Annotated in this window: 63 protein-coding genes and 1 pseudogene (2 of these 64 running past the window's edge); 24 read left to right on the top strand and 40 right to left on the bottom strand. The window is 63.6% G+C overall.

Annotation, left to right across the window (positions count from 1 at the left end; translation table 11 throughout):
- Nucleotides 1–293, bottom strand: partial view of a fatty acid desaturase gene (locus tag FJ950_RS23255; protein WP_140618886.1) — the 5' portion only. Its footprint begins 730 nt before the window's first position; the window shows 293 of its 1023 coding nt (coding positions 1–293); it begins with the start codon at nucleotides 291–293; the stop codon falls past the left edge of the window.
- Between the two features lie 89 nt (nucleotides 294–382).
- On the bottom strand, nucleotides 383–583 hold the full coding sequence (locus FJ950_RS23250; protein ID WP_023781176.1) for a hypothetical protein: 201 nt from the start codon (nucleotides 581–583) through the stop codon (nucleotides 383–385).
- A 238-nt stretch (nucleotides 584–821) separates the two neighbouring features.
- On the opposite strand from FJ950_RS23250, the gene grpE reads away from it, so the two are divergent.
- A complete protein-coding gene (grpE, locus tag FJ950_RS23245) occupies nucleotides 822–1454 on the top strand; it encodes a nucleotide exchange factor GrpE (RefSeq protein WP_015315702.1) in 633 nt (210 codons plus the stop codon).
- Between the two features lie 103 nt (nucleotides 1455–1557).
- A complete protein-coding gene (locus tag FJ950_RS23240; RefSeq protein ID WP_140618884.1) occupies nucleotides 1558–2190 on the top strand; it encodes a trimeric intracellular cation channel family protein in 633 nt (210 codons plus the stop codon).
- Nucleotides 2191–2269: 79 nt separating this feature from the next.
- On the opposite strand, the gene FJ950_RS23235 is transcribed toward FJ950_RS23240, so the two are convergent.
- The 7 genes and pseudogenes from FJ950_RS23235 to FJ950_RS23205 all read right to left on the bottom strand — a co-directional run bounded on the left by FJ950_RS23235 (nucleotide 2270) and on the right by FJ950_RS23205 (nucleotide 9934).
- A complete protein-coding gene (locus FJ950_RS23235) occupies nucleotides 2270–3145 on the bottom strand; it encodes a GNAT family N-acetyltransferase (protein ID WP_041163320.1) in 876 nt (291 codons plus the stop codon).
- A gap of 240 nt (nucleotides 3146–3385) precedes the next feature.
- On the bottom strand, nucleotides 3386–5680 hold the full coding sequence (locus tag FJ950_RS23230) for a PAS domain-containing hybrid sensor histidine kinase/response regulator (protein WP_140618882.1): 2295 nt from the start codon (nucleotides 5678–5680) through the stop codon (nucleotides 3386–3388).
- A 144-nt stretch (nucleotides 5681–5824) separates the two neighbouring features.
- Entirely contained in the window at nucleotides 5825–6814 is a 990-nt protein-coding gene (locus FJ950_RS23225) for an MDR family oxidoreductase (RefSeq protein WP_140618880.1), read from the bottom strand.
- 53 nt (nucleotides 6815–6867) lie between these two features.
- A complete protein-coding gene (gene lspA / locus FJ950_RS23220; protein ID WP_140618878.1) occupies nucleotides 6868–7365 on the bottom strand; it encodes a signal peptidase II in 498 nt (165 codons plus the stop codon).
- A gap of 13 nt (nucleotides 7366–7378) precedes the next feature.
- A complete protein-coding gene (locus tag FJ950_RS23215) occupies nucleotides 7379–8236 on the bottom strand; it encodes an RNA methyltransferase (RefSeq protein WP_015315708.1) in 858 nt (285 codons plus the stop codon).
- Between the two features lies 1 nt (nucleotide 8237).
- Nucleotides 8238–9320, bottom strand: coding sequence for a class I SAM-dependent rRNA methyltransferase (locus FJ950_RS23210; RefSeq protein ID WP_140618877.1), 1083 nt, complete (start codon nucleotides 9318–9320; stop codon nucleotides 8238–8240).
- 126 nt (nucleotides 9321–9446) lie between these two features.
- Nucleotides 9447–9934 (bottom strand): annotated as a pseudogene (locus FJ950_RS23205) (DUF1772 domain-containing protein).
- Nucleotides 9935–10082: 148 nt separating this feature from the next.
- On the opposite strand from FJ950_RS23205, the gene FJ950_RS23200 reads away from it, so the two are divergent.
- Nucleotides 10083–10520 (top strand): EVE domain-containing protein, encoded by a 438-nt coding sequence (locus tag FJ950_RS23200; RefSeq protein ID WP_140619013.1) that lies wholly within the window; start codon nucleotides 10083–10085, stop codon nucleotides 10518–10520.
- Here the strand turns inward: FJ950_RS23200 and FJ950_RS23195 are convergent.
- From FJ950_RS23195 to sppA, 4 genes are all read right to left on the bottom strand, one after another.
- The gene (locus tag FJ950_RS23195; protein ID WP_140618875.1) at nucleotides 10510–11475 is read right to left on the bottom strand and encodes an ornithine cyclodeaminase family protein; all 966 of its coding nucleotides are present in this window, start codon (nucleotides 11473–11475) and stop codon (nucleotides 10510–10512) included. The two genes, FJ950_RS23200 and FJ950_RS23195, sit on opposite strands and share 11 nt — an antisense overlap.
- 37 nt (nucleotides 11476–11512) lie before the next feature.
- Nucleotides 11513–11869: a hypothetical protein gene (locus FJ950_RS23190; RefSeq protein ID WP_015315713.1), complete on the bottom strand. Its 357-nt coding sequence runs from the start codon at nucleotides 11867–11869 to the stop codon at nucleotides 11513–11515.
- Between the two features lie 50 nt (nucleotides 11870–11919).
- Nucleotides 11920–12204, bottom strand: a complete 285-nt coding sequence (locus tag FJ950_RS23185; protein WP_006200394.1) for an integration host factor subunit beta — start codon at nucleotides 12202–12204, stop codon at nucleotides 11920–11922.
- 79 nt (nucleotides 12205–12283) lie between these two features.
- Nucleotides 12284–13240, bottom strand: coding sequence for a signal peptide peptidase SppA (gene sppA, locus FJ950_RS23180; protein WP_140618873.1), 957 nt, complete (start codon nucleotides 13238–13240; stop codon nucleotides 12284–12286).
- Between the two features lie 353 nt (nucleotides 13241–13593).
- Here sppA and lptC point away from each other — a divergent pair, with 353 nt between their 5' ends.
- The 6 genes from lptC to ptsN all read left to right on the top strand — a co-directional run bounded on the left by lptC (nucleotide 13594) and on the right by ptsN (nucleotide 18794).
- A complete protein-coding gene (lptC, locus tag FJ950_RS23175; protein WP_140618871.1) occupies nucleotides 13594–14307 on the top strand; it encodes an LPS export ABC transporter periplasmic protein LptC in 714 nt (237 codons plus the stop codon).
- Entirely contained in the window at nucleotides 14294–14887 is a 594-nt protein-coding gene (locus FJ950_RS23170) for an LptA/OstA family protein (RefSeq protein ID WP_140618869.1), read from the top strand. Before lptC ends, FJ950_RS23170 begins: the two co-directional genes overlap by 14 nt.
- Nucleotides 14887–15699, top strand: coding sequence for an LPS export ABC transporter ATP-binding protein (gene lptB / locus FJ950_RS23165; protein ID WP_015315717.1), 813 nt, complete (start codon nucleotides 14887–14889; stop codon nucleotides 15697–15699). Before FJ950_RS23170 ends, lptB begins: the two co-directional genes overlap by 1 nt.
- 200 nt (nucleotides 15700–15899) lie before the next feature.
- Nucleotides 15900–17423, top strand: coding sequence for an RNA polymerase factor sigma-54 (gene rpoN, locus FJ950_RS23160; protein WP_140618867.1), 1524 nt, complete (start codon nucleotides 15900–15902; stop codon nucleotides 17421–17423).
- Between the two features lie 264 nt (nucleotides 17424–17687).
- Nucleotides 17688–18272 carry a ribosome-associated translation inhibitor RaiA gene (gene raiA, locus FJ950_RS23155; protein ID WP_015315719.1) on the top strand — a complete coding sequence of 195 codons (585 nt, stop codon included), beginning with the start codon at nucleotides 17688–17690 and terminating at the stop codon, nucleotides 18270–18272.
- A gap of 57 nt (nucleotides 18273–18329) precedes the next feature.
- Nucleotides 18330–18794, top strand: a complete 465-nt coding sequence (gene ptsN / locus FJ950_RS23150) for a PTS IIA-like nitrogen regulatory protein PtsN (RefSeq protein WP_015315720.1) — start codon at nucleotides 18330–18332, stop codon at nucleotides 18792–18794.
- Nucleotides 18795–18865: 71 nt separating this feature from the next.
- Here the strand turns inward: ptsN and FJ950_RS23145 are convergent, their stop codons facing one another.
- On the bottom strand, nucleotides 18866–19123 hold the full coding sequence (locus FJ950_RS23145; RefSeq protein ID WP_015315721.1) for a DUF1150 family protein: 258 nt from the start codon (nucleotides 19121–19123) through the stop codon (nucleotides 18866–18868).
- A gap of 64 nt (nucleotides 19124–19187) precedes the next feature.
- Nucleotides 19188–19613 carry an Hsp20 family protein gene (locus FJ950_RS23140; protein ID WP_013893014.1) on the bottom strand — a complete coding sequence of 142 codons (426 nt, stop codon included), beginning with the start codon at nucleotides 19611–19613 and terminating at the stop codon, nucleotides 19188–19190.
- A gap of 333 nt (nucleotides 19614–19946) precedes the next feature.
- On the opposite strand from FJ950_RS23140, the gene FJ950_RS23135 reads away from it, so the two are divergent.
- Entirely contained in the window at nucleotides 19947–20891 is a 945-nt protein-coding gene (locus FJ950_RS23135) for a nucleoside hydrolase (RefSeq protein WP_015315722.1), read from the top strand.
- Nucleotides 20892–20936: 45 nt separating this feature from the next.
- Here the strand turns inward: FJ950_RS23135 and FJ950_RS23130 are convergent, their stop codons facing one another.
- From FJ950_RS23130 to FJ950_RS23085, 10 genes are all read right to left on the bottom strand, one after another.
- Nucleotides 20937–21344 (bottom strand): hypothetical protein, encoded by a 408-nt coding sequence (locus FJ950_RS23130; protein WP_181171407.1) that lies wholly within the window; start codon nucleotides 21342–21344, stop codon nucleotides 20937–20939.
- A gap of 48 nt (nucleotides 21345–21392) precedes the next feature.
- Complete coding sequence (locus FJ950_RS23125; RefSeq protein ID WP_140618865.1) at nucleotides 21393–22007, bottom strand: LysE family translocator; 615 nt, start codon at nucleotides 22005–22007, stop codon at nucleotides 21393–21395.
- A gap of 94 nt (nucleotides 22008–22101) precedes the next feature.
- Entirely contained in the window at nucleotides 22102–23547 is a 1446-nt protein-coding gene (locus tag FJ950_RS23120) for an amidase (protein WP_140618863.1), read from the bottom strand.
- 1 nt (nucleotide 23548) lies between these two features.
- Nucleotides 23549–24454, bottom strand: a complete 906-nt coding sequence (locus FJ950_RS23115; RefSeq protein ID WP_140618861.1) for a ribokinase — start codon at nucleotides 24452–24454, stop codon at nucleotides 23549–23551.
- Nucleotides 24455–24540: 86 nt separating this feature from the next.
- The gene (locus FJ950_RS23110) at nucleotides 24541–25023 is read right to left on the bottom strand and encodes a hypothetical protein (protein ID WP_140618859.1); all 483 of its coding nucleotides are present in this window, start codon (nucleotides 25021–25023) and stop codon (nucleotides 24541–24543) included.
- Nucleotides 24998–25516, bottom strand: coding sequence for a hypothetical protein (locus FJ950_RS23105; protein WP_140618858.1), 519 nt, complete (start codon nucleotides 25514–25516; stop codon nucleotides 24998–25000). The genes FJ950_RS23110 and FJ950_RS23105 overlap by 26 nt, the downstream gene beginning before the upstream one ends.
- The gene (locus tag FJ950_RS23100) at nucleotides 25483–25875 is read right to left on the bottom strand and encodes a hypothetical protein (RefSeq protein WP_140618856.1); all 393 of its coding nucleotides are present in this window, start codon (nucleotides 25873–25875) and stop codon (nucleotides 25483–25485) included. The genes FJ950_RS23105 and FJ950_RS23100 overlap by 34 nt, the downstream gene beginning before the upstream one ends.
- 20 nt (nucleotides 25876–25895) lie before the next feature.
- The gene (locus tag FJ950_RS23095; protein WP_015315729.1) at nucleotides 25896–26366 is read right to left on the bottom strand and encodes a hypothetical protein; all 471 of its coding nucleotides are present in this window, start codon (nucleotides 26364–26366) and stop codon (nucleotides 25896–25898) included.
- 222 nt (nucleotides 26367–26588) lie between these two features.
- On the bottom strand, nucleotides 26589–27467 hold the full coding sequence (locus tag FJ950_RS23090) for a bifunctional helix-turn-helix domain-containing protein/methylated-DNA--[protein]-cysteine S-methyltransferase (protein WP_140618854.1): 879 nt from the start codon (nucleotides 27465–27467) through the stop codon (nucleotides 26589–26591).
- Nucleotides 27468–27679: 212 nt separating this feature from the next.
- Nucleotides 27680–28174 carry a DUF2244 domain-containing protein gene (locus FJ950_RS23085; RefSeq protein WP_023770603.1) on the bottom strand — a complete coding sequence of 165 codons (495 nt, stop codon included), beginning with the start codon at nucleotides 28172–28174 and terminating at the stop codon, nucleotides 27680–27682.
- A gap of 22 nt (nucleotides 28175–28196) precedes the next feature.
- On the opposite strand from FJ950_RS23085, the gene nth reads away from it, so the two are divergent.
- The 3 genes from nth to FJ950_RS23070 all read left to right on the top strand — a co-directional run bounded on the left by nth (nucleotide 28197) and on the right by FJ950_RS23070 (nucleotide 29831).
- The gene (nth, locus tag FJ950_RS23080) at nucleotides 28197–29009 is read left to right on the top strand and encodes an endonuclease III (protein ID WP_140618852.1); all 813 of its coding nucleotides are present in this window, start codon (nucleotides 28197–28199) and stop codon (nucleotides 29007–29009) included.
- A gap of 74 nt (nucleotides 29010–29083) precedes the next feature.
- Entirely contained in the window at nucleotides 29084–29188 is a 105-nt protein-coding gene (locus FJ950_RS30195) for a YdeI/OmpD-associated family protein (RefSeq protein ID WP_140619009.1), read from the top strand.
- 109 nt (nucleotides 29189–29297) lie between these two features.
- Nucleotides 29298–29831: a GNAT family N-acetyltransferase gene (locus tag FJ950_RS23070; RefSeq protein WP_140618850.1), complete on the top strand. Its 534-nt coding sequence runs from the start codon at nucleotides 29298–29300 to the stop codon at nucleotides 29829–29831.
- 175 nt (nucleotides 29832–30006) lie between these two features.
- Here the strand turns inward: FJ950_RS23070 and FJ950_RS23065 are convergent, their stop codons facing one another.
- Nucleotides 30007–30777: an IclR family transcriptional regulator gene (locus FJ950_RS23065; protein ID WP_140618848.1), complete on the bottom strand. Its 771-nt coding sequence runs from the start codon at nucleotides 30775–30777 to the stop codon at nucleotides 30007–30009.
- A gap of 184 nt (nucleotides 30778–30961) precedes the next feature.
- On the opposite strand from FJ950_RS23065, the gene FJ950_RS23060 reads away from it, so the two are divergent.
- From FJ950_RS23060 to FJ950_RS23040, 5 genes are all read left to right on the top strand, one after another.
- Nucleotides 30962–31939, top strand: a complete 978-nt coding sequence (locus FJ950_RS23060) for a tripartite tricarboxylate transporter substrate-binding protein (protein ID WP_015315736.1) — start codon at nucleotides 30962–30964, stop codon at nucleotides 31937–31939.
- 151 nt (nucleotides 31940–32090) lie between these two features.
- A complete protein-coding gene (locus FJ950_RS23055) occupies nucleotides 32091–32627 on the top strand; it encodes a tripartite tricarboxylate transporter TctB family protein (protein WP_015315737.1) in 537 nt (178 codons plus the stop codon).
- A 4-nt stretch (nucleotides 32628–32631) separates the two neighbouring features.
- Nucleotides 32632–34155 (top strand): tripartite tricarboxylate transporter permease, encoded by a 1524-nt coding sequence (locus tag FJ950_RS23050; protein WP_140618847.1) that lies wholly within the window; start codon nucleotides 32632–32634, stop codon nucleotides 34153–34155.
- A 15-nt stretch (nucleotides 34156–34170) separates the two neighbouring features.
- Nucleotides 34171–35355: a CoA transferase gene (locus FJ950_RS23045; protein ID WP_140618845.1), complete on the top strand. Its 1185-nt coding sequence runs from the start codon at nucleotides 34171–34173 to the stop codon at nucleotides 35353–35355.
- Entirely contained in the window at nucleotides 35352–36203 is an 852-nt protein-coding gene (locus FJ950_RS23040; protein ID WP_140618843.1) for a citryl-CoA lyase, read from the top strand. The genes FJ950_RS23045 and FJ950_RS23040 overlap by 4 nt, the downstream gene beginning before the upstream one ends.
- A gap of 3 nt (nucleotides 36204–36206) precedes the next feature.
- On the opposite strand, the gene FJ950_RS23035 is transcribed toward FJ950_RS23040, so the two are convergent.
- Both FJ950_RS23035 and FJ950_RS23030 read right to left on the bottom strand, forming a co-directional pair.
- A complete protein-coding gene (locus tag FJ950_RS23035) occupies nucleotides 36207–36683 on the bottom strand; it encodes an NUDIX hydrolase (protein ID WP_140618841.1) in 477 nt (158 codons plus the stop codon).
- A 126-nt stretch (nucleotides 36684–36809) separates the two neighbouring features.
- Nucleotides 36810–37118 (bottom strand): hypothetical protein, encoded by a 309-nt coding sequence (locus FJ950_RS23030; RefSeq protein WP_140618839.1) that lies wholly within the window; start codon nucleotides 37116–37118, stop codon nucleotides 36810–36812.
- A 436-nt stretch (nucleotides 37119–37554) separates the two neighbouring features.
- On the opposite strand from FJ950_RS23030, the gene FJ950_RS23025 reads away from it, so the two are divergent.
- On the top strand, nucleotides 37555–38133 hold the full coding sequence (locus FJ950_RS23025; RefSeq protein ID WP_140618837.1) for an invasion associated locus B family protein: 579 nt from the start codon (nucleotides 37555–37557) through the stop codon (nucleotides 38131–38133).
- Between the two features lie 58 nt (nucleotides 38134–38191).
- On the opposite strand, the gene coaBC is transcribed toward FJ950_RS23025, so the two are convergent.
- From coaBC to ubiE, 3 genes are all read right to left on the bottom strand, one after another.
- Nucleotides 38192–39664, bottom strand: coding sequence for a bifunctional phosphopantothenoylcysteine decarboxylase/phosphopantothenate--cysteine ligase CoaBC (gene coaBC / locus FJ950_RS23020; protein WP_210242366.1), 1473 nt, complete (start codon nucleotides 39662–39664; stop codon nucleotides 38192–38194).
- Between the two features lie 89 nt (nucleotides 39665–39753).
- Complete coding sequence (ubiB, locus tag FJ950_RS23015) at nucleotides 39754–41328, bottom strand: 2-polyprenylphenol 6-hydroxylase (RefSeq protein WP_140618835.1); 1575 nt, start codon at nucleotides 41326–41328, stop codon at nucleotides 39754–39756.
- Nucleotides 41329–41398: 70 nt separating this feature from the next.
- Nucleotides 41399–42175, bottom strand: a complete 777-nt coding sequence (ubiE, locus tag FJ950_RS23010) for a bifunctional demethylmenaquinone methyltransferase/2-methoxy-6-polyprenyl-1,4-benzoquinol methylase UbiE (RefSeq protein WP_140618833.1) — start codon at nucleotides 42173–42175, stop codon at nucleotides 41399–41401.
- Between the two features lie 133 nt (nucleotides 42176–42308).
- Here ubiE and FJ950_RS23005 point away from each other — a divergent pair, with 133 nt between their 5' ends.
- The 3 genes from FJ950_RS23005 to FJ950_RS22995 all read left to right on the top strand — a co-directional run bounded on the left by FJ950_RS23005 (nucleotide 42309) and on the right by FJ950_RS22995 (nucleotide 44739).
- Complete coding sequence (locus tag FJ950_RS23005; RefSeq protein WP_140618832.1) at nucleotides 42309–43283, top strand: adenosine deaminase; 975 nt, start codon at nucleotides 42309–42311, stop codon at nucleotides 43281–43283.
- Between the two features lie 141 nt (nucleotides 43284–43424).
- Nucleotides 43425–44054, top strand: a complete 630-nt coding sequence (gene upp / locus FJ950_RS23000) for a uracil phosphoribosyltransferase (protein ID WP_015315749.1) — start codon at nucleotides 43425–43427, stop codon at nucleotides 44052–44054.
- A 121-nt stretch (nucleotides 44055–44175) separates the two neighbouring features.
- The gene (locus tag FJ950_RS22995; protein ID WP_015315750.1) at nucleotides 44176–44739 is read left to right on the top strand and encodes a TIGR02281 family clan AA aspartic protease; all 564 of its coding nucleotides are present in this window, start codon (nucleotides 44176–44178) and stop codon (nucleotides 44737–44739) included.
- Nucleotides 44740–44745: 6 nt separating this feature from the next.
- On the opposite strand, the gene deoA is transcribed toward FJ950_RS22995, so the two are convergent.
- The 6 genes from deoA to FJ950_RS22965 form a co-directional block, all read right to left on the bottom strand.
- Nucleotides 44746–46065, bottom strand: a complete 1320-nt coding sequence (gene deoA / locus FJ950_RS22990) for a thymidine phosphorylase (protein ID WP_015315751.1) — start codon at nucleotides 46063–46065, stop codon at nucleotides 44746–44748.
- Nucleotides 46065–46874, bottom strand: a complete 810-nt coding sequence (locus FJ950_RS22985; RefSeq protein ID WP_140618830.1) for a purine-nucleoside phosphorylase — start codon at nucleotides 46872–46874, stop codon at nucleotides 46065–46067. Before FJ950_RS22985 ends, deoA begins: the two co-directional genes overlap by 1 nt.
- Nucleotides 46875–46887: 13 nt before the next feature.
- The gene (gene cdd / locus FJ950_RS22980) at nucleotides 46888–47280 is read right to left on the bottom strand and encodes a cytidine deaminase (RefSeq protein WP_140618828.1); all 393 of its coding nucleotides are present in this window, start codon (nucleotides 47278–47280) and stop codon (nucleotides 46888–46890) included.
- Nucleotides 47281–47343: 63 nt separating this feature from the next.
- Nucleotides 47344–48315: an ABC transporter permease gene (locus FJ950_RS22975; RefSeq protein ID WP_015315754.1), complete on the bottom strand. Its 972-nt coding sequence runs from the start codon at nucleotides 48313–48315 to the stop codon at nucleotides 47344–47346.
- Between the two features lies 1 nt (nucleotide 48316).
- On the bottom strand, nucleotides 48317–49456 hold the full coding sequence (locus FJ950_RS22970; protein WP_140618826.1) for an ABC transporter permease: 1140 nt from the start codon (nucleotides 49454–49456) through the stop codon (nucleotides 48317–48319).
- On the bottom strand, nucleotides 49453–50985 hold the full coding sequence (locus FJ950_RS22965) for an ABC transporter ATP-binding protein (protein WP_140618824.1): 1533 nt from the start codon (nucleotides 50983–50985) through the stop codon (nucleotides 49453–49455). The genes FJ950_RS22970 and FJ950_RS22965 overlap by 4 nt, the downstream gene beginning before the upstream one ends.
- Before the next feature lie 216 nt (nucleotides 50986–51201).
- On the opposite strand from FJ950_RS22965, the gene FJ950_RS22960 reads away from it, so the two are divergent.
- Nucleotides 51202–51408: a SlyX family protein gene (locus tag FJ950_RS22960; RefSeq protein ID WP_181171413.1), complete on the top strand. Its 207-nt coding sequence runs from the start codon at nucleotides 51202–51204 to the stop codon at nucleotides 51406–51408.
- Between the two features lie 22 nt (nucleotides 51409–51430).
- On the top strand, nucleotides 51431–51829 hold the full coding sequence (locus FJ950_RS22955) for a hypothetical protein (RefSeq protein WP_140618821.1): 399 nt from the start codon (nucleotides 51431–51433) through the stop codon (nucleotides 51827–51829).
- On the opposite strand, the gene FJ950_RS22950 is transcribed toward FJ950_RS22955, so the two are convergent.
- The 3 genes from FJ950_RS22950 to FJ950_RS22940 form a co-directional block, all read right to left on the bottom strand.
- Complete coding sequence (locus FJ950_RS22950; RefSeq protein WP_140618819.1) at nucleotides 51808–52284, bottom strand: GNAT family N-acetyltransferase; 477 nt, start codon at nucleotides 52282–52284, stop codon at nucleotides 51808–51810. The two genes, FJ950_RS22955 and FJ950_RS22950, sit on opposite strands and share 22 nt — an antisense overlap.
- 101 nt (nucleotides 52285–52385) lie before the next feature.
- Nucleotides 52386–53375: a BMP family ABC transporter substrate-binding protein gene (locus FJ950_RS22945; protein WP_015315759.1), complete on the bottom strand. Its 990-nt coding sequence runs from the start codon at nucleotides 53373–53375 to the stop codon at nucleotides 52386–52388.
- Between the two features lie 244 nt (nucleotides 53376–53619).
- On the bottom strand, nucleotides 53620–53829 hold the 3' portion of the coding sequence (locus tag FJ950_RS22940) for a hypothetical protein (RefSeq protein ID WP_140618817.1). It continues 114 nt past the right edge of the window; the window shows 210 of its 324 coding nt (coding positions 115–324); its start codon lies off the right edge, out of view; it ends in the stop codon at nucleotides 53620–53622.

The raw sequence follows: 53829 nt of genomic DNA, 5'->3' as shown, positions 1-53829 counted from the left end.
CGGCCGATCCAGTCATCGGCAATGCGATTGGCAAAGAAGGAGCCATGGCCGCAATCGTGCTGGATCATGAAAATCCGCACCAGGAAGCCGGCCGCGGGCAGGATCAGCACCAGTCCCCACCAATGACCATAGGCATAGGCAGCGGAAGACAGAGCCCACAGCGTGGCGAAAGGAATGAGGGTGATGGCGAGTTCGAGTGTGCTACGCCGCCTGTCAGGCTTCTTGTAGCGCGCCAGGATCTTGAGCCAGGCGCGCTTGCTGTTGGCAGCTGCCTCGGGGGAAATCATGTTCATCAGGAAGCATAGGCAGGGTGTGTCGCCACCGCAAGCCAGGGATCACGCAAAGTTACTGTGCGTAATTGTCGCGTAAAGCCCGGGCGGTCCTACTGCCGTCGCCAGCCGGCGTCGCCATCCTCGACCCGGTCGAGATGCTCGAGCAATTGCTCAAACCGGTCCGGGATGTCAGGTTCGATGCGGAAGGCTGGCAAGGTGCGCAGAAAGCGCGTCACTGCCTCGGCGCCGAACTGGCGCCGAACCTCCGCAGCGAGCCTTTCTCCTTTTTCAAGCTTGTTGCGGGTCATCATTTCAAAAATCCTGCGTCGGCTCCGAAACTCCCCCAGCAGCGGAATGGTTCCCGCATCACCGCCTCGTGGCAAGCAAAGCCGGCAAGTACGGTAAAATTTGAATTAAAATCGAAGCGTCCCCATCGTGCTTTCCTGGTCGGGTCGCAGGCGCCTGCGGTCGCTTTCCCCTTGATTTTTGGCCTGCGAACCTCGATATCGGGCACAAAATCCATACCATTCGAGATGACGGGAAACGGCGATGAGCGACCAGGCAAAAGACGAACGCACGCCCAATGAAGCCGAGGCGGCCGAGGCCAATGCCGAGCGCACGGAAGGCAGCACCGATGGCGACTACGAAGCGCTTGTACGGCTGCTGAAGGAAAATGAAGAACTGAAGGACCGCGCGCTGCGGGTCGCGGCCGAGATGGAAAACCTGCGCCGCCGCACCGCGCGCGACGTGCATGACGCGCGCACTTACGCGGTGGCGAATTTCGCCCGCGACATGCTGTCGGTGTCGGACAATCTGCGCCGCGCCCTGGATGCCATTCCGGCCGAGGCCAAGGCATCGGGGGATGCCGGCTTCAAGGCGCTGATCGAAGGCGTCGACCTGACCGAGCGCGCCATGCTGTCGGCGCTGGAGCGGCATGGGGTCAAGAAACTCGCTCCCGAGGGCGAGAAGTTCGATCCCAATTTCCACCAGGCAATGTTTGAAGTGCCCAATCCCGATGTTCCGGCCAACACCGTGGTCCAGGTCGTGCAGCCGGGCTATTCGATCGGCGAGCGGGTGCTGCGCCCGGCCATGGTCGGCGTCGCCAAGGGTGGTCCGAAAATCGCCGCCGACGCGCCGGTCGAGCCAGGGCCGGTCAATGAGCAGGCCGAGAAGGATGCGTGATTAGTGGGGTAGCGATAGAGAGTTGTGAGTAGCAGGGACCGGGCCGGGGAGGCGCCTGCTTCGCCAATTGCCATTCACTACTGACTACTTCACTACTCACTCCATGAACCCGATCGCTCTCCTCGACTATGCCGGCGTTGCCGTCTTCGCGGCGACGGGGGCGTTGGCGGCGTCGCGCAAACAGCTCGACATTATCGGCTTCCTGTTCCTGGCGAGCGTCACCGGCATCGGCGGCGGCACGCTTCGCGACGTCATCCTCAATCTGCCGGTTTTCTGGGTCGCCAACTCCAGCTACGTGCTGATTTGCGCGGCGGCCGCTGTGCTGGTTTTCTTTGCCGCGCACCGTATCGAATCCCGCTGGAAATGGCTGCTCTGGCTCGACGCCATCGGGCTGGCCGCTTTTTCGGTGATGGGTGCGGCCAAGGGACTGGCCATTACCGGTTCGCCGGTCGTCTCCGTCATCACCGGCGTGCTCACCGCCACGTCCGGCGGTATCCTGCGCGATCTGCTGGCCGGCGAACCCTCGGTGCTGCTGAGGCCGGAAATCTATGTTACGGCCGCTCTCACGGGCGCTGCCATCTTCACGGCTGGCGACGTCACAGGATTGCCGCCGATCGTTTCAGAGCTGGCCGGCTTCGCCGCGGCGTTCGCGGTTCGCGGCGGCGCGCTCCGTTTCGGCTGGACCTTTCCAGCCTACAAGAGCCGGCCCGGCCGGCGGCCGGAAGACATTCCGTGAGGAGAGGGAGTAGGGGAGTGGTCAGTAGTCGCCGAAGCGCGAATCGTGTCGTCTTGACTACTGACTACTGCCTAATCGCTCACGCGGCGAAGCGCTGCGCTTCCCCGCCATAATAGTTGACGTAGCGGGCACCGATCTCCTTGACCGGCATCACGACGAAAATGTCGACCGTGGAGAATTCGCGGTCGATGACGCAACCATCGCCGATGCGAGCGCCGACCCGCAGATAGCCCTTGACCAGAGGCGGCATCGCCGCGATCGCCGCCTTGGTGTTGACCGCCTCGATTGGCATCAGGTCCATGGAGCAATAGCGCCCCGACACAGCGCGCACGTCCCAGGCCGAGTTGGTGCGGCAGTGATGGGCAAGATAGGTGAGCGCCTCCGCATGCGCGGCCGGCACGGTGCCATGGAACGAGGCGCAGCCGGTCATCACCCCGATCTCGTAGTGATTGATGTAGGCCCAGATGCCTTGCCATAGCGCTTCGATGGTGCGCTTCGAACGGTATTCCGGCAAGACGCAGGAACGGCCGAGTTCAAGGAAACGCTGGCTGGGATGGCGGGCGATGAGCTTGGTCAGCTCGAATTCGCCTTCGGAATAGAAGCCTCCGGCGGTTGCCGCGATTTCTTGCCGCAGCAACCGATAGGTGCCGACGATGCGACGGTGCTCAGGGCCGGAAAGCGTGGTGTCGAGGACGAGCAGATGGTCGCAGAGCGGGTCGAAGCGGTCGGCGTCGCGGCGGTCCTGCGCCTGGAACAGATCCTTCCTGGCGCCAAGCTCGTCATAGAATACACGGTAACGCACTTCCTGCGCGGCCGCGATCTCGGCCTCGTTGCGGGCGAGCCGCACTTCGAGATTGCCGATACGGCCGAGCGCCGCGCCCTTTATGACGGAATCGACATTACGTCCGGCGAGCAAGGCGCTGCTGGCGTTCGGCCGAGTGTCACATTCCGGCATAACTGTATGCACGAGTGATTCTCCTTCGAGCCATCCCTCTTGGCACGGGGATACGGTGTAGGTGCAACAGGATTGTGACAGTACCGTGATACGGCGTCGCGGGCAATACTTCGTCGGCTGGCGAAAACGGTCAACCGGCTACGTTGCGTCACAAGACCCCAGGCGCGTCGCGTTCGCGGGCGCCGAAAATGGGCTGGTTTTTGGCGGCCTTGACCAGCCACGCACCCGGAAAAAGCTGGCTCAAGCGGCGACCTGGCCCTCGACGGCACTGACCAGCGCATCGGGGTCGAGCGGCTTGGTGACGAAGCCGCTGGCGCCGTGGGCGAGCACCGCATGGCGGGTCTTTTCCTGGCTGTCGGCCGACAGCACCATGATCGGCACCGGCGGCACGGAGGCCTCCTCTTCATGGCGGCGGATCGCGGCAATGGCGTCCAGTCCGTCCATGACGGGCATATGAAGATCCATCAGCACCACGTCGAAGCGGTGCTTGTGGCCGGCACCGGTGACCGCCTCGACGGCGGCCTTGCCGTTGCCGACCACCTTGACGCGATGCCCGGCCTTCAACAGCGTCGCGCGGGCCAGCATGGCATTGATGTCGTTGTCCTCGGCGATCAGCACGGACAGACCCTGCTGGCGTTCGCCTGAGGCACGAAGCGCCGGTGCGCGGCGTTTTTCCGGCTGCGGCTGGGCCAGGACCGGTGCGTGGCTGCTCAAAAGGACACGCAAAAGTGTTCCTCCGCGCACTGGCCGGGCAAGGAAAGTCGCGTAGCCGCTGGCACGAAACTCGCCCAGCATGCCGCGGTCGGTGGGTGCGATCAGCGTGACGGCTTCGCAATCGGAAAACCCATGCTGGCGAAGCCGCTTGAGCAGCCTTCCGTCACTCTCTTCCATGGCCGCGTCGACCAGAAGCACGTCGCAGCCGTCGGCAAAGGATGCGGCCTGAGCCACGGTGGTGGCGATTCCGGCCGCGCCGCCATTGGAGCGGATGGTGCGGGCGATGGCGTCGGCCTCGACGGTGTTCTTGGATACGATCACGGCGCGTCGCCCGGCAAGCGCGTTCAACCGGCCCTGCGGCGGCTCGGTGGCTGATGTGGCGGGAATCTCGAAGACGAATTCCGATCCCTGGCCAAGCCGGCTGGAAACCGAAATCGTGCCGCCCATGGCGGCCACCAGGCGCTTCGAGATGGCAAGTCCCAGTCCAGCACCGCCATGCGCGCGCGTCGAGGTGCCGTCGGCCTGCTCGAACTCCTCGAAGATGCGCTCCATGTCCTCGTCGCGCAGGCCGGGACCCGTATCGGCGATGGTGAAGCAGATGCGGTCGCTGGTCTCGGTTCGGGCGCGCGCGACGCTGACCAGCACGCCCCCACTGTCGGTGAACTTGATGGCGTTGCCGATGAGGTTGAGCAGCACCTGCCTTACCCGGCCCGGATCGGCGGTGATCAATTGCGGCACATCCGGTTCGACATGGCAGCCGAGGCCGATATTCTTGGCGAAGGCGCGCGCGGCCATCAATTCGATGATGTTGTCGGCGATCTCGCGCACCGACATGGGCTGCGGTTCAGGATCGAAGCGTCCGGCCTCGATCTTGGAATAGTCGAGCAGGTCCTCGATCAGGGCAAGCAAGGCGCTGGCCGAGGTCGAGATGGCGCCGACATAGGTCTGCTGCTCCGGCGAAAGGCTGGTGTCGGCGAGCAGCCTGGCCATGCCCATGATGCCGTTCATCGGCGTGCGGATCTCATGGCTGACGGTGGCGAGGAAGCGCGACTTGGCCTGGCTCGCGAACTCGGCCCGCTCGCGCGCGGTGATCATGGACGATTCAGCGCGCTTGCGTGCTGTGATGTCGCGGGCGATGGCGCGATGCGAAACGGCACCGCTGTCCTTTTCGCGCACCGACAGCTCGATCCAGGAGAACCAGCGCGGGCCCGTCGGCGTGCGGATGGCAACGTCGGTGGAACTCAGGCATTCATGGTCGGAGAAAGCCGCATCGGGAACGATGCCGACCTCGATGCCGAGTTCGGCCAACGTCTTGCCGGCAAGATCGCGCGGATCGGTTTCGACGAGGTCGGCGAACACCTTGTTGGCGTAGACGATGTAGCCGTCGCGGTCGCGATGGATGACGAGATCGCCGAGCGCGTCGATGAGACCGCGAAAGCGCTCCTCGCTTTCCTGCATCTCCCACATGCGGTCGGCCAGCGTCTCGATCTCGGCGCGGTTACGGGCGGTGGTTTCGTCGAGCAGGACGGCGGTGCGGCGTACGCTGCGTCTGGCGCGCAGATGCATGGCCAAGCCAGCAAGGCCGGTTGCCAGCAAGGCAAGGCTGATGAAGACTGGCGCCCCGGTCAGGGATGAGAGGCCGGCCAGCAGCATGACGGCAACGAAGGTCAGGACCGGCAGCCCTTCGCGCTTGGCCGGTTGCTGATCAGGGACAAGCGGCGGCGCGGCGATAAACCGCCGCGCCGATACCGGCGGTTGCACCGATGCCGCATCGATGTCGTCGCCGGCGTCGGCCTGTTGGCTGTCGGATTCCGCGATCATGCGAAATCCTTTGCCAGACAGAGATTATGGAAAATTGCGGGGGATCGTTCGAATTTTAGCGGATCGGGCGTTTTTGGCCCGGCGGCGACGGATTTGCCAGCCAATGTGGCAATTCCGCCCGGCGCCTGCCACCCCTGAACCGGGTCACATGTCGACGACGACGCGGCCACGGATCTTGCCGTCGACGATGTCGTGTGCCGCACCGATGATGCCGTCGAAGCCGATGGTCGTGGACAGGCTGGCGAGCTTGTCCACATCGAGATCGGAGCCGATGCGCCGCCAGGCCTCGAGGCGGACGGCTTTCGGCGCCATCACCGAATCGATGCCGAGCAGGGAGACGCCGCGCAGGATGAAGGGGGCGACACTCGACGGAAGATCCATGCCGCCGGCCAGGCCGCAGGCCGCGACCGCGCCGCCATAGGAGGTCATCGACAGCACATTGGCCAGCGTGTGGCTGCCGACCGAATCGATGCCGCCGGCCCAGCGCTCCTTGGCCAACGGCTTGGCGGGCTGGTTGAGCTCGTCGCGCGATATCACCTCGGCGGCGCCGAGGTTGATCAGATAGGGGCTTTCGGCATTGCGGCCGGTCGACGCGATGACATGGTAGCCGAGGCTGGACAGGATCGAGACCGCGACCGAACCGACGCCGCCCGCAGCACCCGTCACCACGACAGGTCCGCGCTCAGGCAGGATGCCGTGCCGCTCCAGCGCCATGACGCAGAGCATGGCCGTGTAGCCGGCGGTGCCGACCGCCATGGCATCATGCGCGCTCATGCCCTCCGGCAGGGGCACCAGCCAGTCGCCCTTGACGCGGGCGCGCCCGGCATAGGCGCCGAAATGGGTTTCGCCAACGCCCCAGCCGTTCAGGATGACCTTGTCGCCCTTGCGCCAGTCGGGATTGGAAGAGGAGATGACGGTGCCGGCAAGGTCGATGCCCGGCACCAGTGGCCATCGACGGATCACCGGCGCCTTGCCCGATATCGCCAGTCCATCCTTGTAGTTCACCGTCGTCGCCTCGACCGCGATGGTGACGTCGCCCTCCATCAGATCGGCGTCGGTGAGATCGGTCACGGCGACCGACTGTTTTTTCTCGGCATCGCGCGAAACGAGGATGGCTTTGAAGGTTTCGGTCATCTTTTTCTCCGCGAACTTGCTCGGCGTGACTGTGCGGCGATGGCCGCGCGGGGTCAATCCTCGGAAGGCTTGGCGTTCGGAGGCGTGGGTTCACGCCGCCAGCCGATGAGTTCGTCGAAGACGACCAGGGCCGCGCCCACCGAAATGAAGGCATCGGCAAGGTTGAAGACGGCGAAGGACCAGACCGGCGTGTGGAACAGGATGTAATCGATGACGTGGCTATAGACGGCGCGGTCGATCAGATTGCCCAGCGCGCCGCCGATGATCAGGGCAAAGCCGGTGCGGGCGATGACATGGCCCGATGGCGTGCGCGTGGCGAGGTAAAGCACGAAAGCGACGACCAGCACCGCGATGACAACTAGGCCGATGTCACCGAAGGAGGAGAACATCGAGAAGGCGATGCCGGTGTTGTAGGTGCGAAACAGCGCCAGGAAGGGCAGGAGGTCGAGCTTTTCCTGGAAGGGCAGTCCGGCTTCGACCAGTGTCTTTATCCACTGGTCGAGCGCAATGGCCACGATGACGAGCAGCGCGTAGGGAGACCATGATTTCACGATTGGGCAACCCTCATTGCTGGTCCGAAATTGGTTCGAGCTTCAGCGCGCCGCGCCGGATCTCGAACAGCATGATGCCGGTGGCGACCGCCAGATTGAGCGAATCGGCACGGCCCGCCTGCGGAATCCTGAGCAGCCTGTCGCAGCTTGCCGCCAGGCTTTCGGGCAGGCCCTGCTGCTCATTGCCCATCATCAGCAGCACCGGCCCGCGGGAAAAATCGACCGAGCGGTAGTCGACCGCGCCTTTCAGATGCGTGCCGGCAACCAGCCCTGAAAAGCCGCCGCGCCAGGCAAGGAATGCCTCCGTCGTTGCCTTGGCCACCGGTATGGCGAAGATCGACCCCATGGTGGCGCGCACCGTTTCCACCGAAAACGGATCGGTGGTGTCGCCGACCAGGATGACGCCCTTGGCGCCGACGGCATCGACGGTGCGGATGACGGTGCCGAGATTGCCGGGATCGCGCACCCGGTCGAGCGCCACCCAGACATCGCCATTGTCGGCACGGATGTCCTTCAGGGCCAGGAATTTCTGCGAGAAGACGCCGACCACCATTTGCGGATTGTCGCGGCGGGTGATGGCGACAAGCACCTTTTCCGATACTTCGAGCACGGTGCCGCCGGCGGCGACCGTGCGTGCCGCGACCTTTTCCACGGCCGCGTTGCCGCGTCCTGCCTTGGCGAAAACCAACGTCCTGATCTGCCAGCCCAAGTCGAGCGCATCGATGACCAGCTTCAGCCCCTCGGCCATGAAGGCGTTCTGCTGGTCGCGGAATTTCTTCAAGGCAAGTGCCTTGATGTCCTTGACCAGCGGATTGGCAAGGCTGGTGACTTCCTTCACCTGACCGGGCGCGCCGGCATGCCGTTCGTTCATGTCAGGCCACCCAGCGCGAAAACAGTGACGTCGAAAGCGCCCGGCCGGCGGACTTTTCACGGATGATCAGCTCACCCGATTCAACCTTGCCGCCCATGCCGGCGAACGTGTCGCGCACCAGAGCGTGGATGGCGAAGAAGGAGGCACGGATCGAATAGGCGGTCAGCACCACGGCAAGCGGTCTTGGGGTCAGGATCGAGCGACAGAGGTCCGTCAGATCGGGAAGATCTTCGAACAATTGCCAGACCTCGCCCTTGGGGCCGCGGCCATAGGCCGGCGGATCGAACAGGATGATGTCGTAGCGGCTGCCGCGACGCTCCTCGCGCTCGGCGAACTTGACCGCGTCGTCGACGATCCAGCGGATCGGCTTGCCGCCAAGTCCGGATATCTCCTGGTTTTCGCGAGCCCAGCCGATCGCCTTCTTCGAGGCGTCGACATGGGTGACCTCAGCGCCGGCGCGCGCCGCCACCAGCGAGGCAAGGCCGGTATAGCCGAACAGGTTGAGTACCTTGACCGGCCGCCTGGCGGCCGCGATCAGCCCGGCCATATGGTCCCAGTGCGAGGCCTGCTCGGGAAAGACGCCGACATGGCGAAACGAGGTGAAGCGGCCGAGATAGTCGATGCCGTCATGCTTCATCGGCCAGGTTTCGCCGAGCGGCGTCCTGGGAAAACGCCAGCGGCCGATGCCTTCCTCGTCGATGTCGCCGGTGAAGATCGCGTCGGCACGCTCCCAGTCCCTGGCCGGCAGAGCCTTCTGCCAGATCGCCTGGCCCTCGGGCCGCACGATGCGGTAGGGTCCATATTGTTCAAGCTTTTGTCCAGCGCCGCTGTCGAGCAGCGCGTAATCCGCGTTGGGTGCCACTTCGAGGATTACCGGAAGTTGCTCAGCGGGCAGGACGCCGTCGCGACGGGCAAGGTTGCGGGGCGTGGATTTCGGTGCGGGCTGGTCCGGCTTCAGGTCTTGCCGCGGCCTGACCTCCGGCCTGTTCACGCCGCGGCCTTCCGGTGGACGCGATTGCGCGGCTTCGCCTTTACCCGGCTGGTGCGGGCGGCCGTCGCGGCGTTTGTCGCGAAAAGACTTCAAGAGACAGCTTCTCCGGCGGTTCGGCCCGCTTCTGCCACAGCTATGCCCATCGGCGCAACAAACCCGAGCGACATTGCGATAGCAACGATTGGAGCAGTTGCGGCGATTGGGGCGATTGCGGATGGCTTAGCCGCCACGCCCGATCGAAAGCAGTGCGACAACCAGCGAAACGAAGCCGGCAGCCTTGGCCGCCGCGACGGCCATGTGGCCGGTTTCCCAGCGCAGCCGTATGGCTTCGAAATTGTCTGGAATTGGCCCTGGCACCCAGGTGGCGAGAATTTTATTGGCCGGTTTGACGAGAACGAACCAAAGCACGAGGGATAGCGCATAGAGCAAGGTGGCGGCGAGTGCGAACCAGAACGCCGGCCGATCCTGGCGCAGCAGCCACGCCAGCAGTCCCGGGCAATGATTGCGGCGACATCCAGCGGCGCGCCAATGATTGCGAAGAGCAGGAATTGGCCGTTGAAAACGGTGGCCTCGCGCCAAAGCGCCGGGGACCATCGGGTGAGCCGGGGCGCCGATTCCAGAACGTGGGCGAAAGACGGCCCGAGGCTGAGTGCGGCGACCATGGTGGCCAAGACAGACCAGAACAGCAGGAAGCCATATAGTCGCATGACGCAACAACGGTTCCGGGCCGAAGCCGTTCCGAACGGCCGCACTTGCCATTGCCGCGGCCCCAGCCCTATCGTTTGGCACTCCGGCACTGCGGGCCGATTAGCGGGCAAGCGTTGGCCGACGGACAACTGGCAATTAGGAACAGAAATGAGCGCGTATTGGATCGCCGTGGCGTCGGCCGAACATGTCCGGCGCGGCCGCAAGGGCGGCTTCATGCAGGTCAACCATGGCAAGGCGGCACCGCTGCGCCGTGTCAGGCCCGGTGATGGCATTGTCTATTATTCGCCGACCACGGTTTTGGGGGAGAAAGACGGTCTGCAGGCGTTCACGGCAATTGGCACTGTGCGGGAAGGAGAGCCCTATCAAGGCGACATGGGCGGCGGCTTCACGCCGTTCCGTCGCGATGTCGACTGGGCGCAGGCACAGGAAACGCCGATCAAGCCATTGCTTGAGGGGCTGGAGTTCACCTCAGGCAAATCGAACTGGGGTTACCCGTTGCGCTTTGGCTTGTTCCCGATCAGCGTGGCCGATTTCGCTTTGATCGCGGAGACGATGGGCGCCAAACTCGCTTTGACTAGCCCCTGAGCGCCTTGTAGACGGCAATGCCGGCGGCCAAGTCCTCCAGCGCGGCACCGACCGACTTGAACAGCGTAATCTCGTCCGGGCTGCCGCGACCTTCCTTTTGGCCGCGCGCCAGTTCGTGCAGGTCGGCGACGATGGCTTGTGGTTTCAGCACGCCTGAGGCCAGTGGCTGGACGATGTCGCCGGCTTCCTTGGTGGCGCCGGCGCGGGTGTCGACATAGACGCGGGCGCGCATGACCGCGTCGTCATCGCTTTCGCGCATCGCAGGCGTAAAGCCGCCGACCAGGTCGACATGGGTTCCCGGCCGCAGCAACGTGCCCTTGATCAGCGGCGTGGTGGTGATTGTCGCCGAGGAGACGATGTCGGCCTGGCCAAGCTCGGCATCGAGATCGGTCGCGGCGCTGGCCGCGAAGCCCTCGGCGCGCAGATCGGCCGCGACTTTCTCGGCGTTGGCCGGGGTGCGGTTCCAGATGCGGATGGTCTTGATTGGCCGCACGGCGCTGTGCGCCTTGGCCAGGAAGGGCGACAGCGCGCCGGCGCCGACCACGAGCAGCCGCGAGGCATCGTCGCGGGCGAGATAGGACGCCGCGAGGGCCGAGGCGCACGCCGTGCGCCACTGCGTCAGCCGCTGGCCGTCGATCAGGGCTTCCGGCTCGCCGGTGCTGCCATCGAGCAGGAGATAGAGCCCCATCACGGCGGGCTTGCCGACGGCGTTGTTGTCGGGCGAGACGGTGACGATCTTGACGCCGATATGGCCGCCGGCGGAACGGCCCGCGGCGTGAAAATCGGTCCATGCGGGCATCAGCAGCAAGGTCGACGCCGCGCCGTCAGGCCTTTCGACCGTGTGATGATGCCTGACCGGCTGCACCGCGCCCTCGCGAAATGCCGTGCGCAATGTCTCGACCAGTCCAGGAAAGGTCAGCGCACGATCGACCTCAGCGGCCGAAATGGTCAGCATGAAAAGCTCCGTGAAAAGAAACGCGCCGACCTGCGGCTCAATTGGTCGGCTTCGGCAACGCCGACCCTTGGGCCGGTGCTTGGGCTGACGCCTGCGGCACCGAGGGCGTGCGGCTGACTGCCTGGCGCAGGTTTTCGGCCTCGACACCGCGCTGGCGCGCCAGTTTGCGGTAGTGGCCCTGCTTCACCCATGTCGCCAGGCTGCCGACGACCATGCCGATGGCGAGCGCCAGGAACAGGAAGATGAACAGCGGCAAGGTGAGCGTCAGCTTCGGATTTCCGGGATTGAACGGGTCCAGCGTGAAGGCGACGAGTTCGCGGTTAGCGACGGCCAAAGCGATCAGGATGATCGCCAGGGGCACGAAGACCACGATGAGCATGAAGCGATTGAGCATGATGTTTTCCGTCGCAAGCGGGCCGATAAGGCCGTCCGGCGCTGACGCGCCTACTTGCCGCCGTTCAGCCTTTCACGCAACTCCTTGCCGGTCTTGAAGAACGGCACCCATTTCTCCTCGACCTCGACGGATTCGCCGGTGCGCGGGTTGCGGCCGGTGCGGGCAGGTCGGTTCTTCACCGAAAAAGCGCCGAAACCGCGCAATTCGACCCGGTTGCCCTCGGCAAGCGCGTCGGTGATTTCATCGAAGATCGCGCCGACGATGTTTTCGACGTCGCGCAGGAAAAGATGCGGATTGCGCGTGGCAATAATCTGCACAAGCTCGGACTTGATCATCAGACGGGTCCCCGTGAAAGCAGTTCGGTCAAAATTATCAGGATGATTTTATTTGCTTTTTTAGCTATCCCAACGCGTCTCAAGGGTGCCAGACGGAAACGAGACCGTCAAGAAACAAGCGGTCGGCGCCAAGTTCATGGATCACGTCGCCGCCGGAGTCCGGCAGGCCGAGCGCGCCGGCGATCGTGCGTGCCATCGCCTTCGAGAACAGGAAACCGCCGCGCCGTTCCGTGTCCTTCCACTCGACCACCTTGAGCTTGGCATCGACACCCTTGGTCGCCAGCCAGTCGATCGCCACGGACTCGCCGCCGACGGCGTCGATCAGCCCGTTGGCAACACCCTGGCGGCCAGTGAAGATCGAACCGTCGGCCAGCGCCAGCGCCTGTTCGTGGGTCATCTTGCGACGTTCGGCGACGATGCCGACGAACCAGTCGTAGCTGTCCAGAATGAGCTTGCGGACCATGGCGCGCTCGTCGTCATTGGTCGGCTTGAAGGGCGAGGGTGAGGCTTTCAGCGGCGAGGACTTGACCTCCTCCAGCTTGACGCCGAGCTTGTCCATCAGGCCGCTGACGTCGGGATACTGGATCAGCACGCCGATCGAGCCGACGATCGAGGTCTTGCGGGCGACAATATGGTCGGCGGCACTGGCGATCATGTAACCCGCCGACGCGGCGAGCGTGCCGACCTCGGCCACGACAGGCTTGTCGGCGGCCAGCTTGCGCACCTCCTCGTAGATTGATTCCCCGCCGACGGTGGTGCCGCCAGGAGAATCGACCACAAGGATCACGCCTTTTACTTTCGGCGACTGGCGAATAGCCTCCAGCCGCTTGATCAGTTCGTCGTCCTCGGTGATGGTGCCTTCGATCCTGACCTTGGCGATGTGGTCGACGGCGGAGCCGCCGAAATCGTCGCCATAGAACCAGGCCGACAGCGCAATCACCCCGAGCGCCACGATGCCGAAGGCCGCGACACGCCAGAAAGTCAGCTTGCGCCGCAAGCGGCGGCGGTCGATCAGGTCGTCGGCTCTCAATGCCATCGTCAGCCTCACAGTCATCGGGAAGAGACGCTTTTAGACCATGATGTCTTGATCGGGAAGCAGTTCCGTCCCGCACATGGCGCGGCAATCCGCGCGCGGCGGTCCGTGTTGTCTGTTTTGTGACTGGCCTGTGCGGGCGACGCAAGGTAAGTGGGAAGAACTTCGGTGGTGAAAAAAGACGCAAGGGCGTCTATTTCTGCTATGAAGCACTGGCTGTTGCGCTGACCCGGGTTTCGTTTGTGCACGGCAGCTGTCACATTTTTGCGGTTTTCGTCGGCTTGTGCTTGCGCGAGGGCGCTGGCGTCCCACCTATAGGCGGTGCTCCCGGGGCAGGGTTTTAGAAGAAAGCAGTCATGTTAGCGCGACCGAATGAACCGACCAGCCCGGAGACGGAGTTGGCTTCCCCGGCGGATGACTGGACGCGGGGCGAAGCTTTCGACCGCGCCCAGCGTCATTCGCGCCGCGTGCGCGTGCTCAAATTCGCCGTGCCCTTGGCCGCGGCATTGATTGCCGTCGCCTTCCCGGTCTATTCCTACCTCGCCGCGCCCGTCTCCGTCGCGGTGCAGGCCGAAGGCACCGCCTTCTCGAACGGTAAGCTGGTGATGGCCAATCCCAAACTCAACGGTTTCACCAAGCTGAAGCAGCCTTATTCGATGACGGCGCTGCGGGCCATACAGGATGTGAGCACGCAAGGCATCATCGAGCTCGAGGGCATCGACGCCAAGGTGCCGATCGCTCCCGACAACGTCGCGGCGGTAAAAGCCTCGCGCGGTACCTACGATCGCGACGGCAATACGATGAAGCTGAACAGCGACGTCACCATCACCACGACCGACGGCCTCCAGGCCAAGTTCAAATCGGTCTTCCTCGACATGGGCAAAGGCACTATGAAGACGGATGATCCGGTCGATGTCAGCCGTGGCGGGTCGCAGATCACGGCGGATTCGATGTCGGTCCAGGACAATGGCAAGATCCTGGTGTTCGAGAACAAGGTTCGTGTCAACATCGATCCCGCCGTTCTGAAGGCGGCTGAGGCAAAGGGCGAAGAAGCGAATGTGGCTCAATAGTTCGACACGGCTTGCGGCCGCAACTTCGGCGCTGTTCCTGCTCAGCCTGGCGCCGTCGCTGGCGCAGTCGGGAGCGGCCAGCCAGGTGTCGGGTCTCAAACTGGCCGGCGACAAGCCGATCCAGATCGAAAGCGACAAGCTGGAAGTCCACCAGGCCGACAGCGTCGCGATCTTCACCGGCAATGTCACCGTCGTCCAGGGGCCGACGCTGATGAAGGCCGGCAAGATGATGGTCTACTACGTCAAGGACCCCAATGCGGGCGCCAAGGGCGCCGAAGCCGCCGGGGCGGCAGCCATGACCGGCTCGGCCAACATCGATCACCTGGAGATCTCCGACAAGGTCTACATCAAGTCGGATCAGCAGGTCGCGACCGGCGATCAGGGCAGTTTCGACATGAAGAGCCAGGTGCTGGTGCTTTCGGGCAAAAAGGTCGTCCTTTCGCAAAACGACAATGTGCTGGTCGGCTGCAAGCTCACCGTGCAGATGAAAACCGGGCTGGCCCAGGTCGATCCATGTGCTGGGCAGCGTGTGCAGATGTCGATCACACCGCCGCCGAAATCGGGAGCGACGAACCCCTGATGGTCAGCCTGTCGTCGCTGACGGCGCGTCTTCCGGGACGGGCCGCAGGCAAGCTTTCGGCGCCGGCCACGGTCGACAAGGCGAAGTTCAAGGGAACCTTGATCGCCAAGGGTCTGACCAAGAGCTACAAGGGCCGCAAGGTCGTCAGCGGCGTCACGCTGGGCGTGCGCGCAGGCGAGGCCGTCGGGCTGCTCGGCCCCAACGGCGCCGGCAAGACGACCTGTTTCTACATGGTCACCGGCCTGGTGCCGGTGGATGAAGGCACGATCGAGATCGACGGCTTCGACGTCACCTCGATGCCGATGTATCGTCGCGCGCGCCTCGGCATCGGCTATCTGCCTCAGGAGGCCTCGATCTTTCGCGGGCTCAATGTCGAGCAGAACATCCGCGCCGTGCTCGAAGTGGTCGAAAAGGATCGCAAGGTCCGCGAGCGCAACCTCGACGAACTGCTTGAGGAATTTCACATCAGCCATCTGCGCAAGGCGCCATCCATGTCGCTCTCGGGCGGCGAAAGGCGGCGCCTGGAAATCGCGCGCGCGCTGGCGACGCGCCCGGCCTACATGCTGCTCGACGAGCCCTTCGCCGGCATCGATCCGATCGCCGTCGCCGATATCCAGCAATTGGTGCGTCACCTGACGGCGCGCGGCATCGGGGTCCTCATCACCGACCACAATGTGCGTGAGACGCTCGGCCTGATCGACCGCGCCTACATCATCCACGCCGGCCAGGTGCTCACTCATGGCCGCGCCGACGAAGTGGTGGCAAATCCCGACGTGCGGCGGCTTTATCTCGGCGAGGGTTTTACGCTCTGAGCGTGAAATTTGTTTCCTGATACGATTTTTTGCGCGCCGGCGACCTGTTTTCCGCGATTTTGCTCCGGGATAACGCTCCGGTAAGCGGGTTTTGCTAGGCTTTGCCTTGACAAGCAAAAGCCGGGCCAGTTTCTATGTCCGGCCGTGAAATTGATTTCCGGAAGTTGGGGACGCGTAGAGGAGGCGTTTGAAACCGAACCATGGCATTGGCGGCCAAACTACAGCTCCGACAGTCGCAGTCGCTGGTGATGACGCCGCAGCTGATGCAGTCGATTCGGCTGCTGCAGTTCACCCATACCGAGTTAGAGCACTTCATCGACGAGGAGATCGAGCGCAACCCGCTTCTGGAGCGCGCCGAGCCGCAGGATGATGCCGCGAGCGACCAGGCGCAGAAGCTCGACGCAGAGCCGCAAGCGGCCGCCGATGGCGACTGGTTCGAGAACGAGGCGGGATGGAGTGCCGAAGCCATCTCGGAAAAGCTCGATACGTCCCTGGAAAACCTGTTTCCCGACGATCCCGGCACCAGCGAGCGGTTGGGCCCCGACCTGACGGCGCAATGGAAATCGGCTTCGGGCAGTGGAGGCTCCTCGTCCGAGGGGCTCGACGCCGGCGACATGGCTGCGAGCGGGATCACGCTGCGCGACCATGTCGGCGAGCAAGTCGCGCTCGCCTTCATCGATCCCGTCGCGCGGCTGATCGCCGGAGAACTTGCCGATGGGCTCGACGAGACCGGCTATGTCAGGGCCGATCTGGCGGAGATCGCCGCGCGGCTTGGCACCGACGAGATGGCGGTGGGCGAGGTGTTGGCGGTGTGCCAGACCTTCGAGCCGGCCGGCCTGTTTGCCCGCGACCTCGCGGAATGCCTTTCGCTGCAGCTTGCCGTGCGTGACCGTCTCGATCCGGCCATGAAGGCCCTGGTCGCCAATCTCGAACTGCTGGCGCGCCGCGATTTCCAGACGCTGAAGCGGCTCTGCGGCGTCGACGAGGAGGATTTGCTGGACATGCTGGCCGAAATCCGGGCGCTCGACCCGCGGCCGGGCATGGCGTTTTCTGGCGGCGCCAGCGATGCGATCGTCGCCGATGTCGAGGTGCGGGCGGCCAATGACGGCAGCTGGACCGTCGAACTCAATGCCGAAACGCTGCCGCGCGTGCTCGTCGACCACATCTATTTCGCCCAGGTGTCGCCGCACGCGAAGAACCAGGCGGAAAAGGATTTCCTGGCCGAGTGCCTGCAGAACGCCAACTGGCTGACACGGAGCCTCGACCAGCGGGCCAAGACGATCCTCAAAGTGGCCTCGGAAATCGTGCGCCAGCAGGACGCCTTCCTGGTCCATGGCGTGCGCCAGCTGAAGCCACTCAACCTGCGCACGGTGGCAGACGCCATCGGCATGCACGAATCGACGGTCAGCCGGGTGACCGCCAACAAATACATGCTCACCCCGCGCGGCGTGTTCGAGCTGCGCTATTTCTTCACGGCCTCGATCGCGGCATCGGGTGGTGGCGATGCGCATTCCTCGGAAGCGGTGCGTGATCGCATCAAGCAAATGATCGACGAGGAGAAGCCCGTCGATGTGCTGTCGGACGATGCTATTGTCGACATGCTCAGGGAAAGCGGCGTCGATATCGCCCGGCGCACGGTCGCCAAGTACCGGGAGGGCATGAATATTCCCTCGTCGGTACAGCGCCGGCGCGAGAAACGGGCGCTCGCCAGCGCCGGCCGCTAGGCGTTCACGATTTCCACAGCTTTCAAGTTTCATTGACAAGCCACGGTGAAGTGGCTAGAAGCCCGCCCGCATGAGACGGGCTCGATGCCCGCTAGCGGATGGTCCGTCACGACAATGACCCGGGACGGTCAAGAAGGCGGCTTGTGATCAACCGGAAAGTTCGGATTTAAATCGGCGCGAGTGACGCCGCAAAGCTTGTGCGCACGGATCACGAGTATAAACTCGGGCCAGTTTGAAGCCTGAGCAAGGAAGGTCAGTTTTCAGATGAATCTGCGCATTTCGGGAAAGCACATGGATATCGGCGATGCGTTCCGTACACGCATCAACGATCGTGTCGGTGAAGCGATCGGCAAATATTTCGATCGTGGCTTCGCGGGGCATGTCACCGTCATCAAATCGGGCTCGCGCTATTCCGCGGATTGCATGATCCGGCTGGATTCCGGCGCCTCGCTGCAGGCCACCGGCGATGCCCAGGACCCGACACTCGCCTTCGAGGCCGCGGCCGATCGGCTGGAGACCCGGCTTCGGCGATACAAGCGCCGTCTGAAATCGCACAATTCAGGCAATGGCAATGGCGAGTTGACCGACATCGCTTACACGGTGATGGCACCGCTTGCCGATGACGATGAGGAAATCCCGGAGGATTTCGCACCGGCCATCGTCGCCGAATCGACCATGACGCTGAAGACCATGTCGGTGGCCTCGGCGGTCATCGAACTCGATACCAAGGACAGTCCCGTGCTTGTTTTCCGCAATGCCGGAACCGACCATCTCAACATCGTCTATCGCCGGCCCGACGGAAACATCGGCTGGATCGATCCGTCCACGACCAAAGTCGCACAGGGATAAAAGCCAGCCGCACGAGGGGTGGGGACTGGCGCGGCAGGCGAACAAGGATTTTCAAGCATGGATCTGAGCGATCTTATCAGCGTTCCGGCGATTTTGCCGGCGTTGAAGGCGAACTCCAAGAAGCAGCTACTGCAATTGCTGTCCGAGCGGGCAGCAACGATTTCGGGCATTCCGGAACGGGAGGTGTTCGACACCATCCTGCAGCGCGAGCGCCTGGGCTCGACCGGCGTCGGCAACGGCATCGCCATCCCGCACGGCAAGCTCGCGGGCGTGAAGCGCATCGCCGGCGTTTTCGCCCGGCTGGAGACGCCGGTCGATTTCGAATCACTGGATGACCAGCCGGTCGATCTGGTGTTCCTGCTGCTGGCGCCCGAAGGGGCGGGTGCCGATCATCTCAAGGCACTGTCCCGCATTGCGCGCGTGCTGCGCGACGCCGACACCGTGGCAAAGGTCAGGGGCACGCGCGACGCCGCGGCGATCCATGCGCTTTTGTCGGATACGCAGGCCTCGCACGCGGCCTGAAGCCATCTTTTTAAATATTGCTCCAAGGGCCGCCATGAGCGGCCCTTTTCAGTTCAGCCAACCAATTGTCTTTAATGAATGGCGACGGTGGTCAGGTCGTTTTCCATGGCGCCGGCCAGCGCGCGGTCACGCGCGTCGGAAAGCAGGATCGGCTGACCATTGGCCCCAAACAGGGCCCACAGCTCCATGCCGGGCGCGATTTCACCGATGTTGGGGAAGCGGCCGAGCAGTTCGTCGCTCGAGACCTTGCGCAGATAGGCGACAGAGCCTTCGCCGAGATGGGCGAATTCGCCGCTGGTCATGGTGATGGTTTCGTCAGTTCTGGTCATTTCAAGCCTCCTTGGCGCGAGGACGCCGCTCAAGGCCATCCCGCATGAGAGCCATCGGTGAAGATCAGTCTTTCACCGATATGTTTATTTTCCGTACCAGCCGTTCCGACTCCGGCCGATCAAGGTCGATCGACAAAAGGCCGTTCTTCAGCTCCGCCGCGATCACACGCATGCCGTCGGCCAGCACGAAGCAGCGCTGGAACTGGCGTGCGGCAATGCCGCGATGAAGGAATTCGCGCTCGGTATCGTCGGTCTGGCGACCGCGCACGACCAACTGGTTTTCCTCCGTTGTCACATCGAGATCGCTTTCGGCGAACCCGGCGACGGCGAGTGTAATGCGCAGCCTTTCGGCCTTGCCGTCGGCACCGCTCAGGCGCTCGATGTTGTAGGGAGGGTAGCTGTCACCGGACTTCGCCAGACGCTCCAGGGTCTTTTCCATGGCGTCGAAACCCAGGAGAAGCGGGCTGGAGAAAGGCGTCATTCGGCTCATGTTACACTGTCCTCTCAAGAGCGACATAAACTGGAAAAACCCAAATGGCATTTTTCCCGATGGTCTTGATATGGTCCGCCCCGCGACCAAGTTCAAGCCACCAAAAGACCCGCCCAAGGAGACCATGTCGCGGACCCACGGAAATAGCCCAGGATCATCGTGGACTCACAGGAATAATCGACATGGCGCTTGAATCGACGCGCGGATGCAAGGAGAAGCGCGCAGGCCGGAACCGTCCCCCGTCAAGCGGTTCAGCAGCTTTGCAGCCGGTTGGCGTCTTTCGGGCGCAGGACCGGCCCGGTGAGCTGATGGCCAGCCAAACAAGGAATTGAAATGCCCCAACCACGCAAGATCATCATCGACACCGATCCCGGCCAGGACGACGCCATCGCCATTCTGCTGGCGCTTGGCAGTCCTGAACTGGAGATCGCCGGCATATCGGCCGTCGCCGGCAACGTGCCGCTGAAGCTCACCGAAAAGAACGCCCGCAAGATCTGCGAACTGGCCGGCCGGCCCGAAATCAAGGTCTACGCCGGCGCCATCCGTCCGTTGGCGCGCGAACTGGTCACGGCCGAGGAGGTCCATGGCAAGACCGGCTTGAACGGACCGGATTTGCCCGAACCGACAATGAAGCTGCAGGACCAGTATGCCGTCGATTTCATCGTCGAGACGCTGATGAAGGAAGAGAGCGGCACCATCACGCTCTGCCCGCTCGGACCGCTCACCAATGTTGCGCTGGCGCTGATCCGAGAGCCCCGGATTGCGCCGCGCATCAAGGAAATCGTGCTGATGGGCGGTGGCTTCTTCGAGGGTGGCAACGTCACGCCCACGGCCGAATTCAACATCTATGTCGATCCGCATGCCGCCGACGTCGTCTTCCGGTCCGGCATCCCGATCGTGATGATGCCGCTCGATGTCACCCACAAGGCGCTGACCACGTCCAAGCGCATCGAGGCGTTCCGCAAGCTCGGCACCAAGGTCGGCATCGCCGCCGCCGAGATGTTGGAATTCTTCGAGCGCTATGACGAAGGCAAATACGGCACGGATGGAGGGCCGCTGCACGACCCCTGCGTCATCGCCTATCTTCTGAAGCCGGACCTGTTCAAAGGCCGCCATTGCAACGTCACCGTGGAAACCGCCTCCGAACTGACCATGGGCATGACCGTGGTCGACTGGTGGGGAGTTACCTCCAGGGAAAAGAACGCCATGGTGATGCGCGACATCGACCATGATGGGTTTTTCGCGCTGCTGGTGGAAAGGCTGGGGCGGCTTAACTGACGTTTGGAATCGCCGACAAGCGCGCGGTGTCACCGACGCGCGTTGTCACCCATTGAGCAATCGATAGGTGTCGACGCCGTGCTTGTGGTGTTGACGTTCAATAGGAACGAGCGAGCCAACAAGATGCGGTCGCTCGACGTCGTCGTCGATCGAAATCCGCGTGTTGCCGTCATCAAGGCGCACGTCGTAGGTGTAGTATAGATTGTGACCCACCATGGCATACGGGCTGACAGGTTTCACTCTGATGTATTCGACCACGGCCATCACGCGTTGAGTGGTGACGACCGGATTGGCCTGGAGCCCTACAATCGCAATGGATTTCATCAGCGCAAAGGCGCAAAAGAAAGCGGTGCCGATCACTGCGTCGCTGTACTCGTATTGCCAAATAAGCAAGCGATCCCGAAAGGAAACGTTTGATTTGCGCATAGTGAAGAGTTGTGCAGCAGCGTACAATTCTTCAATATGTCTCCGCAAAAATTTATGGAGAAGGCGCTTTCGCCGTTACTTTGCCTTCGAAAACGCCAGCCACAGGCCGCCGCCGACCATGAAGCTGCCGCTGATCCGCGACAGGAGCTTGATGCGGCTGGCCGACAGCATGCGCCCGGCGCGGCCGGCGGCGAGCGCATAGGTCGAGTCCGACATGGCGGCGAAGATCATGGCGGTCAGGCCCATGATGACGATCTGCAGTGCGTAGTTGCCGGCGGGAGAGATGAACTGCGGAAAGAAGGCGCCGAAGAAGATCAGCGTCTTTGGATTGCTCAGCGCCACGGCCAAGCCCTGCAGGAAGAAGCCGCCGCGTGGTTTGCGGGCGGTTCCGTCGGCGTTCAGCGTGCCCTTCGAGCGGAACATCTGCACGCCCATCCAGATCAGGTAGGCCGCGCCGATCAGCCTGACCCACTCGAACCAGTGGCCCATGCCCGAAATCAGCGTGTTGAGGCCGATGCCGACGATGACGATCATGACTGCTAGGCCGGCTTGCGTGCCGGCGACATTGGCGAGACCGGCGCGAGTGCCGTGGCGGATGCTGTTGGCGATGATCAGCGTCACCGTCGGTCCCGGCACCAGTATGATGACGATGCAGGCAAGGACATAGGCGGCGTAGAGTTCCAGCGACATGATTTTTCCTCGCAATGCCGCTATCGCGGCCTGTCAGGCGACAATCAATGCATGGCGGCGAAGACGACGCAAGCCGGCGCGCGCCGCGTCTGGCTCAAGCCCCCGCGGGCCAGGGCAGCGTCGTCTCATAGGCAGCCGCGGCCTTCAGCACGGCGAGGTCGCCGCGTGGCTTGCCGACCAGCTGCATGCCCATCGGCCGGCCCCTGTCGTCGAAGCCGACGGGAACATTGACCGCCGGGCAACCGCCCAGGGTGGCGAAGGCCGAAACCTGCATCCAGCGATGATAGCTGTCCATCGTCCGTCCCGCGACCTCGCGCGGCCAATGGGTGCCGACATCGAACGGAAAGACCTGCGCGGTCGGCAGCGCGATGAGGTCGAAGCGGTCGAAGATCGACAGCAGCGTGCGGTACCAGGAGGTTCGGACGACCGAGGCCGCGCGTATCTGCGGCGCCGTCAGCCGCATCGCGTTTTCCACTTCCCATACGGCTTCCGGCTTCAGCAGGCCACGCCTGGCGGGATCGTCATAGTGTACTTTTAGGGCGCAGCCGCTGCTGGCCTGGCGCAGCGTCACGAAGGCCTGCCAGAGTGCCTCGAAATCGAAATCCGGTCGCACGGGCTCGGTCAGGAAAGATACATCCGTGAACCGTGCGAGTGCTGCCTCGCATAAGTCGAGGATGCCGGGTTCGATCGGCAGATGGCCGCCGAGATCGCCGAGCCAGGCGATACGGCCACCGGTCGCCGCCGTCGCCAGGCCTTCGAGGAAGGAGCCTTGCTTCTCGTAGGAGAGGGGCGCCTGCGGATGGTAGCCAGCCTGCACGTCGAGCAACAGCGCCATGTCGGCGACGTTGCGGCCCATCGGCCCCTCGACGCCCATCTGCGCGTGGAAGACCTCGAAGTCGGGACCGCTGGGCACGAGCCCCTGTGACGGCCGGAAACCGTAGACATTGTTCCAGGCCGCCGGGTTGCGCAGCGAGCCGCCGAAGTCGCTGCCATCGGCGATGGGCACCATGTCCAACGCCAGCGCCACCGCCGCTCCGCCGCTCGAGCCGCCGGCGGTCAGCGCCGGATCGAAAGCGTTCAGCGTCGGCCCGAAAACATTGTTGTAGGTGTTGGAGCCGAGCCCGAATTCGGGAACGTTGGTCTTGCCGATGATGATGGCGCCGGCGTCGCGGATGCGTTCGACGAAGAAATCGTCTTCCCGCGGCACGAAATCGGCGAAGATCGGCGAGCCGAACGAGGTCCTGAGGCCGGTGGTCGAGGCAAGGTCCTTGATGGCGATGGGTAGGCCAAAGAGCGCGCCGGTGTCATCGGTCCGGCTGATATCGGCGGCATCGGCCTCGCGCAGTATGTCGGCACGGTCGCGCAACGAGACGATGGCGTTGACCAGCGGGTTGACCGCATCGATGCGATCGAGGAACGCCGTCACCACCTCGCGCACGGAGAGCTTCTTCCGGCGGATCGCACCGGCAAGTTCGACAGCCGACAGGCGGCAGATGTCGCCGGCCGCCGGTACGGCATGCTTCGTGCGGGGACGCATCATTTCAACCGGCCTCTTGCAGCGCCTGGTCGACATCCTTGGCCAGTGGGATCGCCGGTTGGGCGCCGGGCTTAAGGCAAGCCAGCGAGCCGGCGGCGCCGGCACGCGCCAATGCCTGTTCGAGCGTGAGGCCCGACGACAGGCCGGCGGCGAAATAGCCGCAGAAAGTGTCGCCGGCCCCGACCGTGTCGACCGGCGTGATCTGCAAAGCAGGGACGGTCAGGAATTCGCTTGGCGTTGCCGCCATCACGCCGTCGCCACCGAGCGTGACGACGATGATGCGTCCAGTCTTGCTGGCATAGTCGCGCATGCGCGCTGCACGATCGCGGCCTTTCAGGGCAAGGGCTTCGCCATAGAGGTCGAATTCGGTTTCGTTCGCGACCGCATAGTCGGCCTTGCCGAGGAAGGCGGCTGCCCCGCCATGGAAAGGGGCCGTGTTGAGGACAGTGATCGCGCCGGCCACCCTTGCCTGGTCGAGGGCCGCATCGACCGTCGCGAGCGGAATTTCGTGCTGCAGCAGCACGACGTCGCCCTTTGTCAGAAAAGCCTTGGAGAGGTCGCCGGGCACCACGGAAGCGTTGGCGCCGGGCACCACGGCGATAATGTTTTCGCCGTCATCGCCGACCATGATCAGCGCCGTGCCGGTCGAGGCAAAGGTCTCTCCCACGCCCGACAGGTCGACCTTGGCCTCGCGCAGCAAAGCCAGTGCCTCGGGGGCGAAATTGTCCTTGCCAACGGCGCCGACCATGCGCACCTGAGCGCCGGCACGCGCGGCGGCGAGTGCCTGGTTGGCGCCCTTGCCGCCGGGGGCCGTCGTGAAGCTGGAACCGCTCACCGTCTCACCGGGGCTCGGCAAGCGGTCGACATTAGCGATAAGGTCGAGGTTGATCGAACCGACTACGATAATCAAGAAATGCCTCCTGCTGATGCGCGGAAGCTATCCTGCCAAGCCGTTCGATGCCAGACCACGCGAATGGTCCAGCGTGATTTGCCGCGTCATTCACAAAGCACAGTGACGATGCCCTGATAGTTGCCGGCGGGAAAGATACCGCTCGACTTGGTGGCGGTGAGGTCGATCTGCATGGCGTGGGTGCCATTGGCGACCCTTTGCGGCACGCCCCCATTGTTGTCGACCCCCGAGCCATCGAGGCGGAAGACCGAGGCGAAGGTCACGTTGGTGCCGCCGCCGCTCGGCGCGGAAGAGAATGCGGCAGGCGCCGGCGCTGAAACCGAATAGCAGTCCAGCAAGTTGAGCAGCGAGCACAGCAGGGAACTTGCCACCACGGTGGCGCTGGCGCTTGATCCGCCTGCCTGCTTGGAGCCCAGTATGCCGATGGCCGGATTGGCGGTCATCGTGCCCGATGCCCCGACCATGATGGTGCAGGTGCCGATGATCGCGGCCTGCGCCGGAAGGCAGCAGCCGGCGAGCGCGGCCATCGCGAGCAGCGCGCGGCTATTTCTTCTTCTTTTTCTTGCCATCGCCGCTTCCGGTCCTGATGCTCCAGCCTTCGTTGGCCCATCCGGGTGACGTGGCCACGGGCGTAGGTGCGCTGGCGGCCACGCTCGCAGTCGGCCCGTCACCGCCCAGGCCCATCTTGAGGAGCTTCAGCTCCAGCTGCAGGCGCTCGACCTCAAGCTCGTAGAGGCGGCTGCAGTCGACGCGCTTCGGCGTACGCCCGATCGGAATCACCACGCGGCCGTAGGTGGCGATGTCGTTGTTCGCCTGATTGTTGCCTCTGATAACGCCAAGATCGAGATAGGCACCGGTGCCCGATACGGCGGAGCGGCAGGTGGTTCCGTCGGAAGCGTGGACCTCATCCTGCCCTTGCGGCAAGGTCACGCCGGGCAGGTTGAAGCCGCTCTCATTCTGATTGAGGTTGTAGACATCCTCGGCCAGAACCGGCGAGATCCCTGCCCAGGTTGCCGCAAACGCGACTGTCAGGACTTGCGGTGCCCAAAAAACTTTCCGCATATCTGTGCCCTTATCTGCGTCTGTTGATTGGGAAAGGGGATGCTCTCGGTACAGATACGCACTTTACGCTCGGCAGCGCCGCCGAAGGGCACGACCACAAGGACAGGACGGGAAGCCTGCGAGCCCAGTTGGAAAACGCTCGGAGAGATCTTGGCATCCACTGGCTGAAAATTCTGATCGTAGACGTGGATTTCGACCTTGATCTTCTGGCCGTAGGGATTGGCGGGAAACACGCGGATCGCGAAGGCGTCGGTGAAACTGTTGACCTCACCCCGCATCGGCGACATCGACTGGGCGTTGGCGGCAAGGGCCGGCAGGCCGACGGCCAGCGCCGCCGCCAGGATTCGTGCATGTTTCAAGGACCCCTCCTTCGCGACGGCTATTCGCAGCGCAGTGTTACCGTTGCCTGATAGTTTCCGGTGGCGAAGCGGTTGCTGCCGCCCTTGGTGCCAGCGAGATGGACCGAGACAAGGTCGGCGCCGGGGACAGCGAGGGCGGTGGCGGCCCCCGTTTCAGCGGTCGTGTGGGCGCCGCTGGCCGAATAGGTCGGTGTCCAGGTGGTGGCGGTGCTGTCGGCGGCGGGCACGGTGGTGAGGGTCACCGGATCGACGCTAAGTGAAACACCTCCGGTGGTGGTGAGCGTGACTGTTCCAGCCGAACCGCCGCTGTTGTGGGAGCTCAGCGACTGAAGGTCGGCGCTCACCGTCATGGTGCCGTTGGTGCCGACGACAAGCGTACAGGTCGCGGTGACCGTGCCATTGAAGATGACATTCTGCGTTGTGGCCATCGCCGCGTGGTCCAGGCACGTGACCAGCAAGGCTGCACCAAACACGGTGCGGAACAACTTCATCGAGATTCTCCTATTAAGTCGGATCGCCCGAATTAATATGGGTCATCATCGCTTTATCGTGGTTAATTTAGCGTAAACTTAAATAAGATATCGAAATAACGCTCGTGAAGAAACCGGCGGTTGTCCACGGTTGTATCCAGAAGTTCCAAAATCAAGCGCAATAATACTGCGTATTTCCAAATACTCATATATTTTCTGTGGCAGAAAGCAAAAATCGACATTTCACGACGAAATCTGCCCCGCCTCCCAGCCGAGGATGGCGCGCTTGCGGGTCAGGCCCCAGTGATAGCCGGTGAGATCGCCTGATTTGCCGATGGCGCGGTGGCAAGGCACCACGAAGGAGAGCGGGTTGGCGCCGTTGGCGGCGCCGACCGCGCGGCTGGCGCTCGGCGCACCGATGCTGGCCGCGATCGAGGAATAGGTACGGGCCTTGCCCATCGGAATCTGGAGCAGCGCCTCCCAGACGCGGACTTGGAAGTCGGTCCCGATCATGACGACATGAAGCGGCTGATCGGCGCGCCACAGCGTCGGCTCGAAGATGCGCGCGGCATAGGGCCCCGTCGCTTCCCTGTCCTCGACATAGAGCGCGTTCGGCCAGCGGCCTGACATATCGGCAAAAGCGGTGCGTTCCTCGCCTGCGTCGCAGAAGGCGAGGCCGGCAAGCCCGCGGTCGGTGGCCATGATCAGGGCAGTGCCGAACGGGGAGGTGTGATAGCCGTAGCGGATGGTGAGGCCGGCGCCGCGCGTCTTGTAGTCGCCCGGTGACATCGCCTCATGGGTGACGAACAGGTCGTGCAGCCGGCCGGGGCCGGACATGCCCAGTTCGAAGGAGGTTTCGAGCAGAGGCATGCCGGAATCGAGCAGCCTGCGCGCATGATCCAGCGTCACCGCCTGCAGGAAAGCCTTGGGCGACAGGCCGGCCCAGCGGGTGAAGAGTTTTTGCAAGCCGGTCGGCGTCTCGCCGACCTCCTCGGCCAGTTCTTCCAGCGATGGCTGGTCGCGATAGTCGAGACTGATCTTTTCGATGGCGCGGCGTACGATTTCGTAGTCGCTGCCCTCAGGCGTGATGTCCTTCTTGAGGACTGCCGTGTGTGTGCTCATGGACTGTCTCCTTGGGCTGGAATATCGCCCCTCGGGGCGCCGATCGCCACCCGAAACCTGCCTTCTTGCAGCACTTGCCCAGATAGACTCGGGATTCGAGCCAGGGAGCCGCTGATGGCTGGCGAAAAAGTCCATCTGACAGGGGCAAAAGAGAGCTTGCTCATGACACTCTACGGCAAGGCTTTCCCAACGGAAATTTCCTGGAATTGCTTTTAGCGCGCCTTGGCGGTCGCCAGCGCGCGCGAGAAGGCGGTGGCGAAGCTCTCGCGCGAATCGGGGTCGAGGAAGCCGCCGATCGGCACGTTCTGGCCTTGTGCTTCCACGGTCATTTTGGTGATGCCGATCTCGGCGTGCCGGGCGATCGAAAACCGTACCCAGAACGGATTGAAGCGATGCGCTTCCGACTTTCCCGAGGGGGCCGTCTTGCGAATGTCGAGGCTGGTGCGCGAGACCGACACTTCCTCGCGGGCGCGTGCAGCCCGGTAATTGACGCGGAAGGCGATGTAGACGGCCACCACGTCGAGGCCGAAGAAGCCGAACACCGGCCAGGCACCGCGCGACAGGAAAAACGCACCCGTCACCAACCAGCCGAACATCAGTGCGCCCATCAGGATCAGGAAGCCCGTCCTGCCCAGCGACCGGTGCGGGGTCAGCAACGCATGAAAGAAGGGCTCGTCAGCCTGAAACGAGGCGTTTGTGTCACTCATGACAGACTATTATAGGAGGGAAATGGCGCGTCCCAAGTCCAATGAGTCTTCCATGCCCGAAAAAGAGCTGCCGGCCGGACGCCGTGATGGCTCCAATGCCAAGCCGCGCCCTCGGCCGGCGCGGCGCTCGTCCCGCTACAGCCCGGCTGAAGTGCATGAGATTTTCCGGCGTTTTTCGGTGCAGCGGCCGGAGCCGAGGGGCGAACTCGAACACGTCAATGCCTTCACGCTGCTGGTGGCGGTGGTGCTTTCGGCGCAAGCGACCGATGCCGGTGTCAACAAGGCAACGCGGGCTCTGTTCAAGGTTGCGGACACGCCGCAAAAGATGCTGGCGCTCGGTGAAACCAAGTTCGGCGACCATATCAGGACCATCGGTCTCTGGCGCAACAAGGCCAAGAACGTCATCGCCCTATCGCAGGCGCTGATCCGCGACCATGGCGGCGAGGTGCCGGATGACCGCGATGAACTGGTCAATTTGCCCGGTGTCGGGCGCAAGACCGCCAATGTCGTGCTCAACATGGCCTTCGGCCAGCATACGATGGCGGTCGACACGCATATCTTGCGCATCGGCAACCGGCTTGGCCTGGCGCCCGGCAAGACGCCGGAACAGGTAGAGCAGGGGTTGTTGAAGATCATCCCGGACGAATATATGCGCCATGCGCATCACTGGCTGATCCTGCACGGACGCTATGTCTGCAAGGCGCGCAAGCCGGATTGCCCGGCCTGCGTCATTGCCGATATTTGCAAGGCAGAGGTGAAGACGACCAGCATTCCGGCGCCCCTGGTGCCGATCGCCCCGCTTGAAACTGTCGCCGCCGAAGATCAGGCGCCGTAGCCGCGCGCCATCGCCGCCGCGAACACCGGGATCAGGCTCGGCCGGACTATCAGAAGAACGACTATCTCGGCTGGATCGGCCGCGCCAAGCGTCCGGACACCAGGCGAAAGCGGCTCGACCAGATGCTGGATGAATTGCAGTGTGGCGGTGTCTACATGAATATGGTTTGGCACGGCTGAAGTTCTGCTTCGATTACTAGGCCTTCCCTGGATGATGGCGCGTATCCCCCTGGCCCTTGCCCCGCACCAGCGATTTGCTAAGCGCTGAGGATCAGCGAGGCATATCGTCATGAAAAATCCGCACGGTGTTCCGGTCATCGAGACCCAGCGAACCATTCTAAGGGCGCACCAACTGAAGGATTTCGACGCCTATACCGCCATGTGGGCCGACCCCGTCGTCACCCGTTTCATCGGCGGCAAGCCGCGCACGCGTGAGGAAAGCTGGATGCGCTTCCTGCGCCATGCCGGCCTGTGGTCGCTGCTTGGCTACGGCTTCTGGGCCATCGAGGAGAAAGCGACCGGCCGTTTCATCGGTGAGGCCGGGTTCCACGATCTGAAGCGCGACATGGAGCCGTCGATCGAAGGCATTCCCGAGGCGGGGTGGGCGCTCGCACCGGCCGCGCACGGCGCCGGTCTTGCCACGGAGATCGTCAGCCGCGTGCATGGCTGGGGCGACGAGACGTTCGGAGGTGCCAGAACCGTCTGCATCATCGATCCCGAAAATTCGGCTTCGCTGAACGTCGCCAGGAAGTGCGGCTATATCGAGCTGACGCAGACCCTCTATCATGATGCGCCGACCATGCTGCTGGAGCGGCTGCCCTGAGGGGTGTCAGGCGAGGCGAGGGCGCCGACAATCACCCGGCCAGGCGCTACAAACGCGCAATCCGGACGGAAAACCGCTGCACACCTTGACCTGCCGCAGCCGGCCTTGGGGGCAGCTTCCCTACATGGGCGGCGAACGGAGGTTGGAGGCCTTTCCGACGCCATCACCGCGGGAGCTAGGGCAAAGCCGCCGTCGCGAGGCTCGCCTGCTCCAGCATGGAGGCATCCTCGCCGAAGGCGCGAGTGGCGCGGGCCGCCGCCTCGAGCAGCGGGCGCTTCATGCGCTCAAGGAAGGCAGCGTCGACGCGCGTGCTTGGACCAGCCAGCGTCAAGGCGCCAAGCAGCGCGTGTCCCGGCCCGAAAACCGGCGCCGAGACGCCTGCCGTTTCGGGGTCGCGGTCACCCACAGCGAGACAATTGCACGTTTTGCGGATGGTTTCGTAGGGTTCGCCCTGCTGTCCCGAAAACGCCGCCAGCACGCGCCCGCCCGAACCAGCCAGCAGAGGCAATACGTCGCCTTCGCGTATCGTGTAGCGGATCGGATGCTTGGATTCGACCCGGTAAAGACAGGTGCGCACGTCTCCCGAGCGGACGTAGAAGGCAACACTCTCCCAACTTCGTTCGGAGAGATCGCGCATGATCGGCAACAGGATGTCCACCGCCACCACCGAACGCTGGTAAAGCGCGCCCAGCCGAAAGGCGGCGGGTCCGACGCGATAGCGCCCATCGTCCAGGCGCTCGAGCAGTTGCCCGCGCAACAGCGAATTGGCGAGCCGCAGGATCGTGCTTTTGTAAAGACCGGTGCGCATCGCGATTTCAGCAAGACTTAGCGAGCGGTCGGCCGTGCTGAAGGCATCCAGGATGGCGATCGCCCGGTCGAGTGCCGCAACACCTTCGACGGAGGTACGCCGGATTTCCGCATCAGCCGAGTTGCCTGGTAAGTCCATTGCGGTTCCCAATTCGGTGAAGCCCGAGCGGAACCACTCTGTCGCGCCACCGGACCGTTCTGTCCAGTAGAATGTCGTTCCTGTTGACGGAACAAGGTAAAATCTGCTTGAACTTGATCACGGGTCTGTGAACAGGCGCGTTTTGGCAGGCACCGGAGGAGGTGTCGTGATCTGGAGGAATCCCATGCTGAACAGACGCAGATTTTTGATGAGTACGGCGGCGGCTGGCGCGGCCGGGCTGGTGGCATCGCATTTCTCACCCGCCTTCGCCGAAGGTGCGCCTCAAGTCCAGATCTTCGTGCCGGCGGCGCCCGGCGGCGGCTGGGACCAGACGGCGCGCACGATGGATCAGGTGCTGCGCGGCGAGAAGCTCATCTCCGGCTCGCAGATCACCAATGTCGGTGGTGCCGGCGGAACGGTAGGGTTGCCGCAGTTCATCAATCAGTGGAGCGGCAAAGGCAATGCGCTCATGGTCGCGGGCATGGTCATGGTGGGCGCCATCATCGCCAACAAGGCGGCCAACAACCTGACCCAAGTCACGCCCATCGCCCGTCTCACCGGAGAGTTCGAGGCGCTGGTGGTGCCGGCGGACTCGCCGTTCAAGACGGCCGCCGATTTCGTCGCGGCACTGAAGGCCGATCCGACGAAGGTTCCTGTCGCGGGCGGCTCGGCCGGTGGCTCCGACCACATCCTGTTCGGCCTGATCGCCAAGACGGTCGGCGTTCCGGCTCCCAGCCTCTCCTATGTACCGTTCGCGGGCGGCGGCGAAGCTCTGTCGGCATTGCTCGGCAACCAGGTGGCGGCCGGCATTTCCGGCTTCGGCGAGTTCTCCGAGCAAGTCAAGGCGGGCGCGCTCAGGCTGCTCGCCATTTCGGCCGACAAGCGCCAGGACGGCATCGACGCGCCGACGCTCAAGGAAGCCGGTATCGATGTGGAACTGTTCAACTGGCGCGGCGTCTTCGCGCCGCCCGGCATTTCCGACGCCGACAAGGCGGCCATGATCACGCTGGTCGAAGCCATGGCCAAGAGCGATGCATGGGCGACCGAATGCAAGAACCGCAACTGGACGTCCATCCTGCTCACCGGCGACGACTATGCCAAATTCGTCACTGAGGATTCGGCTCGCATCGAGGCCATCCTCAAGGATCTCGGTCTCGCCTGATTTCCCCAAGGGGGCGGCTCGTGCCGCCTCCTCCTTTTCTCGACGCATCGATCGCATGCGGCCATGCAGCGTGAAGGTACGACGAAGCCGGCTGCTGGAGGCGGCTGTTTTGGCCACCAGATCGTGGCCATCCATAGCGGGGAGGACATTCATGAGCACCACCGACCAGCAGGCAGTGCCGCCGCGACTTGCCGTACCGGAATTGTTGATCGGCGTCGGCCTCCTGGCCTGCGCCGGGGCCGTCGCCTGGCAGACGCTGGCGATCCCGGTCTCGCCGCTCTATTCCAAGGTTGGTCCGACCGTCTTTCCCTATCTGACCATGGTCGGCCTGATTGTGCTTTCCCTGCTGCTCATCCTCGCCGCGCTTCGCGGCGGCTGGCAGCCGGAGGAGGAAAAGGAAACGCCGACCGACTGGAAGGCGATGGGCTTCGTCGTCATCGGTCTGCTGGCCAATCTTGTGCTCATCCAGCCGCTCGGTTTCACCGCCGCGTCGGTCATCATGTTCGTTCTCGTCTGCTACGGCTTCGGCAGCAGGCATACGCTGCGCGATGTGCTCACCGGCCTGGTGCTGGCGCTGGCTGCTTATTTCGGCTTTGCCAAGGCGCTCGGCGTCAACATCGGCGCTGGTGTCGTCGAGAACCAGCTGAACATGGTGATCGACGCGTTCACCAGCACGCTGGGAGGCTGACGCCATGGATACGCTCGGCCATCTCGCACACGGTTTCGCGGTCGCTTTCAGCCCGACCAATCTTTTGTGGTGCCTGCTCGGGACGACGCTTGGCACCGCCATCGGCGTGCTGCCTGGCCTTGGGCCAGCACTGACCATCGCGCTGCTCTTGCCGATCACCTATCAGGTGGCGCCGGAGGCGTCCTTCATCCTGTTCGCCGGTATCTATTACGGCGCCATGTATGGCGGCTCGACGACGTCGATCCTTCTCAACACGCCCGGCGAGAGCGCGACCATCGTGACGGCGCTGGAAGGCAACAAGATGGCCCGCTCCGGCCGCGGCGGCGCAGCACTCGCCACCTCGGCGATCGGCTCGTTCGTCGCCGGCACACTCGGCACGCTGGGCGTCGCCTTTCTGGCGCCTATAGTGGTCAAGTTCGCGCTGGCCTTCGGCCCGGCGGAGTATTTCTCGCTGATGGTGCTGGCATTCATCACTGTTTCGGCGGTGCTTGGGTCGTCGTCGGTGCGAGGCTTGACCAGCCTGTTTGCCGGCTTTGTAATCGGGATGATCGGCGTCGATCTGCAGACGGGCCAGCCGCGCTTCACCTTCGGCATGACCGAGTTGCTCGACGGCGTCGACGTCATCATCGCCGCCGTCGGCCTGTTCGCGGTTGGCGAGACGCTCTACATGGCCTCGCGCCGCTATGCCGGCAAAGACGAGATCGTGCCGCTGAAAGGCTCGCTCTACATGACGGCGGCCGAATGGGGGCGTTCGTGGAAGGCCTGGCTGCGGGGAGCGGCGATCGGCTTCCCGATCGGCGCCATGCCGGCCGGCGGCGCCGAGATCCCGACCTTTCTGTCCTATGCCATCGAAAAGAAACTGTCGAAGCACAAGCAGGAGTTCGGTACGGTCGGCGCCATCGAAGGCGTTGCAGGGCCGGAAGCCGCCAACAACGCGTCCGCCGCCGGCGTGCTGGTGCCGATGCTGACGCTTGGACTGCCGACCTCGGCGACGGCGGCGATCATGCTCTCGGCCTTCCAGAGCTACGGCATCAATCCGGGACCGCTGCTCCTGACGACACAGGCCGACCTTGTCTGGGGCCTGATCGCCAGCCTATTCATCGCCAATGTCATCCTGGTCATCCTCAACCTGCCGCTGATCGGTCTGTGGGTGCGGCTGCTGAAGATCCCGGCGCCGCAGCTTTATGCCGGGATCCTGGTGTTCGCCACTGTCGGCACCTATGGCATCTCGCAGTCCCCGATCGATCTCGTCATCCTCTATCTCCTGGGCGCCGCGGGCTTCCTGATGCGGCGGTTCGATTTCCCGACCGCGCCCGTCATCATCGGCATGATCCTGGGACCGCTTGCCGAAACCCAGTTCCGCCGGGCGATGACCATCTCGAACGGCGACTGGTCGGTGTTCTACAAGCATCCGTTGTCGCTGACCCTGCTGACGCTCGCCTTCATCGGCCTGGTCGGGCCGCATGTCTGGGCCTTCATCGAAAACCGGCGGCGGCGCGGTCCCGAACATGTGCCGGGCGATGCCTGAGCGATCTGAAAAGATATGACAGACCTGCTTTCCGGTATCCGCGTCCTCGACCTGACCAATGTGCTCGCCGGGCCGTACTGTGCCTATCAGCTGGCCTTGCTGGGAGCCGACGTGATCAAGGTCGAGGGGCCGCAAGGCGGCGATCTGGCGCGCCAGCTCGGCGGCTCTCCAAAGCTCAACAATGCCGGCATGGGCGCATCCTTTCTGGCCCAGAACGCCGGCAAACGATCGGTCATGCTCGACCTCAAGAAGGACACGGATCGCGGGCGCTTCCTCGACCTGGTCGCCAGCGCCGATGCGCTGGTGGAGAATTTTCGGCCCGGCGTGATGAAACGCCTCGGGCTTGACTACGAGATGCTGAGGGTGGTCCGCCCAGGCCTCGTCTATTGCGCGATATCGGGTTTCGGGCAGAGCGGGCCGATGCGCGACAACCCGGCCTATGACCAGATCATCCAGGGTCTTTCCGGGATCATGAGCATAACCGGCACGCCGGAAACCGCGCCGCTGCGCGTCGGCTATCCCGTCGCCGATACGCTGGGAGGCTTGGTCGGCGCGTTCTCGATCGCCGCGGCGCTGGTCAGGCAGAAGACATCGGGCGAGGGCGCGTTCCTCGACGTGTCGATGCTCGAATGCACGCTTTCCGCGCTTGGCTGGCCTGTTTCCAATTACCTGACGGCAGGGGTCGATCCCAAGCCGATGGGCAATGAGAACATGACGGCGGCTCCCTCCGGCGCCTTCCGCACCAGCGACGGGCTCATCAACATCGCCGCCAACAAGCAGGAGCAGTTCGTGACGCTGTGCCGGCTGATCGGACGGCCGGAACTGGCGTCGGACCCGCGCTTTGCCGAGCGCGAGACCCGCAAGCAGAACCGTGCCGCGCTCAAGGTCGAGATCGAGGATGCTCTGGCAAGCGATCCGGCGGCAATTTGGGAAGAGACGCTCAACCGAGCCGGCGTGCCGGCGGGCCGGGTACTGACGATCCCGCAAGTGCTGACCGAACCACAAGTGCTCGAACGCCAGGTGACGGCTCGTTTCGAGGATGTGGCTGGCATGGATGGGCCGCTGACCGTCCTGCGCGGCGGGTTCATGGTAGACGGTACGGCACCGTTGCCGACGCGGCCGCCGCCTGTGCTGGGCGAGCACATTGACGAGGTGTTCGCCGGCCTGCCGCCGCGCGCCAAGGCAAAGGCCCTGACATGAGCGGCGTGGAGAAGAAAACAGGCCGCGCGCGCGGCGAGGAATGGTGGCAGACCGGCATCATCGAGATGAGCCCCGGTGTGATCCGGCTGCGCGGCTACGAGATCCAGGACCTGATCGGCCGCGTCAGCTTCCCGGCTGTCATCTGGCTGATGCTGCGTGGCGAATTGCCCAGCGAAGACGAGGCGGCACTGCTCGGCATTGCCTTGGGGGCGGCCGTCGACCACGGGCCACAGGCGCCGTCGATCGCCATCGCCCGCATGGCGGCCACCTGTGGCGTCGGCATCAACAGCGCCATGGCCTCGGCCATCAACGTGCTGGGCGACGTGCATGGTGGCGCCGGCGAGCAGGCGCTTTCCTTCTATGGCGATATTGCCGTGGCGCTTGATGGCGGCATGGGCCTCAATGAAGCGGTTTCGACACGTCTCGACCGGTTCTTCGGGCAGGAGAAGGGCTATGTGCCGGGGCTTGGCCATCGCTTCCATCCTGTCGATCCGCGCGCGCCGCGCCTGCTGGAACTGGTCAGAGATTTTGCCGCGCGTGGCGTGGTCAACGGCCGCTTTGCCGACATTGCCGAGGCGATCGAGGCCGACGTCGCGCGGCGCAAGGGCAAAAAAATCCCGCTCAACATCGATGGCGCCACCGCCGTCATCTATGGCGAACTCGGCTTTCCGCCGCCGCTGACGCGCGGACTCTTCGTGCTGTCGCGTTCCGTCGGCATCCTGGCGCATGCCTGGGAGCAATCTCAGCAGTCCGAGCGCAACAAGGGGCCGCTGCCGCGCGAATGGCTGTGGGCCTATAGCGGCCCGCCGGCACGGCCGCTTCCTGAAGATGAGGGCGCGGACAATTGAGGCTTATGCCTGCTCGAGCGGCGCGGGTCCGGGAAACTTCAAGGTGTTCACCAGCGTCGAGAGATCGGGCTCATCGATGAGCATCGCGGCGTCGGCCGGCGCCAGCCAGGCCCGCTGCCGCCGCTTGGCTTCCTGCCAATCGGCAAGCTCTTCCGTCACTTCCAGCAGAAACACGACGACGTCGACGCGGACAAAGCGGTTGGCCAAACGTTTCCAGTAGGAATAGGTGCCCGCCGGCTGCTTCAGCGTCTTGCCGAGCACGCCGGCTTCCTCCAGTGCCTCGATGGTGGCTGCCTTGCGCCCGCTCTTGCCTTTCATCGGCCATCCCTTGGGCACGATGAAGCGTCTCGTGGTTCTCGATGTGACCAGCATCACCTCGATGCCGCCATGCGCATTCAGCCGGAAGGGGATCGCCGCCACCTGGCGGATCCTTTCGCCTTTCTTGGCTTGGCGTACGGTCTTTTTCTTGGTGGCTGCCATCTCGATAATCCAGTCGCTGCAATGCCCCTTAGCGTGCTGCGACGCCTTTGCAAAATCCAAACTGCCGCAGGGGCACCTGAAGTGCCCTATCATGTAAGTCGGCTAAATAAAAGAAGCTGCCGTTCGTCAGCGGCAGGTGCTCACGGCGGTGTTGCCGATTATCTGCGTCTGGCAGCTCGGCCTAACCTGCGGCACGACCGGCGGCGGTTGCTGGACGATGATGCGATCCTGGGCACGATACTGCTGTTGCTGCTGCTGAAACTGCTGCCGCTGAACCCGGTTTTGCAACGCCTGCAGATCGTTCTGCTGGATGACTGTGTTGTTTCTGACCGTGGGATTGAGCACCTGCGCGGAAGCGGGCATCGCAAAGCCGGCGCAAACCGCTCCAGCCAGCACCACCAATGTTGATATCATCGATGAACGACGCGCACACATCCATCTATTCCTGCAAAAAAATCTCATCACACCAGATATATAGGGCTTTTGCCCGACGATGCCATGCGAGAATGCCGATCACCCTCACACCGCGCCCGCTCAAGGGCTGCCACCCGCGCAGGCTGCGTGTTTCCGGCAAGGAAGAAGGGTCGGTTGCAGGTTTCAACTTTTTTCCACCAAGGAGTGGGAGATCGAAGGCCGCTTCGGCGCGGCGGAGAATCTGCTGGCACCCCCCGCATTGCACTTGACGGAGGCGATCGATTCGCCGCTCTATCGGGTCGGCGCCGGCCTCGAGCTGAATTGCGTCGATGGCGTCGTCATGTCCGTCAGATATAATGGCGCCTTCGGGGAAACGGTCAAACAGAATGCAGTCAGCGCGTCTCTCAAGGTCAGTTTCTAGGCTGGCTTGAGGCGGAGCCGGGCGGGAGAGATCTTGATGAGGAAATACGCGTATTTTGCAGCAGTGCTGGGTGCTGCCTGCATCGCAGGCCTGCCGGCCATGGCGGCGCAAACCAAGGGCGACAAGGTGGCGGCAACGCCCGCCGCAGCTGACGTGCCGCAACTGCCGGGTGGTGCTTCGGCCTTGTCCGAAACCCATGGCGACTGGACGGTCAATTGCCAGATATCGGGCACGAACAAGGTCTGCAGCCTGTCGCACCAGCAGTTCAACAAGCAAAGCAACCAACGGCTTTTGGCGATCGAGCTGTCGAGCAAGACCGGCGAGGATGCGACCGGAACGCTTGCCCTGCCTTTCGGTCTGGCGCTTGCCAAGGGTGTCGCGCTGACCATCGACGATCAGAAGCTCGACGGCAGCCTGCCGTTCAGCACCTGCCAGGTGGTCGGCTGCCTGGTGCCGGTGGCGTTCGATGCCAATGTCACGCCGCTGCTCAAGAACGGCACCACACTCAAGATCGATGCGTTCGCGGCCGATACGGGGCAAGTCGTAAGCTTTTCCATTCCGCTCAATGGCTTCGGCGGTGCGCTTGCTCGCACGGCGGAGCTTTTGGCCAACTGACGGCTTGGCTCACCGCAAGCGACAGGGTGTTGGCGGCAAACGCTTCCGCCGACACTTGTCAGACGACGATGGTTTTCAATCGCTCGGCGATGAGCGCGGCAAGCCGTGCCGCTACCTCGTCCTTGGTCATTTCAGGCCATTCCTCGACGCCGGCTTTCGACACGACCCGCACCCGGTTGCGATCACCGCCCATCACGCCTGAAGGACCGATGCCGCTTTGGTGGGACACATCGTTGGCGACGATGAGATCGGCCCCTTTCTTCGTGAGCTTGGCCTCGGCGTTGCGCAAGAGATCCTGCGTCTCGGCGGCAAAGCCGACGACCAGGCCTGGTCGCTGCTTGTGATGGCCGACACCCGCCAGGATGTCGGGGTTCTCGACCATGCGCAGCACCGGTGGGCCTTCGCCCGCGACCTTCTTGATCTTCTCACCGGCTGAATTCTCGGTCCGCCAGTCGGCAACGGCGGCGACGAACACCGCGGCGTCGGCGGGCAGAAGCTGTTCCACCGCGTCGCGCATCTCCTGCGCCCGTTCGACATGGAGGGTCTTCACTCCGGCCGGATCGGCGATGGTGACGGGACCGGAGACGAGGCGCACATCGGCGCCGAGCCTTGCCAATGCCGCGGCGATGGCGTGGCCCTGCTTGCCGGACGAGCGGTTCGCGATATAGCGCACCGGGTCGATCGGCTCGTGCGTCGGGCCCGACGTGACGATGATCTTGCGCCCCGCCAGTGGCCTGGGGCCGGCATCGAGTAGCGCCTCGACCGCGGCGACGATCTCAAGCGGTTCGGCCATGCGGCCTTCGCCGGCCTCATTGCTCTCAGCCATCTCACCCTTGGCAGGGCCGACGAAGGTGATGCCGTCCTTGCCCAAGCTCGCGCGGTTGCGGCGGGTGGCGGGATGCGACCACATCCTGGGGTTCATCGCCGGGGCCATCAGCACCGGCTTGTCGGTGGCGATGAGCACGGTCGAGGCCAGATCGCTGGCATGGCCATTGGCGAGCTTGGCCATCAGGTCGGCAGTGGCGGGCGCCACCACCAGGAGGTCCGCCTCGCGCGACAGCCTGATGTGGCCGACATCGTGCTCGTCATTGCGGTCGAACAGGTCGGTGAAGACATGGTCGGCGGAGAGCGCACCGACCGACAGCGTGGTGACGAACTCCTGCGCCGCCGATGTCATGACGACGCGCACCGCCGCGCCGCGCTCGCGCAGCCGACGGATGAGGTCGAGCGCCTTGTAAGCGGCGATGCCGCCGCCGATGATAAGCAGGATGCGCTTGTTGGAAAGCGTGCCTCGCGGCAAGCTCTTGCCTGCTAGTGCCGACGCCGGGGTAGGGGTGGCTTGCGAAGTGGCCAGTTCGTGAAGGGCTTTCTCGATCTGGTCGAGACGGCCAACAGGGCCGACCTGGCCGTCGACGGCGGCCCGGATCATCACCCGCGCCTGTTCTTCCATGGAGCGATCGTTTTCCGCCGCCAGACGGCGCAGCAACTCCTTGACCTCATCGTCCAGGTTGCGGATCGTGATGCTGGCCATGTGATTGCACTCTACTCATCTTACTTTGATGGCGATGATAGCAATGCAATCAAATTGCCGCAAGCAGCTGGCTTGCCGCGAACACAGGCCTAATGAAGCTTCCAGGCAATGTAGACCAGCGTCAGCGCGATCACCCATAATGCGACACGGCCGGAACGGCTGTAGCGCGCTTCGGCCTTGCCTATGGCGCGGGCGGTCGCCTCATCGAAGCGCAGGCCGTGCTCGGCCATCAGGTCGATCTCTCGCGACAGCCGTTCCGTACGGGCCGCGAGTTCCGGCGCCTGGCGGATCAGCGTCAGTATCGCCTTGCCGCCGTCGCGCGCGTCGGCCAGCAGGCCGCGCGGCCCGAGGTTCCCGGCTATCCAGCCGCCGACCACCGGTTCGGCGGTCTTCCACATGTTGAAAGCCGGATCGAGCGTGCGCGCCACGCCCTCGACAACCACCATGGTCTTCTGCAGCAGGATCAATTCCGGCCGTGTCGCCATGTCGAAGAGTTCGGTCACCTCGAACAGCAGCGTCAGAAGCTTAGCCATCGAAATAGTTTCGGCGGGTTGGCCGTGGATCGGCTCGCCGATGGCGCGGATCGCCTGCGCGAAGGCAGAGACATTGTGCTGGCGCGGCACATAGCCGGCCTCGAAATGGACTTCGGCGACGCGCAGATAGTCGCGTGTGATGAAGCCGTAGAGGATTTCCGCGAGGAAGCGGCGCTCCTTCTTGCCGAGGCGCCCGGCAATGCCGAGATCGACGGCGACGATGGTGCCGTTCGCCTCGACGAACAGATTGCCCGGATGCATGTCGGCGTGGAAGAAGCCGTCGCGCAGCGTATGGCGCAGGAAAGACTGGATGAGGTTGGTGGCGATTGCCTTCAGGTCATGGCCGGCGCTTTGCAGGCCGGCGATGTCGTTCATCTTGACGCCGTCGACCCATTCCATGGTCAGCACGTCGCGGCCGGTGCGTTCCCAGTCCACCGAAGGGACGCGAAAGCCAGGGTCTTCCCTGGTGCTTTGGCCAAGTTCCGAGAGCGCGGCCGCCTCGAGGCGCAGGTCCATCTCGATCCTGGTGGTCTGCGCCAGCGTCTCGGTCACCTCGACCGGCCTCAATCGGCGCGACGACGGTATGTATTTCTCCTGCAAGCGGGCGGCGAGGAAATAGCTTTCGAGGTCCTGGAAGAAGCGGCGGCGCACGCCCGGCCGGATGACCTTGACCGCTACCTTCCTGGCGACGCCACCATCGACGGTTTCAGCGGCATGGACCTGAGCGATGGAAGCCGCGGCGACCGGGTCGCCGAACTGCTTGTAAAGATCGCCGAGTTTGCGCCCGAGCGAGGCTTCGATGGCGGCGACCGCTTCGGCCGTCGGGAAGGTGTGCATCTTGTCCTGCAGCATGGCGAGATCGAGCGCCATGTCGTTGCCGACGACATCGGGCCGCGTCGCCAGGAACTGACCAAGCTTGACGTAGGATGGGCCGAGCCGGACCACCGCCTTGGCCAGCCGATCGCTGCGCTGATAGGCGAGCGCGCGACGGCGGGTGAACAGCCGCGCCAGCCGCCAGCCGAATTTCGGCAGGCCGGATAGTTCCTCGCCGGGCAAGGCGGCAACGACGCCCTCGCGCACCAGCACCCAACCGGCCCGTACGAGCCGGAACGCCGCGCTGACGGTGCTCATGGCCGCGTCCGCCCTACCGGTTCATCGAACTGGCGCAAGGCTCGTCGCGTGAGGAAGATCGGCGACGGCTTCAAAGCTTCCAGCCCGAATGCAGGGCCGCTATGCCGCCGGAATAATTGCGGAAGGAGACGCGGTCGAAGCCGGCCCGAGAAATCATCGCCGCGAAGTTTTGCTGATTGGGGAATTTTGCGATCGATTCGACCAGATAGGAATAGGGCTCGCCGTCCCCGGTGACCAACTTGCCGATCCTGGGGATGGCATTGAACGACCAGGCTTCGTAGACCTTGTCGAAGAGCGGCATCTCGACCTCGGAGAACTCCAGGCACAGGAGACGGCCGCCGGGCTTCAGCACGCGCAATGCCTCGCCCAGGGCCACGTTGATATGCGGGACATTTCGAATGCCGAACGCGATGGTGTAGGCGTCGAAGCTGGCGTCATGGAAGGGCAGTTCCTCGGCGTTGGCCTCGACGAAATCGGTGTTGCCGGACAATCCCTTCTTATCGGCCCTGTCGCGCCCGACGGCGAGCATCGAGCCATTGATGTCGAGCACGGTGGCATGGGCATGGCCATGGCTGGCATCGACGATGCGAAAGGCGATGTCGCCGGTACCGCCGGCAACGTCGAGCACGCGCCAGCCCGCGCGCTTGGGCGGATTGAGCCAGGCGACCATGGCATCCTTCCACAGCCGGTGCAGGCCAGCAGACATCAAATCGTTCATCAGGTCGTAGCGGTCAGCGACCTTGTGGAAAACATCGTTGACCAGGGATTGCTTCTCGCCTTCCCCTACACGCTTGAAACCATAGGAGGTTTCCATGCCGCCGGCGGCCGTGGCTCTCTCAACTGACATTTTTTTGATCCGTCATAAAACCGGCGGGACCATAGCCGATCGGTGATGCGGGCGCTATTGTTTAAGGCGCGGTGTTCAGCCGCGCTTCCAGGTGGTGGGTTTTAAGACCTGGACTGACCGACGGGATGTTTGAATGCCTCTGAAAGCGGAACTGCACTGCCACATCGAAGGGGCAGCGGCGCCCGATCTCGTCATCCGCCAAGCGCAGAAATACGGCAAGGACACCTCGCCTTATATCCAGAACGGTTGTTTCGTCTGGCACGATTTCACCTCCTTTCTCGCGGCCTATGACTTCTCCGCCGACCTGTTCCGGACCGAGGAGGATTATGCGCGGCTGGCCGACCACTATCTGACCAGCCTGGCCCGCGATGGCGCCATCTACTCCGAGGTGTTCACCTCGCCCGACCACGCGACGAAAGCCGGGCTGTCACTCAAGGCCTACACCGATGCGCTCGGCGAAGGCATGCTGCGCGCCAAGGCAAAGACCGGCATCGAGGGCCGCATGATCGTCACCGGCGTGCGCCATGTCGGTGTCGAGTCGATCGAGCGCGCGGCACGCTTCGCGGCGCGTTGCGGCCATCCGCTGGTTACCGGGTTCGGCGTCGCCGGCGATGAGCGCATGGGCGAGATGGAGGACTATGTCAGGGCTTTCGAGATCGCGCGCGAGGCCGGGCTCGGCATCACCGTCCATGCCGGCGAACTGACGGGCTGGGAAACCGTCCAGGCGGCACTCGACCATATCCGCCCGTCGCGCATCGGCCATGGCGTGCGCGCCATCGAAAACCCCGACCTTGTCCGGCGCATCGCCGACGAGGGTGTCGTGCTGGAATGCTGCCCCGGCTCCAATATCGCGCTCAAGGTGTTCGACAGTTTCGCCGACCATCCCTTTCCCGCCCTGCAGGCGGCCGGCTGCAAGGTGACGCTCAACTCCGACGACCCGCCCTATTTCTGGACCTCGCTGAAGCGCGAATACGATATCGCCGCCGAACATTTCTCGATGAGCGAAAAGGCGCTTGCCGCCGTCACCAGGACTGCCATCGAAGCCGCCTTCGTCGACAGGAAGACCAAGACAGCGCTTCTTGGTCGGTTGGACGCGAAAGTTCGGTGAACAGTGAGTAGTCAGTAGTCGGTAGTGACGGTGCACGCATCGAGCGGTTGAGGCCGGCGCTTTCACTGACGCAGGGACTCGCAAATCGGCTCACTATTCACTACTCACTGTTCACCACTCACTATTCCGTCGGAGCACATCATGAAGGGCGTCACCGTCGTCGATCATCCGCTTGTCCAGCACAAGCTGACCATCATGCGCAAGAAGGAGACCTCGACGGCCGGCTTCCGGCGGTTGCTGCGTGAGATATCGCTGCTGCTCGGCTATGAGGTCACCCGCAATCTCGAACTGACGACGACAACGATCGAAACGCCTATGGAGACGATGGAGGCTCCGACGCTGGAGGGCAAGAAGCTGGTCTTCGCCTCGGTGCTGCGCGCCGGCAACGGCCTGCTCGAAGGTTTGCTCGACCTGGTGCCGGCGGCCCGCGTCGCCCATGTCGGCCTCTACCGCGATCATGAAACGCTGGAGGCCGTCGAGTATTTCTTCAAGGCGCCGAGCGACCTCGCCGACCGGCTGGTCATCGTCGTCGACCCGATGCTGGCGACAGCCAATTCGGCGATCGCGGCGATCGACAAGTTGAAAGAGCGCGGCGCCACCAACATCCGCTTCCTGTGCCTGCTGGCGGCGCCCGAAGGCATCGAGCGCTTTACCAAGGCGCATCCGGATGTTCCGGTCTTCACCGCGTCCATCGACCGCCAGCTCAACGAGAAGGGCTACATCATGCCCGGCCTTGGCGATGCCGGCGACCGCATGTACGGGACGAAGTAATACCCGAGCAATGTGCTTGGTATTTTTTACCAGGCGTTTACGCAAAGACGTGGTTCCGGCGCGCGTTAAAGCGGCAAACACCATCCGGCGCTAATGATCAGCTCTTCACAAAGGCCGATCCATGCTGCGCAAGCTTCTCATTCTCAGCGTCTTTGCCGGTGCGTCGGCATCGATCCCGGTCGTCTACCAGTCGAATCCGCGAATATTCGAAAACCTGCTGAAATCGGCGGTGACGGCCAAGCCAGCGGCCGAGACGCAACCGGATGTCAGCCTGGCCTCCGTTCCCGACAAGCCGGTAGCGCCGCTGCCGACCGGCCGGAAGGTCGTGGTCGCGGCGGACGGGCGCGGACACTTCTCGTCGACCTTCAGGCTCAACGGCCGTCAAGTCGACGGCATGATCGACACCGGTGCGACGCTGGTCGCGGTCAATATGTCGACGGCACGCCGGATCGGACTGTCGCTCAATCCCTCCGATTTCAGCCACGAAGTCAACACCGCCAACGGCACCATCAAGGCAGCCGTGGTGACGATTGATCGTCTGCAGATCGGCAGCATCAGCGTCGAAGGTGTGCAGGCGATCGTACTCGACGACAGGGCACTGCGCACCAACCTGATCGGCATGAGCTTTCTCAACAGACTCGGCAAATACCAGGCCGAAAACGGCACATTGCTGCTGGTTCAGTAGGTCCACTCAGCCACGCGGCAGAATCCGCCGGATGACCGACTTGTCGGCGGCCGGCTTCGAAGCGCCGATCGCATAGGCTGAAAGCACGGTCGCGGCTGCCGTCTCGGCATCGGACGGTGAGCGGGCGTGGATCAGCGCCAGCGCATCTCCGGCGCGTACTTCCGCGCCTATGGGCAGCAGCCTGGTGATGCCGACCGAGGGGTCGATCCTGTCGTCGGGCCGGGTGCGCCCGCCGCCCAGGCCGACGACCGCGAGACCGATGTCGCGGGTGGCGATGCCAGTGACGAAACCCTCCGACGTCGCCTTCACCGCGATTTCCGTTGCTGCTTCCGACAGATATTTCTCTGGCTTCTCGATGAAATCGGCGGGGCCGCCAAGCACCGTCACCATGCGCGCGAAGGTGGCGGCTGCGCGGCCGCTGGCGAGTGTCTCGGTGGCGCGTCGCATGCCGTCCTGGTTCGACGACACCAGTCCCGCCGACTGCAGCATTTCGGCTGCCAGCGCCAGCGTCACGTCCTCCAGCCGCCGGTCGCGCAGGCGGCCGGTCAGGAAATCGACGGCATTGCGCACCTCGACGGCATTGCCGGCGGCGGAGGCAAGCGGTTCGTTCATGCCGGTGATTAGCGCCGAGACTTTCAGTCCGGCGCCGCTGGCGACCTCGACGAGGCTATTGGCAAGCGCGGTCGCATCTCGGGATTTCTCCATGAAGGCGCCATTGCCGACCTTGACGTCGAGCACCAGCGATTGCAGGCCCGCCGCGAGCTTCTTCGACAGGATCGATGCGGTGATCAGCGGCACGGACTCCACGGTTCCGGTCACGTCGCGGATGGCGTAGAGCCGGCGATCGGCAGGTGCCAGGTCGGCGGTTTGGCCGATGATGGCGCAGCCGGTTTCAAGCACGGCTTTGCGGAACAGCGTGATGTCGGGTTGACTGATATAGCCGGGAATGGCATCCATCTTGTCCAGCGTGCCGCCGGTATGGCCGAGGCCACGGCCCGAGATCATCGGCACATAGGCACCGCAGGCGGCAACGATCGGCGCCAGCATCAGCGAGACATTGTCGCCGACACCGCCCGTGGAATGCTTGTCGGTGACAGGGCCTGGCAAATCCGACCAGTCGAGCACGTCGCCGGAATCGCGCATGGCCAGCGTCATCGCCACCGCCTCGTCGCGGTTCATGCCGTTGAAGAACACCGCCATGGCAAAGGCCGCGACCTGGCCGTCGGTGACGGTACCCGACGTCACGCCGTCGATGAAGGCGGCGATCTCGTGAGGCGCCAGCCTGTGGCCGTCGCGCTTGTGACGGATGATTTCCTGTGGAAGCATCAGCTCTCCAGCAGCCCGTCACGGAACACGCGCTGCAGCACCGTTGCCAGCCGCGATCCGCCAACCGGCGCCATGTCCTTGGTTTCCTGGTGCGAAAGCTCGGCTCCGGTCATGCCGGCGGCCAAATTGGTGATGACCGAACAGGCAGCGACGCGAAGGCCGAGGAAACGCGCGAGAATCACTTCCGGCACGGTCGACATGCCGACGGCGTTGGCGCCCATGATGCGCGCCATGCGGATTTCGGCCGGCGTCTCGAAGCAGGGGCCCGAGAACCACATGTAGACGCCCTTGTGAAGCGCAGTGCCGGTCGCCTTCGCCGCGCCTTCGATCGCGTCGCGGATGCCGGCATCATAAGCTTCGGTGAGGCCGACGAAACGGCAGTCGCTGGGCTCGCCGATCAGCGGGTTGGTGCCGGAGAAGTTGATATGATCAGTGAGCAGCATCACCGAACCCGGCGGCATATCCGGATCGACCGAGCCGGCCGCGTTGGTGAGGATCAGTTTCGTGATGCCGATGCCGGCGAGCACTTCCAGCACCGGACGCATCGCCGCGGCGTTCCCATGCTCATAGTAGTGGGCGCGGCCGGACAGCATAAGCACGGGAACGCCGGCAAACAGCCCGGCGACCACTTGGCCGGCGTGGCCGCTGACACCGCTCCTGGGAAAGCCGGGCAGGTCGGCATAGGAGACGCGGATCGGATTCTCGATCCGGTCGACCAGGCCGCCCAGGCCCGAACCCAGCACAAGCGCGGTCGACGGCGCCAGGCCGTCCAGCCTTTCGATAAGGTGGTCGACCGTTTTTTGCGTCATATCAGCCAGCTCTTCATTTCAGAATGTCGCCGCGGAAGCCGTAGGGCAGCATGTCGCCCATGGTCACGGTTTCGGCCACGCCGGTGTTGTCGCAGAGATAGAGCTTCGTTTCCGGGCGGCAGAATTCGGCCAGTCGCTGGCGGCAGCCGCCGCAAGGCGAGCATTTGGCCATGCGTTCGGCAAGGACGGCGATTTCAACGATCTTGCCGCCGCCGCCCATGACATAATGGCCAAGCGCGGTGGTCTCGGCGCACCAGCCTTCCGGATAGGAGGCGACCTCGATATTGGCGCCTGTGAAGACGCGTCCGTCCTCGGTGCGTATGGCGGCACCCACCGGGAACTTGGAATAAGGCGCATAAGCCTTAGCCATGGCAGCCTTGGCCGCTTCGAACAGATCATGCGACATTCAGATGTTCTCTCCGATCATCGTGTGCAAACCCGGCGCTCGTCCGCGCCGAACTGTCGACCTTTAGCGTTCCTTGACATAGGGCACGCCGCCGGCGCGCGGCGGGATGGCCTTGCCGATGAAGCCGGCAAGCAGGATGACGGTGAGGATATAGGGCAGGGCCTGCATGAACTGCACCGACACCTTGCCGACAATGGGCAGCGGTGTTCCCTGCAGGCGGATCGACGCCGCGTCGAGGAAGCCGAACAGAAGGCAGGCGAACATGGCGTTGACCGGCTTCCATTTGGCGAAGATCAGCGCGGCCAGCGCGATGTAGCCCTTGCCCGCGGTCATGTCCTTCACGAAGCCGCCATTCTGCACCATCGAAAGATAGGCGCCTGCAAATCCGGTCAGGATGCCCGTGCAGATCAGCGCGCGATAGCGCAGCCAGGCGACCGAGATGCCGGCGGTGTCGACCGCGGCCGGATTCTCGCCGACCGCGCGCAGCCTGAGGCCAAAACGCGTGCGAAACAGCACCCACCAGGTGAACGGCACCATCGCAAAGGCGAAATAGACGAGGATCGAATGGCCGGAGATCAGTTCGGCATAGATCGGACCGATGATCGGCACGCCCCTGATTGCATCGGCGCCGGGCCAGATGATCGCCTCGAATCGTTCGCCCGGTTGCAGCGCCGGCGTGCGGCCACCCTGCTGGAACCATGCCTGGCCGAGAATGATGGTCGATCCAGCGGCGACGAAGTTGATCGCAACGCCCGAAACGATCTGGTTGCCGCGATGGGTGATCGAGGCAAAGCCGTGCACCAAAGCGAAGGCGACAGAGATCAGGATCGCCATGCCGAGACCGATAAGCGCCGAATGGAACACGGAAGCCGCGGCAGCACCCGCGAAGGCGCCGACCAGCATCTTGCCTTCGAGGCCGATGTCGAAAATGCCGGCCCGCTCCGAATAGAGGCCGGCGAGGCAGGCAAGCAGCAGCGGCACCGACAGGCGGATGGTAGAGTCCAGCACCTGGATGATCGCGTTGAAGATATCCATCTCAGGCGCCCTTCCGGTTGACAGCCTGCATGCCCACCGATTTCGGGCTGAACGAGGCGAACAGAGCCTGGATATAGGGCCTGAACATATGCTCCAGCGCGCCGGCGAAGAGGATGACCAACCCTTGAATGATGACGATCATGTCGCGGCTGATTGCCGGCATCTCGAAGGCGAGTTCGGCGCCGCCCTGGTAAAGCATGCCGAACAGGATCGCCGCCAGCACGATGCCGACCGGATGCAGGCGGCCCATCAGCGCCACGGCGATACCGACGAAACCGGCGCCCGAAACGAAGTCGATCGCGACATTGTGCTGGTCGCCCATCACAGGGTTGAGCGCCATCATGCCGGCCAGCGCGCCCGAGATCATCATCGCAGTGATGATGATGCGGGTTTCCGAAATGCCGGCATAGCGGGCCGCTTTCGGGCTGTGGCCATAGGTGCGCATCTCATAGCCGAGCTTGGTACGCCAGATCAGCAGCCAGACCAGGAAAGCCATCACCAGCGCCAGCAGGAAGCAGATGTTGAGCGGGGCCGAGCGGATCTTGGCGCCGAACAATTCGATGATCCAGTTCAGTTTCGGCAGCTCCGCACCGGCGAGGAAGTTGCGCGTCTGCGGCGCCTGCGACCCTGCCGGCTTCAGGGGACCGACCAGCAGGTAGACCATGATCGAGGCGGCGATGAAGTTGAACATGATTGTCGTGATGACGATGTGCGAGCCGCGCTTGGCCTGCAGGTAGGCGGGGATAAACGCCCACAATGCGCCCACGAGCGCCGAGGCGACGATGGCCAGCGGAAAAGTCAGCCACCAGGGCAGTGTGCTGTCGAAGGAAAGGCAAACGATGGCGATGCCGAGGCCGGCGATGTAGGCCTGTCCCTCGGTGCCGATGTTGAACAGGCCGCAATGCGCCGCCACGGCCACAGAAAGCCCGGTGAATATGAAGGTCGTGGCGTAGAAGAGGGTGAAGGCGATGCCGGTGCCCTTGCCAAAGGCGCCTTCGACCAGGATGACGGCGGCACGGAAGGGGTTTTCGCCGACCAGCATGACGACGAAGCCAGCGACGATGAAGGCGACCGACAGGTTGATCAGCGGGATCAGCCCGTAGTCTGCCCAGGCCGGCAATTTGGCGTAAGGCGTGCTCATTGCGCCGCCTCCTGATGCTCGACACCGGCCATCAGCAGGCCAAGCTCGCCTTCGGTCGCGTCGGGGCCGCGCTCGCCGACGACCCGGCCGGCAAACATCACCAGGATGCGGTCGGAGAGCGAGCGGATCTCGTCTAGCTCGACCGATACCACCAGCACCGCCTTGCCCTGGTCGCGCATGGCGATCAGGCGCTTGTGGATGAACTCGATGGCGCCGACGTCGACGCCCCGCGTCGGCTGGCCGACGATCAGCACGCCGGGGTCCTGCTCGATTTCACGCGCGAGCACTATCTTCTGCTGGTTGCCGCCGGAAAAATTGGCCGTCTTCAGGCGCGGATTGCCGGGACGAATGTCGTATTTCTCGATCTTGTCCCTGGCATCGGCCATGATGGCATCGATGTTGAGAAACGGTCCTCTGAGGTAACGGGGATCGTCATGGTAGCCGAGGATGGAATTCTCGTTCTCCTCGAAGGCCAGCACCAGCCCGACATGGTGGCGGTCTTCCGGTACGTGGGCGAGGCCGCGGTCGCGCAATTCGCCGGGATCAGCCTTGCCGGTGAGATCGATCGGCTTGCCGTCGAGCGTCACGGACCCGGAAACGGCGTGCCTGATGCCGGAAATCGCCTCAAGCAACTCGGATTGCCCGTTGCCGGCAACGCCAGCGATGCCGACGATCTCGCCGGCTCTGATATCGAAGGAGACGTCGTCGACCATGGTGACGCCACGAGAATCCCTGACCGTCAGGTTCTTGACCGCGAGCTTGACGGCACCGGCTTCGGCCTCGCCCTTTTCGACCCTCAAGAGGACACGCCGCCCGACCATCAGTTCGGCCAGTTCCTCGACAGTGGTTTTCCTGGTCTCCCGGGTCGCCACCATCGTGCCCTGACGCATCACCGACACGGTGTCGGTGATGGCCATGATCTCGCGCAGTTTGTGGGTGATCAGCACCACCGTCTTTCCCTGTTCCTTCAACTGCCTGAGGATGCGGAACAGGTGGTCGGCCTCGGCCGGCGTCAAAACGCCTGTCGGCTCGTCGAGGATCAGGATTTCGGCGCCGCGATAAAGCGCCTTCAGGATTTCCACGCGTTGCTGCAGGCCGACCGGCAGTTCTTCGATAATCGCATCGGGATCGACTTCCAGCCCGTATTCGCGCTCCAGCCGGTCAAGCTCGGAGCGCGCCTTGGCGATGCTGCTCTTCAGAAGCGCATCGGTTTCGGCGCCGAGGATGATGTTCTCCAGCACGGAGAAATTGTCGACCAGCATGAAATGCTGGTGCACCATGCCGATGCCGAGCGCGATCGCGTCGTTGGGTGTCTTGATCGATGCCGGCTTGCCGCCGACGCGGATCTCGCCGCTGTCGGCCTGGTAGAAACCGTAGAGGATCGACATCAGCGTCGACTTGCCGGCGCCGTTCTCGCCGACGATGCCGTGGATGGTGCCGCGCGCGATCTCCAGATTGATGTCGCGGTTGGCGCGCACCGCGCCGAAACTCTTGTTGATGCCGATCAGTTCGATTGCGGCTTGCGCCATGCAGCCTGTCCCACTCTTATTTTTTTATCGCTTGGTCAAAACGCCTAGCATGGCACTCCGCCCATGCCAATTGTCCGGAGCAGCATCCACTCTCGACAAATCCCCGCGCGCTTGTCAATTTCGAACGTGGCCGAAGCTCTCACATTCGCTACTATGGCGAGGTCGATTTGACGTTGCGGCGCAAGGTGTCGCGGTACAAACTGGGGACTTTGCATGATCATGCCCGCCGACCGGCTGACGACGCTGGAAATCCGCGCCGCGGAGCAGGAGAAGACCATCGAGGAACTGTCGGGCCAGATCGCCGAGCAGTGGAAGGTGATCGAACGCATGCAGCGCAAGCTTGATGCGCTGACAGACCGCTTCCTGGCGCTTGAAGAGCAGGCGGCACCGGATGTGCCGGGGACCAAGCCGCCACACTGGTGAGGAGAGGGGGAGGGCACGGATCATGGCCGGTGAGAGCGATCGTATCGCAAGGGCCGGCGACTATGTGCTGGGCCTGATGAACGATGCCGAGCGCGAGCGGGCCGAGCGCGATCTCGAGATCGACCCTGCGTTCCGCGACGCGGTGGTGCAACTGGCCGAGCGCATGCATGTCTTCGATCGCGCCGAAAAACCAGCCGGCGTCAATCATTGGGAACTGGTTACGCAGCGACTCGCCGAATTGCCGCAGATGCAAGGCGTTGGCCTGGGCGGCAATGATGCCAAGTCGCCGACAGTGATCCGAAGCTTGTCCCGTCAGCCGTACGGCGTTGGTGTGCATTCGCTTGGCGGTAGGCGTGGACTTGTCGTCATGGCCGGGCTGATTGCGGCCTTCGCGCTCGGCTATCTCCTGGGCACATTGTGATGGAGCCGGCGCGACATCAGCATCATCGTGTCGCCGTCCTGCTCGCACAGCTCGATCGTGTCCCAGCCGAGCGCCGCGTAGAACTCGCGCGCTTGCCAAGTGTAGAGGTAGAGCGTCTCGACGCCGGCTGACGCTGCATGCGCTTCGATCGCCTCGACCAGCGCGGTGCCGGTTCCCTTGCCTCGATGGCCGGCGTCGACGACAAGCCCGGCCAGCCACGGTGTCAGATCATGCGCCGGTTCCAGTTCGTGGCGGACCAGCAGGCAGGTGCCTATCGGCACATCGTTCACACGGGCAACCAGAGCCTTTTCGAGGCCGTCGCTGGTCAGCAGGTTGCGGAGCCCTGCCGCATCCTCTTCCAGCGTCCTTCCCGTGCCCTCGAAGAAGGCGGCAATCCGCAGTCGCGCGACGACTTCGATGTCATGCCCGCGCATGGGTTCGATCGTTGGCTGCATTCCTCGCTCCATGCCATTTGCGAGCTTCGTTCGATCGGCAAAAGCAAAACCGCCGGGCTTTCGCCCAGCGGTTGCAGATCATGGCCGTACGCTGCCGCCGATCAATAGGGGCAGGCGTTGTCGGCTGTGTAGTCGTGCACCTTGACCGTGCCGGCGATGATGTCGGCCTTGGCTTTTTCGACGGCCGCCTTCATTTCGTCGGTCACCAGTGCCTTGTTGTTGTCGTCCATGGCGTAGTCGACGCCGCCTTCCTTGAGGCCGAGATTCTCGACGCCACCCTTGAAGGTGCCGTTCTTGCCATCCATGAAGGCGGTGTAGACGGCAACGTCGACGCGCTTCAGCATCGAGGTCAGCACCTTGCCGGGCTGCAGGCCGTTCTGGTTGGAATCGACGCCGATGCCGAGCTTGCCGGCATCGGCCGCCGCCTGCAGCACACCGACGCCGGTGCCGCCGGCGGCCGCGTAAACCACGTCGGCGCCCTGGTCGATCTGCGTCTTGGCGATCTCGCCACCCTTGGCCGGATCGTTCCACGCCGCCGGCGTATCGCCAGTCATGTTCTGGATGACGTCGGTCGCGCCAGCGGACTTGGCGCCGCCGACATAGCCGCATTCGAACTTGCGGATCAGCGGGATGTCCATGCCGCCGACGAAGGCAACCTTCTTCGACTTCGACGCCATCGCGGCCATGATGCCGACGAGATAGGAGCCTTCATTCTCCTTGAACACCAGCGAGCGGACATTGGGCAGGTCGACCGCATCGTCGATGATGGCGAAGTTGAGGTCCGGGTATTCGGCCGCGACCTTCTTCAGCGCATCCTCCCAGGCAAAGCCGGCCATGACGATCGGGTTGTGGCCGTCCTCGGCGAAGCGGCGCAGCGCCTGCTCGCGCTGCGAGGCGTTGGACACTTCGAACTCGACATAGGCGACGCCGGTCTCGGTCTTGAATTTTTCGGCGCCATGGTAGGCAGCCTCATTGAAGGATTTGTCGAACTTGCCGCCCAGATCATAGAGGATGGCCGGCTGGACATCCGCGGCGAAAGCCGGAAGAACCATTGCGGTTGCGGCCAGAAGGCCGAGAACGATACGTTTCATGTGATCCACACCCTGTCGGTTATTTTTTCCGTTGCACACCGCCTGCTGCCCGGTTCTCCGGCAAGCAAACGACGTTAGCCAGGAGTGTATTGCCCTCCCGCTCCCGGGCAATCTGGCACGGCCCGAAACAAAATTCACGCGGAATTTTGACCTTTTGGAAAAGCGTGCCACGGGCAAGCCACGCCGCGATCCGATCTTGCGTGCAAGCTTTCAGCAGCCGGCCGGAATGGTGCGGGAGATGGGTTCAGTTGGCGGCGAACTGTCCTGTGCGCCGCTGCCGCCGATAGCCGATGGCGTACAGCAGCAAGGCCAGCACCGCGAAGACGGCAAAGCCCGGCTGGTTGAGCACCCAGGCGATGACCGTGTCCCACAGCAGCGGACTGGCCTTGGCGCGCACGAAGGTTTCGAAGGCGGCCCGCGTGTCCGGCGAGACGGCCAGCCAACTGGCGTTGAG

Origin of the sequence: Mesorhizobium sp. B2-3-14 (assembly GCF_006442175.1) — a bacterium.
In the GTDB taxonomy this organism is placed as follows: domain Bacteria; phylum Pseudomonadota; class Alphaproteobacteria; order Rhizobiales; family Rhizobiaceae; genus Mesorhizobium; species Mesorhizobium australicum.
This window is presented reverse-complemented; position numbering and strand designations above follow the sequence as displayed.

Bases quoted from the DNA above. Each gene is read 5' to 3' on its own strand.
- FJ950_RS22985 (WP_140618830.1), bottom strand. From the start codon at position 46,874: ATGACGCAAAAAACGGTCGACCACCTTATCGAAAGGCTGGACGGCCTG.
- grpE (WP_015315702.1), top strand. From the start codon at position 822: ATGAGCGACCAGGCAAAAGACGAACGCACGCCCAATGAAGCCGAGGCG.
- FJ950_RS23235 (WP_041163320.1), bottom strand. From the start codon at position 3,145: ATGCCGGAATGTGACACTCGGCCGAACGCCAGCAGCGCCTTGCTCGCC.
- FJ950_RS23170 (WP_140618869.1), top strand. From the start codon at position 14,294: ATGTGGCTCAATAGTTCGACACGGCTTGCGGCCGCAACTTCGGCGCTG.
- FJ950_RS23035 (WP_140618841.1), bottom strand. From the start codon at position 36,683: ATGGCAGCCACCAAGAAAAAGACCGTACGCCAAGCCAAGAAAGGCGAA.
- FJ950_RS23250 (WP_023781176.1), bottom strand. From the start codon at position 583: ATGATGACCCGCAACAAGCTTGAAAAAGGAGAAAGGCTCGCTGCGGAG.
- raiA (WP_015315719.1), top strand. From the start codon at position 17,688: ATGAATCTGCGCATTTCGGGAAAGCACATGGATATCGGCGATGCGTTC.
- FJ950_RS23200 (WP_140619013.1), top strand. From the start codon at position 10,083: ATGAGCGCGTATTGGATCGCCGTGGCGTCGGCCGAACATGTCCGGCGC.
- ubiB (WP_140618835.1), bottom strand. From the start codon at position 41,328: ATGAGCACCGTCAGCGCGGCGTTCCGGCTCGTACGGGCCGGTTGGGTG.
- lptB (WP_015315717.1), top strand. From the start codon at position 14,887: ATGGTCAGCCTGTCGTCGCTGACGGCGCGTCTTCCGGGACGGGCCGCA.
- FJ950_RS23140 (WP_013893014.1), bottom strand. From the start codon at position 19,613: ATGAGCCGAATGACGCCTTTCTCCAGCCCGCTTCTCCTGGGTTTCGAC.
- rpoN (WP_140618867.1), top strand. From the start codon at position 15,900: ATGGCATTGGCGGCCAAACTACAGCTCCGACAGTCGCAGTCGCTGGTG.
- FJ950_RS22945 (WP_015315759.1), bottom strand. From the start codon at position 53,375: ATGAAACGTATCGTTCTCGGCCTTCTGGCCGCAACCGCAATGGTTCTT.
- nth (WP_140618852.1), top strand. From the start codon at position 28,197: ATGGCGCGTCCCAAGTCCAATGAGTCTTCCATGCCCGAAAAAGAGCTG.
- FJ950_RS23095 (WP_015315729.1), bottom strand. From the start codon at position 26,366: ATGAAGTTGTTCCGCACCGTGTTTGGTGCAGCCTTGCTGGTCACGTGC.
- FJ950_RS22965 (WP_140618824.1), bottom strand. From the start codon at position 50,985: ATGGCGCAAGCCGCAATCGAACTGATCGGCATCAACAAGAGTTTCGGC.
- FJ950_RS22975 (WP_015315754.1), bottom strand. From the start codon at position 48,315: ATGGATATCTTCAACGCGATCATCCAGGTGCTGGACTCTACCATCCGC.
- FJ950_RS23050 (WP_140618847.1), top strand. From the start codon at position 32,632: ATGGATACGCTCGGCCATCTCGCACACGGTTTCGCGGTCGCTTTCAGC.
- FJ950_RS23145 (WP_015315721.1), bottom strand. From the start codon at position 19,123: ATGACCAGAACTGACGAAACCATCACCATGACCAGCGGCGAATTCGCC.
- FJ950_RS23045 (WP_140618845.1), top strand. From the start codon at position 34,171: ATGACAGACCTGCTTTCCGGTATCCGCGTCCTCGACCTGACCAATGTG.
- FJ950_RS23125 (WP_140618865.1), bottom strand. From the start codon at position 22,007: ATGTCGCTGGAACTCTACGCCGCCTATGTCCTTGCCTGCATCGTCATC.
- FJ950_RS23085 (WP_023770603.1), bottom strand. From the start codon at position 28,174: ATGAGTGACACAAACGCCTCGTTTCAGGCTGACGAGCCCTTCTTTCAT.
- ptsN (WP_015315720.1), top strand. From the start codon at position 18,330: ATGGATCTGAGCGATCTTATCAGCGTTCCGGCGATTTTGCCGGCGTTG.
- FJ950_RS22950 (WP_140618819.1), bottom strand. From the start codon at position 52,284: ATGCAGCCAACGATCGAACCCATGCGCGGGCATGACATCGAAGTCGTC.
- FJ950_RS22970 (WP_140618826.1), bottom strand. From the start codon at position 49,456: ATGAGCACGCCTTACGCCAAATTGCCGGCCTGGGCAGACTACGGGCTG.
- FJ950_RS23195 (WP_140618875.1), bottom strand. From the start codon at position 11,475: ATGCTGACCATTTCGGCCGCTGAGGTCGATCGTGCGCTGACCTTTCCT.
- FJ950_RS22995 (WP_015315750.1), top strand. From the start codon at position 44,176: ATGCTGCGCAAGCTTCTCATTCTCAGCGTCTTTGCCGGTGCGTCGGCA.
- FJ950_RS23065 (WP_140618848.1), bottom strand. From the start codon at position 30,777: ATGGACTTACCAGGCAACTCGGCTGATGCGGAAATCCGGCGTACCTCC.
- upp (WP_015315749.1), top strand. From the start codon at position 43,425: ATGAAGGGCGTCACCGTCGTCGATCATCCGCTTGTCCAGCACAAGCTG.
- FJ950_RS23215 (WP_015315708.1), bottom strand. From the start codon at position 8,236: ATGAACGAACGGCATGCCGGCGCGCCCGGTCAGGTGAAGGAAGTCACC.
- FJ950_RS23090 (WP_140618854.1), bottom strand. From the start codon at position 27,467: ATGAGCACACACACGGCAGTCCTCAAGAAGGACATCACGCCTGAGGGC.
- coaBC (WP_210242366.1), bottom strand. From the start codon at position 39,664: ATGGCCAGCATCACGATCCGCAACCTGGACGATGAGGTCAAGGAGTTG.
- FJ950_RS23030 (WP_140618839.1), bottom strand. From the start codon at position 37,118: ATGTGTGCGCGTCGTTCATCGATGATATCAACATTGGTGGTGCTGGCT.
- sppA (WP_140618873.1), bottom strand. From the start codon at position 13,240: ATGGCATTGAGAGCCGACGACCTGATCGACCGCCGCCGCTTGCGGCGC.
- FJ950_RS23105 (WP_140618858.1), bottom strand. From the start codon at position 25,516: ATGCGGAAAGTTTTTTGGGCACCGCAAGTCCTGACAGTCGCGTTTGCG.
- deoA (WP_015315751.1), bottom strand. From the start codon at position 46,065: ATGCTTCCACAGGAAATCATCCGTCACAAGCGCGACGGCCACAGGCTG.
- ubiE (WP_140618833.1), bottom strand. From the start codon at position 42,175: ATGTCAGTTGAGAGAGCCACGGCCGCCGGCGGCATGGAAACCTCCTAT.
- FJ950_RS23185 (WP_006200394.1), bottom strand. From the start codon at position 12,204: ATGATCAAGTCCGAGCTTGTGCAGATTATTGCCACGCGCAATCCGCAT.
- FJ950_RS23040 (WP_140618843.1), top strand. From the start codon at position 35,352: ATGAGCGGCGTGGAGAAGAAAACAGGCCGCGCGCGCGGCGAGGAATGG.
- FJ950_RS23055 (WP_015315737.1), top strand. From the start codon at position 32,091: ATGAGCACCACCGACCAGCAGGCAGTGCCGCCGCGACTTGCCGTACCG.
- FJ950_RS23190 (WP_015315713.1), bottom strand. From the start codon at position 11,869: ATGCTCAATCGCTTCATGCTCATCGTGGTCTTCGTGCCCCTGGCGATC.
- lptC (WP_140618871.1), top strand. From the start codon at position 13,594: ATGTTAGCGCGACCGAATGAACCGACCAGCCCGGAGACGGAGTTGGCT.
- FJ950_RS23240 (WP_140618884.1), top strand. From the start codon at position 1,558: ATGAACCCGATCGCTCTCCTCGACTATGCCGGCGTTGCCGTCTTCGCG.
- FJ950_RS23110 (WP_140618859.1), bottom strand. From the start codon at position 25,023: ATGGCAAGAAAAAGAAGAAGAAATAGCCGCGCGCTGCTCGCGATGGCC.
- FJ950_RS22955 (WP_140618821.1), top strand. From the start codon at position 51,431: ATGGCCGGTGAGAGCGATCGTATCGCAAGGGCCGGCGACTATGTGCTG.
- FJ950_RS23230 (WP_140618882.1), bottom strand. From the start codon at position 5,680: ATGATCGCGGAATCCGACAGCCAACAGGCCGACGCCGGCGACGACATC.
- FJ950_RS23135 (WP_015315722.1), top strand. From the start codon at position 19,947: ATGCCCCAACCACGCAAGATCATCATCGACACCGATCCCGGCCAGGAC.
- cdd (WP_140618828.1), bottom strand. From the start codon at position 47,280: ATGTCGCATGATCTGTTCGAAGCGGCCAAGGCTGCCATGGCTAAGGCT.
- FJ950_RS23005 (WP_140618832.1), top strand. From the start codon at position 42,309: ATGCCTCTGAAAGCGGAACTGCACTGCCACATCGAAGGGGCAGCGGCG.
- FJ950_RS23070 (WP_140618850.1), top strand. From the start codon at position 29,298: ATGAAAAATCCGCACGGTGTTCCGGTCATCGAGACCCAGCGAACCATT.
- FJ950_RS23225 (WP_140618880.1), bottom strand. From the start codon at position 6,814: ATGACCGAAACCTTCAAAGCCATCCTCGTTTCGCGCGATGCCGAGAAA.
- FJ950_RS23060 (WP_015315736.1), top strand. From the start codon at position 30,962: ATGCTGAACAGACGCAGATTTTTGATGAGTACGGCGGCGGCTGGCGCG.
- FJ950_RS23025 (WP_140618837.1), top strand. From the start codon at position 37,555: ATGAGGAAATACGCGTATTTTGCAGCAGTGCTGGGTGCTGCCTGCATC.
- FJ950_RS23120 (WP_140618863.1), bottom strand. From the start codon at position 23,547: ATGATGCGTCCCCGCACGAAGCATGCCGTACCGGCGGCCGGCGACATC.